We start from the raw sequence: 57,671 nt of genomic DNA on the forward strand, positions 1-57,671 counted from the left end.
GTTTGGTACTTGCCGCGCTCAACAGCCAGATCGCTGGAGGCGGAGATCGCTTCAAAGCTGATGGCTTCCATGGTGCAATCGGCAAAGGCAACCGCTTCGTCACTGGCATAGGCAATCCCGGCTTTGTACAGTGCGTCCTGAAAGCCCATCATTCCCAGTCCAATGGGGCGGTGGCGCACGTTGGACTGGCGCGCGCTTTCAACGGCGTAGTAATTAATATCGATCACATTGTCCAGCATGCGCACTGCGATCTTCACAGTACTTGCCAGCTTGGCGCGGTCGAGTTCACCGTTTTCAGCGATGTGCTGGGCCAGGTTGACCGAGCCCAGGTTACAGACGGCAACCTCGTCCCCGGCTTTGGTGTTGAGGGTAATCTCGGTGCATAGATTGGAGCTGTGCACCACACCGGCGTGCTGCTGTGGGCTGCGCAGGTTACAGCTGTCTTTGAAGGTGATCCAGGGGTGGCCGGTTTCGAATAGCATCCCCAGCATCTTGCGCCACAGGTCCAGCGCACGGATCTTCTTGTACAGTGTGAGAGCGCCTGTTGCGACCATGTTCTCATAGTGTGCGTAGCGCTCTTCAAACGCGCTACCGAACAAGTCGTGCAGGTCCGGGCAGTCCGCCGGGGAGAACAGAGTCCATTCACTGTCTTCGAACACACGCTTCATAAACAGATCGGGCACCCAGTTGGCGGTGTTCATATCGTGGGTGCGGCGGCGGTCGTCACCGGTGTTCTTGCGCAGCTCGAGGAATTCCTCGATATCCAGGTGCCAGGTTTCCAGGTAGGCACACACAGCGCCTTTGCGCTTGCCGCCCTGGTTTACCGCTACTGCGGTGTCGTTGGCCACTTTCAGGAAGGGCACCACACCCTGGGACTTGCCGTTGGTGCCTTTGATATAGGAGCCCAGGGAGCGCACCGGGGTCCAGTCATTGCCGAGACCGCCAGCCCATTTGGACAACATGGCATTATCACGGATAGCGCCGTAAATGCCGTGCAGGTCATCCGGCACTGTCGTCAGGTAGCAGGAAGACAGCTGCGGGCGCAGGGTGCCGGCATTAAACAGGGTTGGGGTTGAGCTCATGTAGTCGAAGGAGCTCAACAGATTGTAGAACTCAACTGCGCGCTCGTCCCGGTTTTCTTCGTGAATGCTCAGGCCCATGGCGACACGCATAAAAAAGATCTGCGGCAGCTCGAAGCGAATATCGTCACTGTGCAAAAAGTAGCGGTCATATAGAGTTTGCAGGCCAAGATAGGTGAACTGGTGATCGCGTTCGCCTTTCAGCGCCTGGCCGAGGGTTTCCAGGTCGAAGGTGGCCAGGGCCGGGTCGAGCAGCTCCAGCTCAATCCCTTTTTGTATGTAGGTGGGCAGTGTGGAAGAGTAAAGCCTTTCCATCTCGTGTTGTGTGGCACGCTCTGCAATGCCCAGAAAGCGCAGGGCTTCGGCACGCAGCTTATCCAGCAGCAGGCTGGCAGTGGCATAGGTGTAGTTGGGCTCCTGCTCAACCAGGGTGCGTGCGGTAATGACCAATGCGGTGTTGATGTCGTTTTCGGAAACACCTTCATACAGGTTTTTCAGGGCTTCACTCAGGATTGTCTCACTATTGACGTGCTTGAGACCCTCACAGGCCTCGCGCACAACTGTGCGCAGGCGCTCCATATCCAGCGGCACCAGGCGGTTATCGCTGAGCTTTACACGAATACTCGGATGGGTGTCGGCTTGCCCCACCTGCTGCCCTGGCTTGTCCCTTTCGGCACGCAGACGGGCGCGTTCCTCACGGTAGAGTACATAGTCCCGTGCAACTTTGTGTTCCCCGGCGCGCATCAGGGCGAGTTCCACCTGGTCCTGGATCTCTTCGATGTGGATGGTTCCACCAGAGGGCATGCGGCGATTGAAGGTGGCGCTGATCTGTTTTACCAGTTCGTCGACCAGTTCGTGGACACGGCTGGAAGCAGCGGCAGTGCCGCCTTCAACAGCCAGAAAGGCCTTGGTGAGTGCGACAGAAATTTTGCCATCGTCATAAGGTACAACGGTGCTGTTGCGCTTGATGACGCGGATCTGGCCCGGTGCGGTGGCAATCAGGGTGGTGCCGCCACTGGTTTGGCCGCTGCTGGTACCCGATTTCTCCCCGGGCACGGTTTGAGGGTGCCCTGTCTCTGTGTGCATGTAAATCTCCGAAAATCTGTACTGTTGCCCGTTCGCCTGTGTGCGGGGCAGCTTGTAAATAGCGGGTTCATTGCTTTACCAGTGAGCCCCTCTCGCTCTGGAACAGGCGATCCAACGTGCCGCTCCCAGCAAGGGTATATTGGCTGGTATCTTTGGCTGAAAATACCTCTGGTTCAAATGCCCGCGATCCCGCTTTGAATCAAAAACCTCTGACGCCCATTGCCAAAAGTTAGGCGGACCGCCGGAATCCGTCCTGCCACTTGGGAGTGCTTCTGAATCATTACCCCAATATATAGGGGGTTATCCTTGATTGGGCTACAAGATAATGCGGTGGGAGCACCAATTCAAGGCGAATAACCTTGTGGTTGTTTGTGGATATATTGTGGGTAGACACAATAAGTCAGTGGTCACTCCTTTGCCAGGCCCCGCCACTATTGAGCTGCAATGAGATTGGAACCTGGGGAAAAAAGCCGGTACAGACCCTTACAATTTTTTTAAATAGACGAGACTGTCTAAATTAACAAAAGCAATAATTATTAGGAAATACTTACCATCTAAGCAATTAATTACTCACTTATTCCAAAGTTTGACGTAAAATTATTCATTATCCTTCGATTTAAGAAATTTTTTACTGCCCCAAAAGTGAATGGATAGCTGTTTTTTGCCCCAGGCCTCTTTCCCTGCCTAAGAAACCTTGCTAAGCGGGAGAGTCGGTAGAAAGAGGGTCACTGAGCATTGGTGCAGGCACTATCGGCAGGTACAGGTGAGGTCTACCGCGTGTGCGCCGGAACCGCCTGTTAAGCACTGTGCTCCTGTAAAAATTCCATCAATGCTTTTTGTGCATGCAGGCGGTTTTCCGCTTCATCCCAGACTACCGAGATGTTTTCGTCTTCCAGGAGGTCGGCACTGACTTCTTCACCGCGGTGGGCGGGTAGACAATGCATAAACAGGGCATTGCTGTTGGCGTGGCGCATCAACTGGTGATCCACCAGGAAGTGTTCAAACGCCCTGGTGCGCACCTGTTGCTCTCTCTCCTGTCCCATGGAGGCCCAGACATCGGTGGCAACCCAGTCGGCGCCGCGCACAGCATCCACGGGGTTGTGCACAACTTTTACCTGCTCCCTCCCTGCCGCGACCAGATTGTCATCCGGCTCGTAACCCTGTGGGCAGGCAATGCGCAGTTCGAAGCCGCACAGACGTGCAGCATTGATATAGGAGTGGCACATATTGTTGCCATCGCCGACCCAAGCTACCACCTTGCCCTCAGGGTTGCCGCGGTACTCCATATAGGTCTGGATATCGGCGAGCAACTGGCAGGGATGGTAGCTGTCGGACAGGGCATTGATCACCGGAACCCGCGAGTAGGTGGCGAAGCGCTCCAGGGTTTGATGGTCGAAGGTGCGGATCATAACCATATCCACCATGCGTGAGATCACCCGTGCGCTGTCCTCAACGGGTTCACCACGCCCCAACTGCGTGTCGCGTGGGGACAGAAAGAGGGCGCTCCCGCCCATTTGTGCCATGCCGGCCTCGAAGGAAACACGGGTACGGGTGGAGGATTTTTCGAAAATCATTCCCAGTACCTTGCCGCGGAAAAGGTCGGTCGCGATGCCCTGGCGGCGCAGATTTTTCAGTTCGATGGCGCGCTCTATGATGTGTTTGAGTTCCTCTGCGGATAAATCCATCAAAGTGAGAAAGTGTCTGATCGCCATGTGTTGCTCTCCTGCATTGGCCTCTTGGGCGATTTACCGTGCAAATTGTTGAATCAGGGTACTGATGGCATCGATCAATTGATGGCACTCGCTATCAGTCAGTGTGAGTGGCGGCAGAAGGCGGAGCACATTGCCGGCAGTGACATTAATCAGCAAACCCTGTGCTCGAGCTTTTTCCACCAGTTCGCCACAGGGACGGTTTATCTCTATGCCAATCATCAGGCCCAGACCACGAATTTCCACAACCACAGGGCATTCCGTGAGCCGCATCCGCAGTGCTTGCAATAAGTGTTCCCCCAGTTTCTCCGCGCGCTCAATCAGCCACTCTCTCTCCAGTGTCTCCAGAACAGCGAGGCCGGCGCGGCAGGCGAGGGGGTTGCCGCCAAAGGTGGAGCCGTGACTACCGGTGGTAAACAGCCGGGCCGCTTTGCCCCGGGCCAGGCAAGCGCCGATGGGGACACCGTTGCCGAGTCCCTTGGCGGTGGTGAGTACGTCCGGCACGATCCCTGTATGCTGGTAAGCAAACATCTTGCCGCTGCGACCATTACCAGTTTGTATTTCATCCAGTATCAGCAGCCAGTTTTGCCGGTTGCAAAGAGTGCGCAGCGTCGGCAGGTAGTCCGCATCGGGTACGCGGATACCACCTTCGCCCTGTACCGGTTCGACAAGTATGGCAACGATGCTGTGGTGCTCTGATGCGAGCTGTTCGATGGCCGCGACATCGTTAAAAGGCACTCGCAGAAAACCTTCGGGCAGGGGGGCAAAGCCCCGCTGCACTTTTTCATTCCCTGTCGCCGTCAGGGTGGCGAGGGTGCGACCGTGGAAGGCACCGTCCATCACCACAATTTGTGGTGTTGCCAGACCCCTTTCACTGCCGAGCTTGCGGGCCAGTTTGATCGCGGCTTCATTGGCCTCGGCCCCGGAGTTGGAAAAGAACACATTGTCCATACCGGACACGAATGCCAGTCGGTCAGCCAGCTGTTGCTGTGCGGGAATGTTGTACAGGTTGGAGACGTGCAGGAGGATGTTGGATTGATCCTGGAGAGCCTCGGTGACCTTGGGATGGCAGTGACCGAGACCGCACACTGCAATGCCGGAAATGGCATCCAGATACCTTCGGCCCTGGTGGTCCCACACATAGTTACCCTCTCCCCGGGTCAGAGTCAGGGTTCTCTCACCATAAGTGTCCATCAGCGTGGGGGTAGCCACAGTGGCGCCTCCTTAACTGGTTGTGGAAAGTATGCTGGGGTTTCCGCAGAAAGTTCGGTCTTAAGCTGGCTATCCCGCGAAATGTTCGGTGCCCGCCATGCTAGCACAAGCTACGTTTCGCGTATGCTCTTCATTGGGCTTTTTATTATTAAGGAGTTCTCTGGCTGGGGCTTGATATGTACAGGGGCAGGTACTTCTTTTAGCCTGCACTGGGGTACAATGCTCAGCCAGTGCGCTATGGCTGGGTGCCGGTGCGGTTAGCACTGAATGATTCTTTTGCTTCCATCACATGAGGTTTTTCATACTTATGGACACATTGGAGAACATCCAACAGCAGATTGCTGACAACGCCATCCTGCTCTACATGAAAGGTAGCCCCAATGCCCCCCAATGCGGTTTTTCCATGCGGGCCTCCCAGGCGATGATGGCCTGCGGCAAGCGCTTTGCCTATGTGGACGTTTTGTCCAATCCGGATATTCGCACTGAATTGCCGAAGTATGCCAACTGGCCAACTTTCCCACAGCTGTGGATAAATGGGGAGTTGATTGGTGGCTGCGATATCATTATGGAAATGTACGAGAATGGCGAACTGAAAAACCTGATTGATAAGGCAGCTGCCGAGGGTGAAGATGATCAGTAAAGTCGCTATTGCTGGAAAGGAATTCGCGGGCAGATACTGACCGGTAAAACGATAAACTCACCGCGGCTTTGGCCGCGGTATTGCTGGTGGCAGGTAGTGCAGTGGCGCTGCAAAGCATCAATCGGATGCTTTTTCCATTTGGGACTGCAGGTAATTCTGGATACCCACCTTGTCAATCAGTTCCAGTTGCGTTTCCAACCAATCCACGTGCTCCTCTTCGGACTCCAGGATTTTTTCCAAAAGCTCGCGACTGACATAGTCCCGTACAGATTCGCAGTAGGCAATGGCTTCGCGCAGATCGGGAATCGCTTTAGATTCTATCTTCAGGTCACATTTGAGCATTTCCTCGGTATTTTCACCAATCAGCAATTTGCCCAGATGCTGTAGATTTGGAATGCCCTCCAGGAAAAGAATCCGCTCGATTAGCCAGTCGGCATGTTTCATTTCATCGATGGATTCGTGGTATTCCTGCTTGCCCAGCGCCTTTAATCCCCAGTTGTCGTACATGCGGGCGTGCAGAAAATACTGGTTGATTGCTACCAGTTCATTGCCCAGTACAGTATTTAAATATTCGATCACTTTGGGATCGCCTTTCATCACTTTTGCTCCTGTGGCCTTGCCAGCCCAATTCGGGTGGCGGTGAATGCCTGATTGACAGCCGCTCTTGAAATGCCGGCATCACTCTATGCGGCTGCCGCTATCCCCAGTATTCGCGCCAGCCAGTGACCGCGATTTCCTGTTCTTGAATAACCCGCCAAGTCAACTGATATTGGGTTAATCATAGCCATTGAGGATTGCTGGTGGTTAAATTTTGTGGCTGACCGATTTTCATAACTTATTGTAGGGCGACAACGGTAATTCGGGCCGAGTGTGCGTTGCGAAATACGGCAAGTCAAGAAAAAGTTATTTGCCGCAGAAAGCATAAAAGGCAGGGGTTTTAACACAAATCCGGCCAAAAACTCCAACGAAAATGATTTCGTTTTCGGCTTACAGAATAGGGATGAAGCAAAGATTGTGCTCGATAATTATCGGATTAAATCGAGAGTATGATTGAGAACGATTTTTATTCTCCAGATGCTGAGAAATGGAAAAACCGTCTCATCTGAAACATGCTGGGAAAATCTCCTTGTAAGGCCATAGCCAGCTTACAGCGCGCGCGCATAAGTGCTTGCAAGAAGATTTGCTTCCCCCCACACAGTAATCTGCAATGGGGATTGCTTGATTGATCAGTAGCTTTTGTGTTTAAAACGTTTAATGGCTATTGGAGCCTGGCGCAAAAACGCCGGGGGAATATGGCAGTGGGCATCATCGGTTACCCGGGGTGGTAGTTCTGTGGATGCTTTTGCAGGGTGCTTGAGGAGGTAAATGATGCTGGCTTGCGGTCCCAGGCTGGAAGAGAGTGTTTGGGAGCTGGTGAGGAAGGGTGCCAATTGCCTGGAAAACCTTGGGCGAAGTGCTTTTTAAGTCAGTCAATTAGTGCTTGGTGTGGCAGTTTTTGCCCAGCGTGTAAAGCTGCGATGGATGGTGATTGAAGAGCAAATGGGGAAAATCGGGATCAACTGGCGGAATAAAACAGGCCTGTGTTGGCAGAGGTGATCATGCCTACGCTCATGGTTTCTTCAATGATTTCCTTGGCCAGCTCCGCACACCGGCCGCACTGTGAGGATACGCCGAGGTGATGCCTCAATGCCTTGACGGAGGTGGAGCCACCATAGACAGCCTCTTTGATTTGGCGGTCGGTTATGCCTTTGCAGATACACACATACATAGCTTCGTTAGCTTCGCTCAATTCCAATTGTGCAAACTGTATTGTAGTTGAGAATGAGTGTCAATAATATTTCGATATAGTCCATAGCTCTCCTTGTTTAAGCTCAGGCTGCCTTTTTCTTCGGCCGAATGGTGACTAATTGCCCATTCTGGGCTCGGATCAGGTGACGCAGTTTTGCTATCAACCTCATTTAAAAAATTTATGGGTTTGGAATCAGAGGGTGTGTATCATAGCCCCCCACTATCACATCTTAATTGATCTATAGCTGTTGCGTATAAATTGAGCATTTCATACATCATCAACAAACCATCATTGGATTGAGGAGGTTATTTATGGCAGTTTTGGTAGGCAAGCCGGCCCCGGACTTCACTGCGGCGGCGGTATTGGGTAATGGCGAGATCGTCGACTCTTTCAACCTAAAAGAATCTATTGAAGGGAAAAAGGCAGTAGTTTTTTTCTATCCATTAGACTTTACCTTTGTATGCCCTTCTGAGCTGATTGCGTTTGACCACCGCTTTGCCGAGTTCGAAAAGCGCGGCGTAGAGGTTATCGGCGTTTCCATCGATTCCCAGTTTTCACACAATACGTGGCGCAACACCCCGGTGAGCGAGGGTGGCATTGGTGCGGTGAGATACACGCTGGTTGCTGATGTGAAGCACGAAATCTGCCAAGCCTACGATGTGGAGGCCGATGCAGGTGTTGCCTTCCGCGGCTCCTTCCTGATAGATGAGGAAGGTGTGGTTCGTCACCAGGTTGTCAATGATCTGCCGCTGGGGCGCAATGTGGACGAAATGCTGCGCATGGTTGATGCCCTTGCATTTCATCAGGAACACGGGGAAGTTTGCCCGGCGGGCTGGCAGGAGGGCGACAAGGGGATGAATGCTTCTCCACAGGGTGTGGCAGCTTACCTGAGTGAGCACGCCGAGGAATTATAAACCCGGCTACCAGCCGGAGGAAAACCTCCAAGTTTAAAAAACCGCCGAAAGGCGGTTTTTTTGTTTTTATATGCGCCAGTAAAGCAGCCTGGAGTTGCGGAACCGGTGATCCTGTGGAAGGTGGCTGTTTGTGACTAGAATCCTACAGTCAGTCTTATGTGGCGCCTAAATAGAGTTTTTAGCCACTGACTGCTAGTCTTATCAGCAAGTATTGGATTGCTTTGGCGGCTCGATTTACGTATGAGACCTGCAATTCTACCAAATATCGTCTACCAACTGCGCATCGGGAAAGCGTGGATCCTTTCACTAATGGTGTTTGTGGGCGCACTTGTGCTGCCTGCGCGTGCAGTTGATATTGATGCCAGGGCCAAGGCATTTGACCGTTACTTTCACCAGTTGATGGTGGGCAAGTCCATCCCCGGTGGCGCCTACGTTATTGTTGATGGTAACCGGGTGGTTGCTATGGGCACCTACGGCGTGCGGACCAGGGGCAAGGCCGGCAAGGTGGACCGGGACACGGTATTTCGCCTGGCTTCAGTATCGAAAACATTCGCCGCAAGCATGGCCACCATGCTGGAGCATGAAAAGCGCTTCAGTTGGAGCGACAAGGTGGTCAACTATATTCCCGACCTGAGTTTCAAAACCCCGGCTTTATCGCGCCAGCTGCAGGTGGAGCACCTGTTGAGCCACTCCTCGGGTCTGACTCCGAATGCCTATGACGACTACCTTGAGAGCAACAAGCCGCTCAGCAAAATACTGCCAAAGTTTGCCAATATCGACCCCCGCTGCACACCCGGAAAATGTTATGGCTATCAGAATGTGTTGTTCAGCCTGATAGAGGATGTTATCTACGAAGCTACGGGAATCTCTTTTGCCAGGCAACTCAAGCAGCGTATTTTTATTCCCCTGAATATGCGAAATGCCTCTGTGGGCTGGGAGAGCTTTATGGCCTCCGGCAACCGCGCCGCACCCCATGTGCAGACCGGCAAGGGCTGGCGACCGGTGAAAGTGGAAAAAGAGTATTATTTTGCTGCCCCTGCCGCCGGTGTCAATGCCAGCATTTCCGATATGGCCCAGTGGTTGAAGGCACAGATGGGTTACTACCCGAAAGTGCTGTCTCCTGAAGTGATTGAAGATATGACTACCGAACGCGTGGCCACTCAGCGCCATATGCGTCACCGTATCTGGCGGGATTACCTGTCCCATGCCGGCTATGGTTTGGGTTGGCGCCTCTACACGATTGGAGATGACCGCATCATCTACCATGGTGGCTGGGTGGCGGGCTTTCGTGCAGCGGTGGCTTACTCCGAGAAGCAGAAGATTGGTATTGCAATTCTAATGAACGCGGAATCCCGCGTGATCTCTGACTTAACCGCAAATTTCGTGATCGACATCACCGGTAAAGGCAGCTTGGCCACTGCCAAGGCTGCTAGAGGCCGGTAATTTACCGAGTATCACTTTGGTTTCCTCCCCTTGAAACCCGCCAGTGGGTCCCAATATCTGTTACCTGTTCTGATAGACGTGACTGGGGAGATCTGATAAATGACCGTTGAGGCCCAAAAAGAGAGCCATGGATTCCAGACGGAAGCCAAGCAACTACTGCACCTGATGATCCACTCGCTGTACTCCAACAAGGAGATTTTCCTGCGCGAGTTGGTTTCCAATGCCTCCGATGCTGCAGACAAGCTGCGCTTTGAGGCGCTGTCCAAGCCCAGGTTGCTAGCTGAAGATACCGACCTGCGTATCCGGGTTGAGTTTGATAAGGAAAAAGGCACCCTGACAATTACCGATAACGGCATTGGTATGAGTCGCGATGAAGTGATTGAAAACCTTGGCACCATCGCTCGATCCGGTACCTCTGCATTCATGCAGCAGCTGACCGGCGATCAAAAAAAGGATGCACACCTGATTGGGCAGTTTGGTGTGGGTTTTTATTCTGCATTTATTGTTGCCGACAAGCTGGATGTCTTTACCCGTCGAGCAGGTCACAGTGCAGATCAGGGAGTGCATTGGGAATGCCATGGCGAGGCGGAATACTCGGTGGAAACTGTCGAGTTGCCCCAGCGGGGTACCCGCGTGGTATTACACTTGAAAGAGGACGCTAAGGAGTTTGCCGACGGTTGGCGCCTGCGCTCTATTATCAAGAAGTACTCCGATCATATTGCGATTCCTGTGGAAATGCTGAAAGAGCAGGCACCGGCGGCAGAAGGTGAAGAGCAGGAAGAGAAAGCCCCTGAGTTTGAAGCGGTCAATGCCGCCCAGGCACTGTGGACCCGTCCCAGGTCCGAATTGAAGTCCGAGGAGTACAAGGAATTCTACAAGCATATCTCCCACGATTTCGACGATCCCATGACCTGGAGTCACAACCGGGTAGAAGGCAAGCTGGATTACACCAGCCTGATGTATATTCCTGCGCGTGCACCCTTTGACCTCTATCAACGCGATGCCGCTCGCGGTCTGAAACTTTACGTTCAGCGCACCTTTATCATGGATGATGCCGAGCAGTTTCTGCCATTGTACCTGCGCTTTGTGAAGGGGGTGCTGGATTCCAATGATCTGCCTCTGAATGTGTCCCGCGAAATTCTGCAGAAGGACCGCAACACCGATGCGATCAAGAGTGCCCTCACCAAGCGCGTCCTGGATATGCTGGACAAGCTGGCGAAAAAGGATGCAGATCAGTACCAGAAATTCTGGGACCTGTTTGGTAATGTGTTGAAAGAAGGCCCGGCCGAGGACTTCTCCAACAAGGAAAAAATTGCCAGGCTGCTGCGTTTCGCCACCACCCATACCGATACAGAGAAGCAGGACCAGTCACTGGAAGCGTACATTGGCCGTATGAGAGAGGGCCAAAAGGCCATTTACTATGTGTGCGCGGATAACTTCGCCACTGCCAAATCCAGTCCCTATCTGGAAGTGTTCCGCAAGAAAGGCATTGAGGTACTGCTGCTCACCGATCAGGTGGATGAGTGGTTTGTGGGTCACATGAATGAGTTCGACGGGAAGCAGTTTCAGGATGTGGCCAAGGGCGCCCTGGATCTGGGGGAAGCTGAAAGCGAGGAGGATAAGGCCGAGCGCGAGAAAGTCGAGCAGGAGTCCGGTGCCCTGGTTGAGCGGGTACAAGCGGTTCTGGATGGCCGCGTTGAGTCTGTGCGCGCCACCACCCGTCTGGTGGATTCCCCGGCGTGCCTGGTGGTTACTGAACAGGATATGGGGCCGCAAATGCGCCGCATTCTGGAGCAGGCCGGACAGGCGCTGCCAGAGACAAAGCCTGTTTTCGAGCTGAACCCATCTCACCCGCTGGTGCAGCGTCTGGACCAGGAGCAGGATGAAGATCGCTTTGCGGATCTCACCAATATACTGATGGATCAGGCCAACCTGGCGGCGGGTAATCAACTGGCAGATCCGGCGGATTATGTGCGGCGCCTGAATACGCTATTGCTGGAAATGCACGGTTAAAGCCATTGCCCGGTATCGACCCAAAGTGTCAGCTGGAGGAGGCGCGCGGCAAACCCCACTGGGGTACTGCCGCGTTTTTTATCCTCCCCAGCCCCCGCTTAACCAGGCAATTTACCCGGTTGTTCCAACCGGGTAGGTTCATGGCTTGTATACCCTGTATTGATACAGGGTTCGCAGTGCAAACCTTTGATCTGCGGTGCTCATAACGCTGGGGATTATCTGTCCGGCTGAAGTGTTCGCACCCCTTTGCCTGTGCGAGAAACCGCTGGCAACAGTGCCAGAAATATTAGAAAAGAAAGTGGTAGAGAAATCCTGCACCAGTGGCCATGCCCAGGATGACTACCAGGAAGGCGGCAATCATCTGATTCCTGAAAATGGATTTCAATAGTATGACTTCGGTCAAACTTGCCCCTGCGCTGCCGATGATTAATGCCATCACTGCACCCAAGCCCATGCCTTTTGCCGTCAGTGCCGCACTCAATGGAATAACGGCCTCTGCCCGGATATAAAGCGGTATTCCGATCATCGCGGCTACCGGAATCGCAAATGGATTCTTTTCACTGGCTACTTGTGCCACGAATTCTGTCGGCATAAAACCGTAGATCAAAGAGCCAACGGCAATACCGCCAAGGAGGAAGGGCAGAACTCTTTTGAAGTCAGACCAGGTGGATAACCATACTTTTTTCCAAATCGCAATCGGTTCGGTTTTTCCCCCACAGCCGGTATTGCACTCGCTGGGACTGGGTGTCTGATAGGATTGCGGTTTAACGTACTTTTCGAATCCCAGTTTTTCAAGGACAATGCCACCACCAACCGACACACTCATGGCAATAACAAAATAAAACAGGGTAACCTGTGGCCCGAAAGTCACTGCAAACAGCCCGATGATAATCGGGTTCAGCAAAGGGCTCGCGAACAAGAAAACCAGCATGGTGCCAAATCCAGCCTTTGCCCTGAGCAAGCCCTTTAAAAAGGGGATGGTTGAACAGGAGCAGAAGGGGGTGATTGCCCCAAGGAAGCCGGCAGCAATATAGCCATGGCCATGCTTGTCGCTCAGTATCCTCTGGATTCTCTCCGGTGGTAACCTGGTTTGCAGGTAGCCCACAGCATAGCTGATCAGCAGAAATAGACCGGTAAGTTCAGCTGCTAAAACCGCAAACAGGCGGGCTGATTCGGTTAATAGTGCAGTGTCGATGGACATTTTCCTTCTCCAAAAACTATATTACCAGAATTATAGAAATAATTTCTTTCCTGTCAAGCTATTTCTGGTAATATGGAAATAGTTGAATTGCGGAGGGCGTCACCGTGGATGTAGAGGTTGCTGCAAAGGCATTGAAAGAGCTGGGGCACCCAACCCGCCTGGCGATTTTTAAACGCCTGGTCAGGTCGGGGCATCGGGGCTTGGCGGTGGGTGCTCTTCAACAAGAATTGGGCATTCCCAACTCAACCCTGTCCCACCACCTTTCAAGCCTTGTTTCAGCAAATTTACTGTCACAAAATCGTGAAGGGCGAACGCTGTATTGCCAGCCTGACTATGGGCACCTTCAGGCAGTTATAGATTTCTTGCAAGATGAGTGCTGTTCGGATCAGCGGTGAAGTTCTATTTTCCAGGGTTGGCACCATATTCGATTACCGATCTGAGGTCATACAGAGTATTTTTCAATAATGCCTCCCGACCATGCGTTATTCACGGCTGTTTAAAATACTATTTCGCGCTATTTGTCCTGCCTGTGATTGAGCCCGGTAAAAAATACCCACAAGCCAGGTCCTGAGAGTCAGAGATATTTTTAAGGCACATCTGTTTCCTGGGTTTGCGTAATGGGCATTCAATATCTGAAGGGGAGTAAAGGCTGTCTTCAAGATATCGTGGTAATTAGAGTGATTTCGATACCAATCGGTACTTGTATCTTTCTCAGTATCCTGAATCACCCTGTATTCAATGTACAAATTGGTTTTTGCCAGGGCTTGGGCAGCGGAATACCTACCGGTGCATTACCTTTGCGTTTGCAGGATGGAATCTGAGGCGGTGTTGGGTACAAGTTGGTAGCTTGAAACTGCCTGTGGGCAGAAAAGGCTCGGTAGTCAAACTATTTGCGGTATTGTTGGATATGTGTGGCGACTTTTCAGGGTCGACAACAAATAAATGCAGGAAAATTTACTGAACGGTAAAGTTGATAAAAGCTGATTTTATCTGCGCGAGAAATGACCTTTGGTGATTGTAACAACTGTCATTAGGATGTTATAACATTCACTCGAATCAAGGGGAAAAGAAAAGGCAGTACATTTGATTCCGTTTGGTTTTTTCAAAAAATATACAGGGATGTCATATGAATGCAATCAACAAACGACTACCTTTGGTAATAAGATACTCAGTGGCAATACTACTGTTTATTTTATTTTCAAACGGCACTCAGGCGCATATCGGCGATTTTAGTTTTGCCACTTTCAATATGCAGGGCGCAAATAGTGATACCGACAGCACCTGGGAGGTGGATGTTAAGGGTATTTTAACCGGTGAGAGAGAATATCTGGGAGCTTCGCGGGATTTGGTGGCGTTGCAAGAGGCCGGGGCAGTGCCGGCCTCAGCCGGTACGCCCCTCAATAGTTGGGAGGACTCCGAAGTGCCCGGAGCGGTAGTCTCAGAGTACAGATGGACCGTAAACCGGCAGACCTACTATATTTATCACCTGCCTGTCTTTGGAGACCATGACACTCCTTCCGATGGCCGGCGTACCAATATTGCCATTGTTTCACGGTACCGTGCCAGCGATGTTTATATTCACGCGGCAACTGAGGGAACGAGTCGCGAAAGTTTTGGAATCACCATCAATTCTGGCGCTCAGGGCAGTACCCCTACCACTGTCTACACTATCCATGCCGGTTCATATGGGCGTACCCGACTGAATAATGCAGATACCATACTGGAGGAGATCGCACAAACCCATGCCGGTGCTTCCTGGTTGGCGTTGGGAGACTTTAACCGGGATCTGGAAAACCATGAATACCCGGATGCTAACGGCAATACACTGCCGGACCTGACGCCGACTTTGCCAAATGGGAGTCATCTCTACAGAAGCTTTCAGCCAACACATATCTTTCCAACCAACGATGAAAGACCCGGGGAGCTTGATTTTGCCGTTTCCAGTGATTTGATCGCGGGTTTTGGGGGCAGGAATCTGCCGGTTTACTCGGATCATTCAGCCGTGGGCTTCCAATTGGGGGGCGCTGCTGGAGAAGGCCATTTGGCGCTCCGTTTAAGAGATAAAAACAAGTGTGTAGAGATTGCTGGCGGGCAGCCAGTCAACGGAGCCAACCTGCAGTTATGGGACTGTGAAACGAGGCCGGGGCAGCGCTGGTCATTTTCTGCAGATGGAACCGTCCGCGCCATGGGAATGTGTATGGGCATTGATGCAAACAATCAATATAACGTGCAATTGCAGGCATGTGTTTCAGGAAGCACAAGCCAGCGGTGGGCTGTGGATCATCAAAATGGTTTTATTGAAAATCCACACAGGGGGCTGTGCCTGGATGTCAATCGGCAGGTCGGTGGTGCCAATGCCAATGGAGAAAATATTGATCTGTTTGACTGCAGCAGGCTGGACTTTAGGGCGGATTACTCCTGGGTAATTCCCGCTAGAGAAGGCAGCTTGGTACCCGTAAAGGACTATAACAAGTGCGTTGAAGTGAGTGGCGCACAGAGCGATAACGGTACCCAGATCATTATTTGGGGATGCATGGATCTACCCACACAGGTACCCGAACAGCGTTGGACCTTTTCAACCGATGGCACTGTCCGTTCACTGGGCAAGTGCCTGGATAATTCCGGCGGAGGTAGTGAAAACGGCAATAGGATTCAGCTCTGGGATTGCAGTGATCATGGCAATAATCGCCACCAGCAGTGGTTGATCGTAAAAAATCAGTTAAGAAATCCTGATACCAACAAGTGTTTCGATCTCAGTCAGGGCAACACATCCAATGGAAATGATGTCTGGCTTTGGGGCTGTAATGCAACAAATCGGAATCAACAATGGCTTTTTCCAGAGGTGCAGGGCCGCTTGATGCTTGCTGACAGCAGTGTTCGTGACTGTCTGGATGATGAGGGTGGCCAGCTGCTTGATGGGGTCTGTAAACCCTACAATGACCAGGAAGCTGGGAACCAGTTCCTGCAGATCAATATTGATGGCACCATCTACAATGACGGTAAATGCCTGGATGTAAACAGTAGCCAGGCCAACCAGGTTGAATGGCGTGTGTGTAACGGTTCGGATTCACAACGGTGGTATCTCGATGACGATCTACGCTTGAACAATTCGGTGTATTGGCCGCTGGTAATCGATACCTACTCTCTCTCAGAGACAGAATTTATTATGTGGTAATTGATAACCCGTAAATCTGGCCTGGCAGTTTTCACTGTAATACAGCGCTCTGTCGGGCCCAGTCGGTATTTTTAACTCCTTTCTGACTTTAAAAGAGACGCTTTTCAGTATCTGTATATTACTCTTTGCCTCTGGAGCGCAGTCGCTCTGCGCCGTTCGCATTCTTAATCGCCACGCCCGTTTATGGTGGTTTGATACCCATCCGGTAGTCACTGTGTAAGGAAAATTAGGTTTGAAACTGTTGATGGGTTGGATGGTGCGTCAGGGTCCAGGATTTGTCGAGGAATGCTTGCAGTGTCTTGTCGCAGGTGAAGATTTGGCCCGGCAGGGGCAACTCTTCCGGCCCGGTGACAAGCGGGAGGCCTGCTATCCGATGGGGTCAGTATAAAAAAATCGTAAGTGCAGCAACGGCTGTGCACGGCGCTGATACTCGGACCTTTCCCCGACTGGCTTTGAGGTGGATTGTCAGAGCGGCTTGGCCCCAGGGGCAGGGGAGGCGTGGCCATGTCCAGCATTTCTGAGCCACTGTATCGGGGTCGGGTTATCGGTCGCTCCCTTCGGTTGATACAATCGCAGCCATTAACAGGGTATTATCCGCCCTTTATTGCCTGAATATAGTATGGAATACGAAGGATTTATGACCAAGCAGCGCGTATTAACCGGTATTACTACCACCGGCACCCCTCATCTGGGTAATTATGTGGGTGCAATCCGACCGGCGATTGCCGCCAGTCAGGATGAGGGGAACCAGTCTTTTTACTTTCTGGCAGATTACCACGCGCTGATCAAGTGCCAGGACCCCGAGCAGGTGCATCAGTCCACCCTGGAAATCGCCGCAACCTGGCTGGCCCTGGGCCTCAATACTGACAATGTGGTTTTCTACCGTCAGTCCGATATCCATGAAATTCCCGAGTTGACCTGGTTGTTGACCTGTATGACCGGCAAGGGATTAATGAATCGCGCGCATGCCTATAAGGCGGCAGTGGATGCCAATCGTGCCGATGGGGAGGATTCTGATTTTGGTATCACCATGGGGCTTTACAGCTACCCGATCCTGATGGCTGCAGATATTCTGATGTTTAATGCCAATATGGTGCCCGTGGGTAGGGACCAGATGCAGCATATCGAAATGGCCCGGGATATTGCCCAGCGATTCAATCATCACTATGGGGAGCACTTCGCTTTGCCGCAGGCGGTAGTGGACGATCATGTGGCGGTGTTACAGGGTCTGGATGGTCGCAAGATGAGCAAGAGTTACGGTAATACCATCCCTTTGTTTCTGGCGGAAAAACAGCTGAAAAAGCATATCAATAAGATCAAAACCAATCTGTTGGAGCCGGGTGAGCCCAAAGACCCGGATACTTCTACGGTCTTCCAGATCTGGCAGGCCTTTGCTACAGAGGTGCAGGCAGCGGAGATGCGCAGGGAGTTTGAGGAGGGTATTGCCTGGGGCGAGGCCAAGCAGCGGCTGTTTGCACTGATTGATGGCCAGATCGGTGAGGCTCGCGAGCGTTACCATGCGCTGCTTGCCAGTCCGGAACTGATTGAGGAGGTGCTGGAGAAAGGCGCAGCCAAGGCGCGGGCCTATTCGGCACCCTTTATGGAAAATTTGCGTCACGCGGTCGGCATCCGCAAGATTTGTTAGCCGGGGTTTAAATGCAGTGGGGGCATGGCTTTGGAGATTTCCCCGTGATTTTACAAAGTCATAAAAAATAACGAAAGTACAGGGCTTTATTATGGAAAACATTCAGGCAAATTCTTCTGCAGGTGCCGATGCCGCCAGCAAGAATGGATGGATCAACCGGGCACTCAACGGTATTGAGGTGGTGGGCAATAAGCTGCCCGATCCGGCGGTGCTCTTTCTGGTTCTGATGGTGGTGGTCTGGGTGCTGTCCTGGGTGTTGTCCGGTGTGCGTTTTGACACACTGCACCCTGCTACCGGTGAGGCCATTCAGGTAACCAACCTGCTTTCCGGTGGTGAGATGGCGCGCTTTCTCTCTGGTATGGTGACGACCTTTACCAGTTTTGCGCCATTGGGTGTCGTCCTCGTGGCCATGCTTGGGGTCGGTGTAGCGGAACAGAGTGGCTTTATCAACGCGGTGTTGAAAAAGCTTCTGGCTGTGACCCCACAGATGTTGCTGACCCCGATGTTGATACTGGTGGCCATTGTCAGTCACACGGCAGTGGACGCCGGTTATGTACTGGTTATTCCTCTCGGCGGAGTGATTTTCTATGCGGCCGGCCGCCATCCCCTGGCGGGTATCGCCGCGGCCTTTGCCGGGGTTTCCGGGGGATTTTCAGCAAACTTTGTCCCCTCTGCCATCGACCCCCTGCTGCAGGGTTTTACCCAAACCGCGGCACAGATTGTCGATCCGGAGATGCAGGTTAACCCGTTGAACAACTGGTTTTTCACTTCGGCGTCCTGTCTGGTAGTAACCTTGCTGGGCTGGTGGCTCACCGATAAAGTCATTGAGCCGCGCTTAAAGGGTGTTGCTATTGACGGTGATGAAGAGGACATGCCGGCAATGCAGTCGCTGGGTGCCCGTGAAAAAAAGGCCATGTATCTGGCGGTAGCGGTGATGGTTGCCGGTGTAGTCGGGCTTGTGGCCTGGATGCTGCCGGAAACATCGGCACTGCGCGATGCCCAGGGGCAGCTGGCCTCCTTCAGTGCCCCGGTGATGCAATCTATCGTGCCGTTGATTTTCCTCCTGTTTATCATCCCCGGTGTTGTATTTGGTTATGTGGCCGGAACCTTTCGCCAGAGCAAGGATGTGATTGATGCAATGTCGAAAACCATGGGCTCCATGGCTTACTATGTGGTAATGGCTTTCTTCTGTGCGCTCTTTATTGCCGAGTTTGCCCGCTCCGGCCTCGGCACCCTGCTGTCGGTGGAGGGTGGCAGCCTGCTTGCTGCCATGAACCTGCCAGGCCCGGTAACGCTGATGGGCATCATTGTGCTGGTGGCGTTTATCAACCTGTTTGTAGGTTCCGCCTCCGCCAAATGGGCACTGCTTTCGCCAATTTTTGTACCCATGTTGATGCAGATTGGTTTCTCTCCAGACCTGACCCAGGCGGCCTATCGGGTGGGCGATTCGTCCACAAATATCATCACACCGCTGATGCCTTACTTTCCCCTGGTGGTTGTCTACTGCCAACGCTACGTAAAGAATACGGGGATTGGTACCCTGGTATCCATTATGCTGCCCTATTCCGTGGTATTCCTGTTGTGCTGGTCCCTGTTTTTGGTGATTTATTGGAATCTGGGCATGCCTCTGGGCCTGCAGGCCAGTTATACCTATCCCTAGTCTCTGTATGCAGAGCTGCCCGCGGCAGTATTTGATCTCTGCAACCAGCAGGCTCTATGGGCACTGTCCCCCGCACCGGTGAAGCTCTTCAGGCACCGGTGGGGGATAAGTCGGCTTGAAGCCCTGGCGGCTCTGGATTTGAAGGGGTGGCACACCGACTGACAGGCTGCACCAACTGGGATCTGTGTATCCCCCCGTTGGACGAATAGGGTTGATTGTGCGGCAACTGGCAGAGAGTTGAGTAAAAGGGCAGCAATGGGCTGTTTGCACAAATAAAAAAGTCCCGCTCTTTCGGGCGGGACTTTTTACAGATGGCGGACCGGACGGGACTCGAACCCGCGACCTCCGGCGTGACAGGCCGGCATTCTAACCAACTGAACTACCGGTCCGCATTTTTCTCTTCCCTATCAAGGCCCTGCTAAGCAGTCGCTGGGGAAGTGGTGGGTGGTACAGGGGTCGAACCTGTGACCTACGGCTTGTAAGGCCGTCGCTCTCCCAACTGAGCTAACCACCCCGTGTCAGGAGCTGCGTATCTTAATGATATTCTTTGCGGCGTCAACGCCTTTTTTATTTTTTGCCGATCAGTGTATCAAGGCTTTTGGGCGGGGGTTTGCGGGCGTGTCCGCGGCTTGGTGACGCTGTTATAATCAACAAATTTCCGGCAGATTGGATGTGAGAGACACTGTGAGACGGGAGTGCTGGCTGGGCCGAACTGTGTTGGCACTGGGTTTGCTGTGCCTTTCTGTGGCAGTGCAGGCGGTGGTGGAGGCTGAAAAACTGTCCTCCCCTGATCTGGAGCTGCGGTATCGGGTGTTGATTGAGGAGATGCGTTGTCCAAAGTGTCAGAATCAGAACCTGGCTGATTCTAATGCACCGATTTCTGTCGATCTGCGCCGGGAGATTCGCCGGCTTCTAGAGGGGGGCTTCTCCGATAGAGAGATTGTTGACTATATGGTGGCGCGCTATGGGGATTTTATTCTCTACCGTCCCCCGGTTCAAGGCAACACCCTGGCGTTGTGGCTGGCCCCTGGCCTATTTGCGCTGATAGGCTTGCTGGCGCTGATCCTGATTGTGGTGCGTTCCCGCAGTGGCACAGGCGCAGACCAGGGTGACGATAGCGGTGAGCTGAGTGACGATGAGCGGCGCCGATTGAACAAGCTGCTGGGTCATGATCCGGGCGATTGGACTGGCAGCGGGAAAAAGAGCAAATGACTGATATCTGGTTTGGGTTGGCCATTCTGCTGCTGTTGCTGGCTCTGGTCTTTTTGCTGCCGGCCATACGCAGCACCCGTACCGGGCGCTCGGATGACAGCAAGCGCACTGCAATGATCGAGCTGTACCGGGCACGCACCAGCGAGCTGCAGGACGCTTTGGACAGGGGCGCGATGGATGCGAAGCAGGTTGCCCAACTGGAAACGGAAATGGCCCGGGAGCTGCTGGCCGTGCGGAGTGGGGCACCAGCCGCTGCGCCCAGCCGGCGCGGCGCCGGCGTATTAATCGGCCTGGCGCTGCTGGTGCCGATAATGGCCGTTGGCATTTATGTCTGGTCCGAACGCCCCGGCGAGGTGGCCTTCTACCGGGAGATTGTGGCCAGCTACCAGGGGCGGGCAGATACGGCTTCAGAGGCGCGCATTACCAGCCAGCTAAAGGCTTGGGTGCAGAAGCATCCGGAGGATTTGCGCAGTCGCTATGTTCTGGCACAGCGGTTGCTGCTTGCCGGGGATATCGCCGGTGCGGTATCGGCTTATCGCTTTGTGGTTGAGCGTGAGCCCCAGGCGGCGTCGGTAAAAGCCGATCTGGCACAGGCGCTGTTCTTTGCCGGAGGCTCCAGGATGAGCAAAGAGATTCGCCTGCTGGTCAAACAGGTTTTGGAAAGCCAGCCTGCCAATGGTACCGCCCTGGGTTTGGCGGGGATAGCCGCTTACGAGGACAGGGATTACCGCCGGGCGCGCGAATACTGGCAGCGTGCATTGCAGCAGCTCGAGCGTGGATCGGCTGCGGCAGAGGCCTTGGCTGCCGGAGTGGCGCGGGCGGAACAGGCCCTTGCCGATAACCCTAAAGCGACGATGGCGCCCGCCAGTTCGCAAGCGCCGGGCGGACCTGCGATTCGTGTACAGGTGAGTTTGAGCGGAGAGATCGCTGCAGACTCCGCTACGCCGGTCTATATTTATGCGCGTAGCGCAGACAGCCCAATGCCCCTGGCGATAGTGCGTCTGAATGCGGGCCAGCTGCCGGTGGAGGTGGTATTGGATGAGTCGCGCGCGATGATGCCGGGGCGCTCCATCGCTACGGTGGATTCCGTGCAACTGGTGGCGCGTCTGGCCCTGAACGGCGATGCGCGCCCCCTGGCTGGCGATTGGCAGGGCACCATTGAGTCTCTCTCCAGGGAAAACTGGGGAAAGACCCAGTCCATCACGATTGATCGGAAACTCTAGGTGGCTGTGATCTGGCGCTTGTTGCGCTTTTGCGAGAAATTCAATGGGGTTGGCTGAAGCCCCCACAGAGTTTCTATATTCGGCCACGACGAGAGCACAAGGTTGCGCTCAACTGGGCGAGGGCGCATAACTATTTCCAAACTGTGCTGTTGCCGGTGGCCATGTGATTTCAGATCTGCCGGAAATGCCATTGATGAGTACCAGTTGCAACAGCTTGACTTGAGCGCTGGCCGGACCGGTCGAAAATCCTTTTGAATAGCCACTGTTAAAAATAGCGCTGAAAGCCCGGACAGCGCCATGTACAATCGGCGGCTTGAGGATTTGGCCGGCAAAGATAAGAGATACCGAGTTAAAGAATACATGCGTCTGAAGTGCATCAAGCTCGCGGGCTTCAAGTCCTTTGTAGACCCCACCACCGTTTTTTTTCCTACAAACCTCAGCTCAGTGGTTGGTCCCAACGGCTGTGGCAAATCCAATGTCATTGATGCGGTGCGCTGGGTGATGGGCGAATCGTCCGCGAAGAACCTGCGCGGTGATTCCATGACCGATGTCATTTTCAATGGCTCCAGCGGGCGTAAGCCTGTTGGCCAGGCCTCAATCGAGCTGGTTTTCGATAATTCCCAGGGCAAACTTCCCGGTGCTTACGCTGCCTTTTCCGAGGTTTCCGTCAAGCGCAAAGTCACTCGCGAAGGGCAGAACAACTATTTCCTCAATGGAGAAAAATGCCGCCGCAGAGACGTGAAGGATTTGTTTCTGGGAACCGGCCTCGGCCCGCGCAGCTACGCCATCATTGAGCAGGGCATGATTTCGAAATTGATTGATGCCAAGCCCGAGGAGTTGAGAGTCTATATCGAAGAGGCTGCCGGTATCTCCAAATACAAGGAGCGCCGTCGCGATACTGAAAACCGCATGCGACGTACCTCCGAAAACCTGGAACGCCTCGCGGATATCCGCGACGAACTGGACCGCCAGCTATCACGCCTTGAGCGCCAGTCCGCCGCAGCGGAGAAGTACAGTCGTTTTAAGGGGGAGGAACGCAGTCACAAGGCAAATTTGCAGGCACTGAAATATCGCGGGTTAAATGAACAGGCCACTGACAAGCAGCAGCAGATTGGCGAGTTGGAACTCGCTGTTGAGGCGCTGGTGACCCGACAGGTTGAATGCGACACAGGTATCGAGCAAAAGCGTGTGGGCTATCATGAACTGTCCGACAGCTTCAATGAGGTTCAGGGGCGCTTCTATGCAGTGGGTGCGGATATTGCACGCCTGGAGCAGACTCTCGACCACGCACGCGAACGCGCTACGCGACTGCAATCTGATCTGGCACAAACCGAGCAGGAATACCTTGAAGCGGAGTCCACTCTGGCGGTGGATCGGGAAAAGGCTGCACAGTTCGAAGAGGAGCTGACGGTTATCGTACCAGACTTGGAGATGGTGCTGGCGGCAGAGGAGGAGTCCGCCGGTGCGCTGCTTGAGATAGAGGAGCGCATGCGCAACTGGCAGAGTGAGTGGGACCAGTTCAACCAGGTCGCTTCGGGCTCGCGCCAGAAAGCGGAAGTGCAACAGTCTCGTATCCAGCACCTGGAAACCTCCGGACAGAGATTGCTGGAGCGAGTGAACAAGCTGGCTGCTGAGCAATCCGGCCTACAGGTTGCCACTGATGAGGGGGAAACCCTGCAGTTGGGTGAGCAGTTGGCCGAGCTGGAAATACAGGTCGAAGAGCGCCGCGAGCAAATGGTGCAATGGCGTGCTTGTCTGCAGGAATTACGTGCTCGCGAGGGCGATCTGGCCACGGAGTTGGACCAGTTGCGGTTGCAATTGCAAACCGGGCGGGGCCGCCAGGCTTCTTTGGAGGCCCTGCAGCAGGCGGCACTCGGGCAGGGGGAAGCGGTGCAGAGTTGGCTCCAGCGGCAGGCCCTGGCTGACAGACCGCGTTTGGCCGAACAAATACAGGCAGACACAGGCTGGGAAACTGCGGTTGAGACGGTGTTGGGAGAACAGCTGCAGGCGGTGTGCGTCGAGCGTTTGGAAAGCCTTACCGAAGGGCTTGCGCAGTTGCAAAACGGCCAGGCGGTATTTATTGATCACAGTGCCCTGGCTGCCCCGGTTCGGGGCCATTTGCCACCCCTGGCGGACGTGGTTCGGGGACCGGCCTCCCTGGCAGGCCTGCTTGCGGGTATCTATACTGCCGACAATTTGACCGAGGCGATGACACTGCGCTCGGGCCTGCAAAATCAGGAGTCCATTGTGACCCGCGATGGGCTCTGGGTGGGACCCAACTGGCTGCGTGTGCGCCGCGCCAGCGATGCTGAGTCCGGTGTGCTGGCGCGCAAGCAGGAACTGGAGGTGTTGGCTCAGGAGCTTGCGCAGTGTGAGGAGCGAATCGGTGCGCTCAGCGGGCATCGCGAGTCCCTGCGTGAGCAGGTCGCCGAACTGGATGGTCAGATCGAGCAGGCGCGCAGCGATTCCGAGCAATTCGGCCGTCTCGAAGCAGAACTGCGCAGCCAACTGTCTGCCCGTCGCGCCCGCGCCGAGCAGGTGAGTGAACGCCACAGCCGCATTGAGCAGGAATTGATTGAGGTGCGTGAGCAGCAGAACCTGGAAGCGGAATCCCTTTCCGAGGCGCGCCTGTTGTTGCAAGAAGCGGTTGAGGCCATGAGTGATGATACAGATCGTCGCGAAAGGTTAATGGAACGTCGTGAAGCATTGCGCGAAGCTTTGGATACTGCACGCCAGCGTGCACGCGAAGGCAAGGACCGCGCCCATGAGTTGGCCATGCGCGAACAGTCCGTTCGTACACAGGTGGTGTCTCTGGAGCGCACCCTGCAGGTCATCAATGAGCAGTTGGCGCGGCTGCGTAGCCGCCGCGCGCAATTGCAGGAACAGATGGCCGAGACGCACGATCCGTCCCGGGACATTCAGGGAGCGCTGGAAGAGAAATTAGGTGCGCGCCTTGCAGCGGAAGCCGAGCTGGCCGAAGCGCGTGGCAAACTCGAGGCGGTGGAGGCCGACTTGCGCGAGCAGGAGCAGGAACGCCACAAAGTGGAGGCGGCCCTGCAGGAGGTACGGGCCCAACTGGAACAAGCGCGCCTCTCTGCCCAGACCCTGGAGGTGCAGCGCAGCGGGCTGGCGGAACAGCTGCGAGAGAACGATCACGATGTGGATCTGCTGATCGCACAAATGCCAGGGGATTTGACCATCGCCCAGGTACAGGAAGATTTGGAACTGGTGGCTGCGCGCATCTCGCGCCTGGGGCCCATTAACCTGGCAGCCATTGATGAATACAAGCAGGAGTCGGAGCGCAAGCACTATCTGGATCGCCAATATGGTGATCTGACAGAAGCGCTGGAGACTTTGGACAATGCAATCAAGAAAATCGACAAAGAGACGAAAACCCGCTTTAAGGAAACCTTTGATCAGGTCAATGCGGGCCTGCAGGAACTTTTCCCCAAGGTGTTTGGCGGCGGCAATGCTTATTTGGAACTGACCGGGGATGATTTGCTGGATACCGGTATTGCGATCATGGCGCGCCCGCCCGGCAAGCGCAACAGTACTATTCACCTCCTTTCCGGTGGGGAAAAGGCACTGACTGCGATCGCAATGGTTTTCTCCATCTTCCGCTTGAATCCCGCACCTTTCTGTATGCTGGATGAGGTGGATGCTCCACTCGATGACGCTAATGTAGGTCGATACGCACGAATGGTTAAAGAAATGTCAGAGCACGTTCAGTTCATCTATATTACCCACAACAAGATCGCCATGGAAATGGCGAATCAGCTGCTGGGTGTGACTATGCACGAACCGGGAGTGTCGCGCCTTGTATCGGTGAATGTGGAAGAAGCAGCCGAGCTGGCTTCCGCATAGGGCGCAGAAATGAGAGGCACTTAAATGAACAACTGGCTGGTTACAATCTTAATCGTCGTGGTGCTTGTGGCAGTACTCGATGGAGTGCGCCGCGCAATTGTGCGGCAGCGTGCTGCAGTGAAGGTTTCCCGGAAGTTATCCAGGGCAATGCAATCTGAGGTAGATGGCGATGCCGATCCGGTGTCCGGAACCCGACTGAGCACGGAGGGCGGTGACGACGTTTCAGCAGGCACCTATGACAAAGTGAAACCGAGACAGGTAACCAGTGAGCTGCCCGGACAGGTCCGCGTGGTCCAGCGCCGGGCACTGGAGGATGCGCTGCATGTAAACCGCCAGGTACAGGAAAGTTTTATCTCCTCGCGCAGGCCCCTGGCAGGCAGTACGCCACCGCGTAATCTGCAGGAACAGGGCATGCTGGATTTTGAGGAGCAGGTACCCACATTGATGGAATCCATAGTGGATGGGCAGCGCTTCGAGCCGGAGTTGAATGAGTTCGAAAGCCTGGAGGTGCTCGGCACTGAATCACATCCGTCGGCCCCGCCAGCGGAGGATAATCCTCGCCAGGAGGTGCTTGACGACCAGTATTCCCAGGCGCTTTCCCGCGACACAGGACAGTCCCAGGAAAAATCTCCGGTGCGCGATGAAGTGCTGGTGATCAATGTTATGGCGCCAGAGGGGGATTGTTTCGAAGGCAATGACCTGCTGCGCGTGATGCTGGCCGCGGGAATGCGCTTCGGGGAAATGAATATATTTCATTACCATGAGGGTGGCGGTGCCGATGGCTCGGTGATTTTCAGCCTCGCCAATATTGTGGTGCCGGGTGTGTTTGATCTCACTCAGATGGAAGAGTTTACCACGCCCGGCGTCAGCCTTTTCCTGGCGTTGCCGGTTGAGGGGGAGGCCATTAAGGCGTTTGATCAGTTGCTGTCCACCGCTTACAAAATTGCCGAGTTGCTCGGTGGTGAACTCAAGGATGAAAACCGCAGTGTTTTTACCGCACAGACTGCCGGACACTATCGCCAGCGTGTGGTGGAATACCAGCGCTGCCGGGCCCTGGCGTTGGCACAAAGCTGATTGTGCAGATGTGGGATTTAGGCCATTTTTGTTAGGCGACAATGGCGCCAAGCCATGGCTCCATCCAATTCTGCCAGGAGTTTGGTCGCGGACCCGAACCGCGGTTACGCGTAGAGTCCAGTTTTCTTAATAATAAACCCGTTTTCACTCGACTGAATTGATGAGTAATCGAACTATTCCCCGCGTTGCGCGCGCCCGGGTTCAGGCACTGCGAGAAATCCTTCAACAGGCCAACTATCAGTACTATGTGCTGGATGATCCGGATCTGCCGGATGTGGAGTATGACCGCCGATTGCGTGAATTGCAGGATATCGAGCGGGAATACCCGGAACTGCAAACCTCCGACTCGCCCACTCAGCGTGTCGGTGCCGAGCCGCTGGCCTCTTTTGCCCAGGTGCACCACGAGGTGCAGATGCTATCGCTGGAGAATGCCTTTAGCGATGAAGAGCTATTGGAGTTCGACCGTCGCGTGAGTGAGCGCCTGAACAGCACAGTGCCAATCGAATATGCCTGCGAACCTAAACTGGATGGCATTGCGATCAGCCTGCTGTATCGCGATGGGGTTCTCAAGCGTGCGGCTACCCGTGGCGATGGCACAACTGGAGAAGATATTACCCAGAATGTACGCACTGTGGGTTCGGTGCCCCTGCGTCTGCGGCAGGATACAGGCATAGCGAAATACCCCCGCGTGCTGGAGGTGCGCGGTGAGATTTATATGCCGAAAGCGGGGTTTGCCGAATTGAACCGCAAGGCCGCAACCACCGGCGAAAAACTGTTCGTCAATCCCCGCAACGCAGCCGCCGGCAGTCTGCGCCAGTTGGACTCCCGTATCACTGCACAGAGACCCCTGGAGCTCTGTGCCTATGGCACCGGCCTTGTGGAAGGCGTATCCCTGCCGGAAGAGCACATGGAAACCCTGCAACTGCTTGGGCAGTGGGGTTTTCGTCTCAACAGGGAAATGCGTGTGGTCACTGGTATCCGCGCCTGTATCGACTATTACAATGCGCTCGGGGAAAAGCGCGATACGCTGCCCTACGATATCGACGGTATTGTTTTTAAAGTCAACAGCATTTCTCTGCAAAAGCGCCTGGGTTTTGTCGCGCGGGCACCGCGCTGGGCCGTGGCCTACAAATTCCCCGCGGAAGAGGAAATGACCGAGCTTTTGGATGTGGAGTTCCAGGTGGGGCGCACCGGCGCAGTAACCCCGGTGGCCAGGCTCAGGCCGGTGTTTGTTGGCGGCGTGACAGTGTCCAATGCAACCTTGCACAACCGTGATGAAATCCAGCGCCTTGGAGTCAGGATCGGTGATACGGTGGTGATTCGGCGCGCCGGCGATGTGATCCCCCAAGTGGTCTCGGTGGTGGAAAGCAAGCGCCCACGCAATGCCCGTCCCATTGTATTTCCGACCCACTGTCCGGTCTGCGGCTCGCCGGTGGAGTCGGCACCAGGAGAGGCGGTGGCCCGTTGCAGTGGCGGTCTGATTTGCAGTGCCCAGCGCAAGCAGGCGATCAAACATTTCGCTTCACGCAAGGCGATGGACATCGACGGTCTGGGAGACAAGCTGGTGGAGCAGTTGGTGGATGAAGGGCTTCTGCACTCGGTTTCCGGCCTTTATCACTTGAATCTAGAGCAGGTGGCAGGGCTTGAGCGCATGGGGCAAAAGTCTGCACAGAACCTGCTCAATGCGCTGGAACACAGTAAAGAGACCTCCCTGGCGAAGTTCCTCTATGCACTCGGCATCCGCGAGGTGGGAGAGGCGACAGCGCGGAACCTGGCCCGGCATTTTGGTGACCTGGAAGTATTGATGCACGCGGACGATGAGGCCTTGCAGGAAGTGGAGGATGTGGGCCCGGTCGTTGCCCACTTCGTTGCAGAATTTTTTCAACAGCCCCACGCTCTGGAGGAAATAGAGGCCTTGCGCCAGGCAGGCGTGCACTGGCGGGTGGAGGAGCGCGGAGGGGAAGAACAGCCTTTATCCGGGCAGACCTGGGTGCTGACCGGCAAGCTGGAAACCCTGTCCCGCAGTGAAGCCAAGGATTATTTGCAACACCTTGGTGCGAAGGTGGCCGGTAGCGTCTCCGCCAAAACCGATACTGTCGTAGCCGGACCGGGTGCAGGGTCGAAACTGAACAGGGCGCGTGAGCTGGATATTCCGGTGATGGATGAAGAGGCGTTGTTGGAAATGCTGCGCCAGCGCGGGTTTGATCTTTAGTGGAATTCCCCTGGCAGGGTGGATCGGGGTTGTGGTGACGTTTTCAGGGTTGCGCAATCGGCTTTGTTTTTCAGCCAATCTCTCTGCAGCCGTGATGTTTGCTGCTGGTGTTATGGCTTTCTGTCCACTGCGCCGTTAAAGTTGGGGCTCTCAACCTATATTGCCCTGGATACCTGATGTCCGGCGGCGCTGCGGTAAGGAATGGAACGAATGTTTCAGGGCGATCAGGAATCCATAGTCTACGGTTGTATCAAGGACAGTAACAGCCTTACCGGCGGCAGTGACCGCCGGCGAGTCAATCGTGAGGCAGTCCTCGCCTTGCCTGGCGCGGATGAATGGCCCTTTCTCTGCCGCGATATGTTTGCCATTCCTACTATTAAAGTGAAACAGTCTCAGTACCAGACCGATGTCATTCACTTTGGCGCTTCTTACCGCGCAGTGGAGTATGAGTGGAACCTGTGGATCCAGAAGTTTGAAGAGCTACTCAATAATATGTATTGGGTATCGGCTACTGTGCATCTGGAAACCGAGCTTTCCGGTGTGCACTCCTTCAGTTGGGAGTCCGCCGACCTCTACCATGTGCCCGGCAGTGGTGATATGCGGGTGCGCTGCGAATGGACCCAGGAGGGGCGGGTGAGTATCTGAGGCGACCGCTGCGCCGGAGTGGTTGAAAAATGAAGGTTCCGCTTCACTGGCGTTGGCTTTTGCGGCAACGACATTCACGGAGAACCTCTTTCAGAGCAGCGTTGATCTGCTAAAGTGCCCATGTCGCCGGATGCCGTTGTACGGCCACCATGGCTTGCCAAGTGGAATTAAAAAATGGCGCCAGCCCGCGCCTGATCAGGAAGGATGGAACATGACCAGAGCCAATTCCCTACTCTTTGCCAGCGCCTTGATGCTGTCTGCATTGTCGTACGCAGAGGAACAGGGCACCAAAAACGATATGGTCAGCAAGGCCCCGGAGGGTGCCAGGCTCTATATCATTTCACCCAAGGATGGTGAAAAAGTTTCCCAGACTTTTACCGTGCGGTTTGGTTTGTCCGGTATGGGTGTGGCACCTGCGGGTGTGAATCTTGAAAACACCGGGCATCACCACTTGCTGATTGATGTGGATACTCTGCCGGATTTGAGCAAACCGCTACCGGCGAGCAAGAATATTATTCACTATGGGGGTGGCCAGACCGAAACCGAAATTACCCTGCCGCCTGGCAAACATACACTGCAACTGGTACTGGGCAACTATCTGCATATTCCCCACCAAAACCCGGTAATGTCCAAGAAGATTACGGTCGAAGTGGAATAGTTTCCCCGGCGCTAATAGCAATCCTTGACCGGTGCGTATGACGCACCCTGTGAGAGGGAAATGGGCGAAAAATTTCGAACCGAAAAAGACAGCCTCGGTGAGGTGCAGGTACCGCGGGAGGCATGGTACGGGGCTCAGACCCAGCGTGCGGTAGAAAATTTTCCCGTCAGTGGCCATCGCCTGCCGGCTGAGTTTATTCACGCTCTGGTGTTGATCAAGAAGTCGGCGGCAGAGGCCAACAGAGACCTGGGCCTGCTGAGCCAGGCCCAGGCAGCGGCCATTATCGGCGCCTGTAACCGCCTCGGAGATCCTGAATATCTCAGTCACTTCCCGGTTGATATTTACCAGACCGGCTCCGGGACCAGCTCGAATATGAATGCCAATGAGGTGATTGCGCACCTGGCTGGAGACGGCAGTGGTCTGTCCATCAGTCCCAATGACCACGTCAATATGAGCCAGAGCAGTAATGACGTCATTCCCACCGCGATTCACGTCTCGTCGCTGCTGGCCGTGCGGGATAAGTTACTGCCCGCTCTGCGGCATTTGCATACCCGTCTGCGCGACAAGGCTGTCGAGGTGCAGAATGTGGTGAAAACCGGTCGCACCCACCTGATGGATGCGGTACCGATGACCATGGCCCAAGAAGTGGATGCCTGGGCGGCGCAGATAGAAGCCTGCCGCGAGCGCATCCGCATCACCATGCCGCGCCTTGCGCAACTGGCCCAGGGGGGCACGGCGATCGGTACCGGGCTCAATGCTCCGCCGGATTTTTCCGAACTGTTCGCGCAAAAACTGAGTGCGCACACCTCCCAGCAGTTCCGCCCGGCGGATAATCTGTTTGCTGCAATCTCGTGCCAGGATACGGCGGTGGAACTGTCTGGACAGCTCAAGGTACTGGCGGTGGCAATAATGAAGATTGCCAACGATTTGCGCTGGATGAACAGTGGCCCATTGGCGGGCATTGCAGAAATTGAGTTGACGGCGTTGCAGCCTGGCAGCAGCATTATGCCGGGCAAGGTGAATCCGGTAGTTGCCGAATCCGCAGCCATGGTGGCGGCACGGGTGATGGGTAATGACACCACCATCACCGTGGCAGGGCAAAGCGGTAACTTCCAATTGAATGTGATGCTGCCGCTAGTGGCCAGTACCCTGTTGGAAAGTATCAACCTCCTGGCCAATGCCACCCTGTTGTTGGCAGATCGCGCCATCGCAAGCTTTACCGTGAACCGGGTGCACATTGAGAACACAGTAGGGCGCAACCCGATTTTGGTAACGGCGCTGAACCCGGTAATCGGTTACCTGAAAGCCGCCGAGATTGCCAAGGTGGCCTACAGCAGCGGCAGGCCGGTATTGGATGTTGCCCTGGAAATGACCACACTGGACCGGGAGACTCTGCAGGATCTGTTGGACCCCAACCATCTGGCCAAAGGCGGACTGGTAGGGCAATAGCCGATCCCGCACACTGGGGTACCCCCTTGCGCTTCAGGCGAAAAAAGCGATTCCCAGCATCAATAGGGAGATAATCACCGTCAGGCACATCATCCATTGGAACAGGCGTTTCAGGGTAACCTGGTCCTCGGGTTCCAGCATTCTTCTGGGCATTCGCTCCTCCTGCGGCGTTGACAGGAACCTGCCAATCCTTCACGATTCGACGCCGCACCGGTACCTAACACCGACAATACAATGGTAGTGCCACAGAAAGTGGTAATCTCTCCTTTTTTCAAAATCACTATATTCAAGTCATCATGGCCAATAAAAGTCGCCGCTCTTTTATCATCAGTGTTCTCGCCTGTGTCGCATTTGTCGCCGCGGCGGTTATTAGTTGGGACTTGCCCGTAAAGCATGTTGTGTACTATCTGGCCTTTATATTGGTAGTCCTGTTTGTCATCATTTTAGTGGCGATGGGCTTCGGGGCCTTGCTCAGTTGGTTGCGCAGGCGAAAGTAGATCGATGGCATCAGCAAAGGAGGAACTCCGCATACCCATTGCTTATTTGGAGCGTTTGCTGGAAGAGGCAACACGCCACGGCTGTGACCGCGGTGAGCTGCTGGCTTCAGTGGATATTGTCGAGTCGGAGTTACAAGGTGTCGCGGCCTTTTCGGCCATCAAATACGGGCGTTTGTACCAGCGTGTCATGTGGCTGGTGCAGAACGAGTGGTTTGGCATGCTCAGTGGGGGGCGGGTGCGCTCAGGTTCTTTTCGCCTGTTGTGCCTGGCCGTGGTGAACTGTGTCACCCTGCGCCAGGCGATTGCGCTCTGTGCCGAATTTATGGAGATCTGCCGTGGCTTTAAGGTGAAACCGGCCTTGGAATCCGGAGATTCCGGGCGCGGGCGTGTTGAGATTCGCGGTATCAGCTCACTGGGAGAGGGTGAGTTCGAGCAGTTACTCGCATCCACCAGCCCCAGCGTGATTCGCACCACCCTGGCTGTTTGGCATCGCTTCTATTGCTGGCTGGCCGGGCGCGAGATACCCCTGGCGCGTTTGTATTTTTCTTTTCCCTGCCCCGAAGAGTTCCGCAGTCTGGCCCAGAGCGAGGCGGAAGAACTGCTTTTCGAGCAGCCGTTTAACGCCCTCGAATACGACGCCCGCTATCTCGAATACCCGGTGGTGCAGAGCCCGCAAACGGTAGAGGATTTTATCCGCACGGCTCCTTATCATCTGGTGATCAGTGACGGCAGTGCCAACAGTATCAAGACCAAGGTAAAGACCATCCTGAACCGGGATGTGAGCGAGTCCATGCCTGCGGCAGAGGCGGTGGCGGAGCGGCTCAATATGTCGGTAACCACCTTGCGCCGTCGCCTGCAACAGGAGGGCACCTCCTACCAGAAGCTGAAAGATGAGTGCCGTATGGAGGCCGCCTTCCACTATCTGAGTTGTCCGGACCTCTCCAATAGCCAGATTGCGGAAATGCTCGGGTTTGACGAGTCCAGCGCCTTCTTCCGTGCTTTTAAAAAGTGGACAGGCATTACACCGGGAGAATATCGCCGGAGTGGCCGCGCCGCTGCCGGTCGGTACATGTGATCCCATTGGCCACACCTTTTCCAATTCCCGCCTCGATTTGTCACCATTTTGGACGGATTTCGCCATAGAGAGCGCTGCCGGCTTACTACTATTATGAACCAATAGCATAATTTAGTCACAAATATGACTGGCCAGTTTTCACTCGGCCCAGAAAATCATTGAATTGAGGGTATCAGGATGACCGATGTCAAAATGCCACTGCGCGATTTGCGTTTTGTGATGCGCGAGATGCTGGGCTCAGATGCGCACTACGCATCGCTTGGATATGGGGAGGTTACTCCTGATGTTGTCGATGCCATCCTGGAGGAGGGGGCAAAGTTCTGCGAAAACGTGCTGGCGCCACTGAACCAGATCGGCGACCAGCAGGGCTGCACCTGGAGTGATGGTGAAGTCACTACCCCCACGGGTTTTAAAGAGGCCTACCAGCAGTTTGTGGAGGCGGGGTGGCCTGCATTGCCGCATAATCCGGAATACGGTGGCCAGGGTCTGCCACCATCACTGGGGACTGTGCTGAGCGAAATGGTGGGTATCGCCAACTGGTCCTGGGGCATGTACCCGGGCCTTTCCCACGGTGCCATGAACACCCTGGAAGCCCATGGTACCACAGAGCAGAAAAGTACCTACCTGACCAAGCTGGTCGAGGGTAGCTGGACCGGCACCATGTGTCTGACCGAACCACACTGTGGTACCGACCTGGGTATTTTGCGTACCAAAGCTGAGCCCGGTCCCGACGGCGCCTACGCAATCACCGGAACCAAGATTTTTATTTCTGCCGGCGAGCACGATATGACCGAAAATATTGTCCATATCGTACTGGCACGTCTGCCGGATGCCCCGGAGGGCACCAAGGGTATTTCACTGTTTATTGTGCCCAAGTTCCTGCCCAATTCAGACGGCTCCGTCGGCGAGCGCAACCGTGTGGTTTGCGGTTCCCTCGAACATAAAATGGGTATTCACGGCAACGCCACTGCAGTGTTGAATTTCGATGGGGCCAAGGGATTTCTGATCGGCGAACCGAACAAAGGTCTGAACTACATGTTCACCTTTATGAACACTGCGCGCCTGGGTACTGCCCTGCAGGGACTGGCACATGCTGAAATCGGTTTTCAGAAATCTCTTGCCTATGCCCGGGAGCGCTTGCAGATGCGCTCCCTTTCCGGCACCAAAAATCCGCAAGGTCCGGCTGACCCAATTATCGTACACCCGGATGTTCGCCGCATGTTACTGACCCAAAAGGCCTTTGCCGAAGGCAGCCGGATGCTGGTCGTTCACTGTGCCCAGTTGGTGGATATCACTTACCGGGGAAGTGAGGAAGCAAAAAAAGAGGCAGAGGATCTGCTGGCCCTGCTGACCCCGATCGCCAAAGCGTTTATTACTGAAGTGGGCTTTGAGTCTGCGAACCTGGGCCTGCAATGCTTCGGTGGTCACGGCTATATTACAGAGTGGGGTATGGAACAAAACGTGCGGGACGCGCGTATCTCTACTATCTACGAAGGGACTACCGGTATCCAGGCACTCGATTTGCTGGGCCGCAAGGTGCTGCTGAGCCAGGGTGAGCTGCTGCGCCGGTTTACCAAGAAAATACACAAGTTCTGCCAGGCGGAAATTGACAACGAAGCCCTTGCGCCTTTTGTCACTCAATTGCAGGCGCTGAACAAGCAGTGGGGCGACCTCACCTTGCAGGTGGGGAGTAAAGCCATGGAAAATGCCGATGAGGTCGGTGCGGCCTCAGTGGATTACCTGATGTTCTCCGGTTACACCGTATTGGCGTACCTGTGGGCGCGCGCCGCCCGAGCGGCCAACCTGAAGCTGGCCGAAGGTGCCGATGAGGCTGATTTCTATCGCGCGAAAGTGGCCACAGCACGTTTCTACTTCGAGCGCATTCTGCCCCGCACAACCAGCCATGCCACCGCCATGCAGAGTGGTGCGGCTTCCCTGATGGAGTTGGACGCAGCACATTTTGCGTTCTAACCCCCTAAACAATAGAAACCGCCGGTGATTCACCGGCGGTTTTCTTAGCAGTGCTGAAATGGCTAATATCAGGGGGATTCCAATGCAACTGCCGGACTCAGTGCAGACGCGTCTGCGACACCTGGCTTGTTTGCACCCACTTGCTCGGGTACAGTTTCGGCTGCCGGATGCCTGTGATTTTTACGTGTATATAGCGGGGACGCCGGACAATTTCGAAGTGGTATCCGAATTTGGACAGGCAGACGCACCGGCACTGGTATTGGAAATGGCAAACCACACGCTGAGCGCCATACTGGACGGCCATTTAAACGCGCGGCATGCCTTTTTGCTGGGAGATGTCCGATACTTCGGGGACCGGGAGTTGGCGGCTGCACTGGCAAGTTTATTTCCCGCACAGAGTGGAGACCTGTCAGGAGAGGCATAGATGCCCCGCTATGCGCTATTTTGCAGGATATGATAAACAATAAATAAATTGTCGCTGGCACCCTGGCTGGTTTCCCCTATAAAGACTGAGGAATTGGGTGGCGACAACAACAATCCGGAATGGGAGAAAAGAGTTGGACATTGATCGCAGCATACTCGATGTATTCAAGGGCGCTTGCGCCAAATATAGTGACCGACCGGCTTTCTCCTGTTTGGGACACACTCTGACAGTGGGTGAAATCGATACCCTGAGCGCCAGATTTGCCTCCTATTTGCAACATCATACCCAGTTGAAGCCCGGTGATCGTATTGCCGTTCAACTGCCCAATGTTCTGCAGTACCCGGTGGTTGTCTTTGGTGCCTTGCGTGCGGGCCTTGTGGTGGTCAACACCAACCCGCTCTATACCCATCGCGAACTGAAACACCAGCTGAACGATTCAGGTGCAAAGGCGTTAATTGTGCTCGCCAATATAGCTGATACCGCCGCTGAGGTCGTTGCGGAAACCAGTGTTGAAACAGTGATTGTCAGTGAAATTGCGGATCTGCACAGCCCATTTATGCGCACCTTGATCAACAGCGTGGCCAAGTACATCAAAAAAATGGTGCCGGAATTTTTCTTTGCCCGGCAGGTGCGTTTTCGTGAAGCCATGGCCCTGGGTGCCAGGAAGCCCCAGCGGGATGTGGAAAGAGCGCCGGAAGATATCGCCGTGTTGCAGTACACCGGCGGGACCACCGGCGTTGCCAAAGGTGCAATGTTGACCAACCGGAACCTGGTTGCGAATATGGAGCAGGTGCGCGAAGCTTTTGGCGATAGTATGAAAGAGGGGGAAGAATACTATATCGCCCCATTGCCGCTCTATCATATTTATGCTTTCACCATCCACTGTATGTGCCTCTTAGCCTCGGGCAACCACTCGCTGTTGATTCCAAATCCACGGGATATTCCGGCTTTTGTGAAAGCCCTGAAAGGCCAGCGCTTTACCGGTTTTGTGGGTTTGAATACCCTGTTCAATGGCCTGATGCGCAACAAGGCGTTTTCTGAGCTGGATTTTAGCAAGCTGCGTACCACGGCTTCCGGCGGTATGGCCCTGACTCGCGATACAGCCAAGCGCTGGGAGGAAATGACGGGCTGTATTGTCATGGAGGGCTACGGTATGACTGAGACTTCCCCGGTTGTCTCCTTCAATCCGATCGGTGGCGTTCAGCTTGGCACCGTGGGTATTCCGGTACCAGGTACTGAAGTCAAGGTTGTTGATGAGGATAACAACGACCTGCCCAACAATTCTCCCGGTGAACTCTGTGTGCGCGGTCCCCAGGTGATGAAAGGATACTGGCAGCGCCCGGAGGCCACCGCCGAAGTGCTCGACAGCGAGGGCTGGTTGAATACCGGGGATATGGCGGTTATTCAGGATGATGGGTATATCAAAATTGTGGACCGCAAAAAGGACATGATTATCGTATCCGGTTTCAATGTTTATCCCAATGAGGTTGAGGATGTGGTCAGTACACATCCCAAAGTGGCCGAAGCTGCGGCCATTGGTATTCCCGACGAGAAGAGCGGCGAGCATGTCAAACTGTTTGTGGTCAAGGCCGGTCAGCCTCTCACCGAGAAAGAGGTTGTGGACTTTTGCCGGGAGAATCTGACCGCTTACAAGGTACCAAAGCAGGTAGAGTTTCGCGATGATTTGCCGAAAACCAATGTCGGCAAGATTCTGCGTCGGGAATTGCGCGAAGAGGAATTAAACAAGCGTGAGACGGTCAGTGCCTGATGGGCTGCCCATTTCAAGTGTATCCAAAATAAAGCAAAAACGTGTAAATGCCCCATAAGCGTTCAACATAAATTTGCTTGCAGGGACGATTTTAACCCCCCCCATGCTTGTTGTACTCAACAGGCGTGGAAATCCGGCGGTATTTGATTGCTTGGTAATTACTCTGGCTGGTGAAATAGCCCGCACCCGATACGAACGAATCCAGCCTTTTGTAACAGCGTACAAATGATAGCTTTCTGTGCGGGCAACCGGTTTGCCCTTTACCCGCATCCCGCTTCTACACACGCTATCAAAGCGTTTCCTAGAGATATGCGTTGACATCCCAGGATTCACGGGCCAGATCCGTGGCAAGGAAAGTTTTCAAAATGGCGGTATGTCCACTGCCTGCGATAGCAATCACCCTGGTGCCCGGTTGAGCTACTGCCTGGATATTGGCGTACATACGGAAATTACGATGCCACCAGCTAGTAGATGCCCCGGCCCCGACAAACTCGCCGCCGGCACCAATGTCATTGACCATAAGGTAGAGGTTCATATTCTCGCGATCCTCTGACGGATCATTGCTCTGTCTCAGCAGGCGTTCCAGAGAAAAAGTTTGGTGGTGATGGGCGGTGAGTTCACTGAACTGCTGAATGTGCTCATCAAATAGTTTTTTCCTATCTGGACTGGATTTTTTCATGTATTCTATCAATTCCCCTCCTTTCCAGTGCACCTTTTGCTCGTCATAGCAAATGACATCCGTCAACCCTGCCTGAGCTGCGATGCGAAAACCCAGTTGCTGGTTTTCGTTAACATCAAGTTTGTGCTCCCCTTTAAGATAGGAATGAAATAGCCGGTTATACTTTTCCTGAAGTGCAGGATCACATTCGAGCATGACATGCGTGGGAGATTGTTTTGCAAGTCTTCCGGTCAACTGCTCAAGGTATTGCTGATTTTTCGGTGTCAATACATCAATTATTTCGCTTTTCACGACATCCCGGCTGGGGTTTGCAAAGTGGAATACCCCGAATAACATGACCTGGGCTGCAGGTGCCTCCTCTACCTCTAGCGCCTGTCCTTCAGCACTCCAGCCGGTAATGCTGGCCGGTAGCATAAGGGCACCAATCAGGATTCTAATAGCGATTTTCATTGTTGGTCTCGTACTTATCATCTGTTGTGAATTATAAGGGCAACTGCCACTGCTGAATAGGACGCACTCCTGAAAGGATTGGATGCAGTGCTTCTGGGAAAATTGTTATGGCAAATGTATGCCCTGTGTCTCGCGCTCAATCGCTGGGTTTTCATATCGGTTTTAGAGGACATGATACTCCGTAGACCCTGTTCAGATCTGAGACAGCCTGCCACTGGCGAGATCCACTTAAGCCTGAGACAGTGGTCCGGGGCTGGGGAGACTTCAACAATCTTCCCGGTGGTATGTTTCACGGCGGATCTGGCATTGGCACAGCGTGCTGAAATGGGTAACCGGCATGCATCGGTATGGCTTGTTAGCACCCTCGATGATTGGTATCAAAACCTCTAGGGTGTTGGCCCATGATGCGTTTTTCCCGCAGCGAAAGCCTGCCCGAACTTTGTGAAATCCTGATTCTGGTTGAGGGCGTTTTAAGAGGATTGAGTGACAAAGAGGAGAAAAATGCTAATTGGAATGCGAGGTGGCTACTGGAGTAACTCCGAAAATCGGTAAGGTTGACAAGGAGAGAACCTACGCTTTTTTGGCATTACCTTCCTCCTTTGGTCTGCCTGAAATTAATGATAGTCAAAAACGTCACAAAGTTTGATCTCTCAATCAATGAAATTCAGTAAGTGTCATCCCGATAAGAGACAAATTTTTCGATTCTGCTTCTACAGGTTTACTGGTTAGCCGCTATTCTCACGAAGGACTCAAACTGGGAGATAACAACATGCGAACTACAATAGTTTCATGGATAGTTGCGTCGGTAATGGTTGGCTTTTCGGGCTTTGCCTCCAGTCATGGTTGGACGGAGTTTCCAAAAGCCAGGCAGATATTCTGTGCCGAAGATGGGGGATATTGGCACCCCTCGGATGGTTCTGCCATCCCTAACTCAGCATGCCGAGCTGCGTTTCTGGAGTCGGGTACTTATCCATTTGTACAGAAAAATGAATTTTCCGCAAATGTTGCCAACTATAATGAGGATTCGGCTGTTCAATCCGTAGTCATTGATGGCTATCTTTGCAGTGCTGGATCGTCAGCCAAAGCGGGAATGGATATTCCTTCGCCAGACTGGCAAAAAACCCTATTGGCTGCAGGGTCGCACAGGCTGAAATTTCGGGCAACAGCAGCGCACAATCCAAGTTATTGGAGAATATACCTTACTAAGCCCGGATTTGATTCGGCCACGCAGCGCTTACAATGGTCTGATCTTGAGATTATTAACAGTTACGGTAACCTGCCTGTGGTAAATGGGTATTACGAAATGGATATAAACATACCGACAGAAAGAAGCGGCACAGGCGTATTGTATGTCAGATGGCAACGAAATGATCCCGCCGGCGAAGGCTTTTATAACTGTTCGGACATTATTTTCGAGTGAAATACTGTCTTTTAAGAAATAACCTTGTTTTTCTTATGCAAAGTGTCCATTGCCAATCCTGATGCTGTATTGCTCTTTTTGAGCAATTGAAACTGATTCCGCTGGTCATTTGTCAGTTTGTCTGTGCACGGACGAGTAGCCTGTTTTGTATCGCAGATTTTTAAGTTATCTATCTGTGATACTGTCATAAAGCAAAGCATTTCAAAGACTTAATGGAAAAATGTGCAACTGAGTCGAGAGAGCGATACAGGCATTTTATTTAGTGAAGTATACCTTATCAATGAATGTAAAGGCTGTGAAAAGGATTGACAGCATACATGCATACTCTATGTAAAGCTGCCGAAATTGTACGCAACGGGCATTTTGATTAACCGGCCAAGTGTCGGTTTTTTTGTGCTTGGCTTTTAGCGTTCATACCTCTGGTATCTGTGATATGTATGTCTAGAGCCTTGATTTCCAGCAAGGAAGACGCATATTGCAATTAAAGATGCTTACTATATTTATCAGTTCTCTATATGATCTGTTTGACCATTTTTTGAACTTTTAATCTAATTCTGGTGCCCGTAAATTTACAGGGTCCGTCGAATAGCGCAACTGGAAGATTATGGCATCAAACTGACAGCTTGATATGACAGTGGTTTATCAGCCTTTTTTAGCAGTACTGTTATCTGAGTTTCCAGGGGATTTAAGCTCTATTTTATCCAGCAGTTTGATCAATAGTTCTTGAGCATTGACAGGGTACGAATCTGCGGTACTGCTTGCATAATCCCTGGGCGCGAATAACCGGTTTGCAATTTCTGATTTAAGCCTGTGTTGCTCTTCTATGGGTAATGAGGCCAAATAAGGTGTGATTGCTTTTAAATCCAATGAGGTTTGTAAGTGTGTATATTGCTGTTGGCGATGCTTTGTAGATTCTCGCGCTAAATAGGCTGCTGGCACAGACAAAAGAACAGTAAATACTAATCTAAAAAGCGAATTCTCCCATTTAAAAGCTTCTGTTGTTGTTTCGTATAAAGAGAATCCTATAATTACAGCAATTATAACCATGCAGGCTAGTGAGCCGATCCGAAGCCAGTCGGCCATTTTCTTTTCGGAAGCAGCACTGGAGTCGTAATCTCCGGCAATCACACTGGCCGAAATCGTTCCTAGAAGATCATCCACGCTCTTTTGTTTGTTATTCAGCTCCTGTTGCGCGCTCGAATATAATGCATCAACGGCCTCCAGTCTTGATTTGATGGCACTTTCAATCGTATCTAGCTGAGATGCAATCTCTTCGAGTCTTTTTGATAAGATTAATTGCTTTTTTTCATGTCGGTCTTCAGAATCCTGAAGCTGGCCTTTTAATGCCTCAATATTTTTGCGCAGAACATCGGTTGATGGTACACCATAGTCCGTAAAAATAGTTGAGGCTTGCTTTCCTGGGTTTTCAGTCTGGGGAAATAGTGTTTCTCTATCCTCAATACTCTCTTTCAGTAAACTGGATAACTTGGTGAGTTTATCAATCCATACGTTGAGGTCTTCATCGTTTTTCGAGGTATTGCTTAAACTGTGTGCTATGGCAGTCAAATACGTACCTATGTGGGAAGCCGATGTTATCATCCGCTCACGATCGGCTCCGGCTTCCAGTGCCATACTGTAATCTTCATAGTACTTATCAAATGTGTTGATATCTTCTTGAATTTTGGCGGTAACTTTCTTCTCCCGTAGAGATAGCTTGAGTTCACTTACGTATCGTTCGGCCTGTGTTGCTAATTGACCTAATTTCTTGAGTGAATCATTCAGCGCTGAACTTTCCATGGATATTCTCTTGATGTTTTAAATGTTTGGTTGGCAAACGTCGCGCAAAATTTTTACAAGCTTCAGTATTTCTGGATTATTTTCACGCTCAACGATTAGAAAATTACTCTAAATCCATCAGGTACGACAATTGAGTACGATCGAACCACCTGGTGTAATGATCCATGCGACCAGTATCCCAAAAATCACCACTGAATTTAACCCTCTGTATTTATGTGCCTACCTTCCCGCCATGACAGCACAGGAAGGTAGGTGTTTGCGGTACGGCCTGGTTTGTACAGATATCCGGGGGCCTTCAGCGCTCAGTCTTTTTAGGAGTTTGCCACTTGAGCGGTATGATAATGGCCGGGGGCTGATCGGTTGGCTCCTCCTCCAGCGCACAGGCTTCGTCCAACCATTGCAGGAAGCATACGGCCCGCGTCACCTGGTTGCCCTCGCCGGGTGCAATATGCAGATCCACCGCGTTCTCTCTGATGGCGACCAGCGTGAAGGTAAAATACCCTCCCAGGTCCACTGGCTGAAATAATCGACAGGGTAATATAGGCATCTTGATTAGGCTCCTTATGTCGCCTGTGGCAGAGGTGCCGGGCAAAAGCCCATAGCGCTGCTTCTCTTGCCGCAGGCGTAATCCTTGTGGGAAAAAAGCAAAGTGCAGTGTGCAGGGTGCGCAACCGGGGCGGTGCGCGGCTGAAGTAAAAAACCACACCAATCATCACGCAACGCCACAGCACACTCCGCCGCCGGGGGCAGGAGTGACCCGGAAAACCTGCCTTCAAAAAGACCTTTATTGAAGACGAACGAGTGTATGGCGTATCATTCAAGACAGCCTCGCTAGATACCTTAGATTATCTATTGGGGTTAGCCTCTCCTCGGTGTGCTCGCACCGGGGGGTGGCGTTTTTCTATCATTTACGCGGTCATGATGCGGTCCTTCTTTGTTTGAGTGTTTTGTTGATTGATTACCCGCGAGCCCTGCGGTTACGGGGCGCTCGCGGGATAAATAATGATCGTTGCGGTATGGTTTCTCTGTTTATTATTCTTAGACTGCGCCGGTGAAGCGGCTGGGTGCTGTGGCAGCAGACCTACGGTATGCGCTTTTCGCAAAGACTGCAATCAAACTGAAGCTTTAGGCGACGCCAAGTTGTGTTTCCCACCGCTGCGTAGCCATTTGTGGTGCATCAGCGCAGCAGCCATCCGCTCCCGGGTATTGCAGGGCCTGTCTTGGCAGGGGCTATCCGGGTGGAAGGCCACCATCCCATCGCGGTGTTTTTATCAACCACCGTCTGTGGCTGCAAAAAACATAACCTGGTACGCATTTTTTGGAAGGGTTTGTCGCCTTTTGGCCCCATGTTGTAGGTCCTGTTAAAGGGGGTTGTTAGTATCTGCGTAAATAACGAAAAAAAGCGTGCGGGATATGAAGAAGCGAAATGGTCTGTTTTGGCTTTCCCTGCAGAATGCACTCTTCTATTGCCTCACGGCCTGCACGGAGTATGAACAGGTACCCAGGGCAGCAGACACCGGCCAATCGCCTTTGGCCGCGCGCATTGGGGGCCAGGAGATCCGCCTTGAGGAGATCGACAACGCCCTGCAACTGGCGTTGTATGATTTGGCAGAGATGCAGTATGGCTTGCGTGTGGGCAAGATTTATGAGTTGGCAGATAAAAAGTACCACAAACAGGCAGTAGAAATTCTCCTGCCGGTCCCGGTCCCCCCCCGGATTGAATTGCCCGGCAACTCCAGCCTGTTGCGCGGTAATCCCAAGGCCCCAATTACCATTTCCGTGTTCTGCTCTTTCCAGTCGCCACACTGTCAATCCCTTCAACCGGTGCTGAGGCGGCTGGCTGAACACTATCCGGGGTGGACAGGGCAGGCGCACTTTGATTTCCCGCTGAAATTCCACAGGGAGGGAATACCGGCCGCTCATGCAGCCCGCTGTGCGGCAGCGCAGGGTGCCTACAGTCATTACCACGACGCTTTATATGAGCAAACCCCCAAGCTTGACGGGAAATTCTATGCAGCCCTGGCACAGCGTTTACAGCTCGATGAGTTCCGCTTCCGGCAGTGTCTGGCAGATGCAGATGTCCGATCAAAAGTGCTGAAAGACCAGGCAATGGCGATAGACCTGGGGTTGAACAATGTTCCGGTGGTATTGATCAACGGTTTGTATCAGAAGGGGCCGCGCACGTTTGAACAGTACGCTTATTGGGTGGAGGGGGAGTTGCGTGCAATGGGGGTTTCTCCGGGTGCGCCGTATGTATGGCGGGATTCCGGTGGGGTCAATGACAGAAACCTGCCTATGACCACACTGCCTCTGGCGCTGGTAGGAGTGAGTGCATCGAGTGTCGAGGAAAACACGAAAGCATTGATCGAGGTGGAACAGGCACGGACACACTATTTTACCCTGGGGGAACAACTGCTGCCCAACGTATCCCTGCTGCGGCTTTATGACAGGTTTGCGGTCATTGACAATCGCGGCAGCCTGGAAAGGCTGCCACTTCGGGGCGAGGCGGGGACCGATATTCCGCTCACCGATTCCCGACCAATAAGCGAGGCAGCCAGACAACGGATTGAGCAGCCTCTGGGACCCGGCACCCGCAGGTTGATCGAACCATCCGGGGTGTTGACCCTGGGGCAGGAATGGCTGCGCAAACAACTGGACCAGCGCGAACTGCTGGAAGCCAAATTCACCCAGGCGGAACTGGCACTGGAGGGGCATCACCTGTTGCGGCTGGAGGGTATTACAGACAGTGAATTCTTTACCGGGCTTGGCCTGCAGGAAAATGATGTGTTACTGCGTGTGAATGACAGCTGGGTGCACAGTGGGCAAAACACTTTGTGGGAAGCGCTTACCAGTGGTCGGATCGTTGATGTTACCTTAATGCGCAAGGGGCTGCCGTACCGCTTACAGTATGTGGTGGAAGAGCTTGGTTACTTTGATGAAGACGCCGCTCGAGGCGAAGATTGATCCGTGTTCAGGCTGGGCCAGCTATTTACCCGGCAATCAGTGACTATGTGGCATTGATGGCGCAAGGTAACTGTCGGATACAATAGCTGGGTCCAGTGTTCACCGGGCAGAGTTAGTGACTATTTATCCGGATTTCCATCCCACATAATATTTGCCAGGATATTCTGCCCCTGGATACTGGGATGGAAACAATCCCCACCATCAATATCATCTTTGCCAAACATGAAGGTGCCGCCATTGACTTCGTCTTCACCGGTATATTCGGCAATAACCTCTACGCCATTTGTGCCGTTATAGCTCGCTGCCTGCTCAGCCAGTATTTCATTGTACCGCCGCTGGGCAGCGCTAATGCCGTTATAGCGGGTGGTAAAATCCTCACCGTTCAAGGTGCCGCCATTGGTGGCAATTCGGCAGATGCCAAAGGTGGACCAGACATTTTCACAGTCTACCCGTGAATCCCCGCTCTGCTTTTCCAGGCCCGCAGCGCGCAGGTCCTGCACACGGGGCACCGAACCCAACACGATTGTGGAGCCATTGGGTAGACCAGCGACCAGTTTATCCAGGCCCGCGCGGATAGCCGAACGCCACTCGCTGTCGGTATACAGCGGATCACTGCAATTGGCCGGATCGATACAGTCCCGGTTACAGATATCGTTACCGCCGAGCACAACCTCCACATGATCCGCGAGTGTACTCTGGGCAAGAATGCGATCCGCCTGTATTGAAAAGTTATCACCGCCACTGCGCATCTCGGCACCGGATTCGGCTGCATTTTTATTCGCCGCCAGGTTGGGCAGGGTCACTTTATATTTGTCGTGCACACTGTCAACCGAACTGTCATCCCCATCAAACCACGAATGCTCGGGCTGATCACCTGCCAGCAGGCAAAGCAAATCCAGGATATTCGTATTGCGAGTACAGTCCGCAGCAAAGGCCATGGTGATACTGTCACCGGCGGCGACAGCTTTGGAGGGGATTGCCACTGAGGGTTCGACCGACAGGATACCGACTACTAACGCTGTTATAACTCCGTATTGTTTCCACATGGTTGTTTCTCCCGCACCGACTTTCGTCGAAGGTTGTTATTGTTGTCATTCTGCTACGGTGAACCCGCTGGATTGTAAGCCAGAGTCCGGTAAGTGGAATTATGAATACTATGGACTAATCGGTCAGATTTGGATAACTTGAAGTGGGTTGGAATTCTGTCGCCTGGTGCTTTCGCAAGAGGGGGCCTTGAAGGCCAGGGGGATTGTCCGGCGGCTTCATACCGCCCCGGGTAGAGGCACCGCACAGACAGACACGCCTTGTTCCCCTCCGGTGGCTTCCACTATACTGCGCAACAACTTGTCGGAGCGCCTGTGGGCTGAGATCGCTGCTGCGAGATCCGTTGAACCTGATCGGGGTAACTTCCGCGTAGGGAACAAGATCCGAAGTCGTCGCTGTTTGCCACGGGGATGACTTTTCTCTTACTTTTTGCCCTGGACGCTGCGCCCTATATTTTTTGCAAGCCACGGGGTCAAGCATGTCCGAACCTACCAAGCAGCCTGGCAAAGCCTCCCGCGCCGCCAGCCGCGATTCCGCAAAGTCTTTCCTGAAAAACCTCTCCGCGCAGTCCTTCCCCAATTCCAGCAAGGTCTACCTGCCGGGTGAGACGGTGGATATCCGGGTGGGCGCCCGCCAAATTGAACTGAGCGACAGTGTTGTGGGCGGGGATGCCAACAATCCGGTACTGGAACCCAATGCGCCGCTGATGGTGTATGACACTTCCGGCCCCTACTCGGACCCCAACATCAAAGTGGATGTGCGCGAGGGTTTGCCCCGCTTCCGCCAGGCCTGGATTGAGGCGCGCGACGATACCGAGCAGCTGGGTTCCCGACAGGCAGCCTACAGCCAAAGGCGCATGGCGGATCGGGGGCTGGATCATATCCGCTTTGAAAAACTGCCGGGCCCGCGCCGTGCCAGGGCCGGCAACAATGTTTCGCAAATGCACTACGCTCGCCGCGGCATCATCACCCCGGAAATGGCCTATATCGCGGTGCGCGAGAACATGGGCCGTGCACAACAGGGGGGTGTGCCAGGGGAGCAGGAATACCAGAAGGCCCGTGAGGGTATTTATATCCCCGAGCAAATCACCCCGGAATTTGTGCGCAGGGAAGTGGCAGAGGGGCGCGCGATCATTCCCGCCAATATCAACCACCCGGAAGTGGAGCCGATGATTATCGGTCGCAACTTCCTGTGCAAGGTGAATGCCAATATTGGCAATTCCGCCATTACCTCCTCTATCGAGGAGGAGGTGGAGAAGCTGGTGTGGTCGACCAGATGGGGTGCGGATACGGTGATGGATCTCTCCACCGGCGCCAATATCCATGAAACCCGCGAGTGGATATTGCGCAACTCCCCGGTGCCGATCGGCACTGTGCCCATCTACCAGGCCCTGGAGAAAGTGGATGGCGTTGCCGAAGCACTGACCTGGGAAATCTTTCGCGACACCCTGATCGAACAGGCGGAGCAGGGGGTGGATTATTTTACCATCCACGCCGGGGTCTTACTGCGCTATGTGCCGCTCACGGCCAACCGCACGACTGGCATCGTATCCCGCGGCGGCTCCATTATGGCCAAGTGGTGCCTGAGTCATCACAAAGAAAATTTCCTCTACACCCACTTTGAGGAAATCTGTGAAATCATGAAGGCCTATGATGTGAGTTTCAGCCTCGGTGACGGCCTGCGCCCGGGGTCTATTGCCGATGCCAATGACGAAGCCCAGTTCGGTGAATTGCGCACCCTGGGTGAATTGACCCAAATCGCCTGGAAGCACGATATACAGACCATGATCGAAGGCCCCGGGCACGTGGCCATCCATAAAATCAAGGAGAATATGGATGAGCAACTGAAGCATTGCCACGGTGCGCCTTTCTATACCCTGGGGCCCTTGACAACCGATATCGCCCCCGGCTATGACCACATTACCTCCGGCATCGGTGCCGCGCTGATCGGCACTTATGGCTGCGCCATGCTGTGCTACGTGACTCCAAAAGAGCATCTGGGCCTACCCAATAAAGAGGATGTCAAAGAGGGGTTGATGGCCTATAAGATTGCCGCGCATGCTGCGGATCTGGCCAAGGGGCACCCCCGCGCTCAGAAACGCGATGACGCCCTTTCCAAAGCCCGTTTTGAATTTCGCTGGGAGGACCAGTTCAACCTGGGTCTCGATCCGCAGCGGGCGCGCTCTTATCACGACGAAACCCTGCCGAAGGAATCCGGCAAGGTCGCGCACTTCTGCTCTATGTGCGGCCCCAAGTTTTGCTCCATGAAAATTAGCCAGGACGTGCGCGATTACGCGGCCAGGCGGGAGGCGGAACAGGGCATGGAAGACATGGCGATCAAGTTCAAGGACATGGGCAGCGAGATCTATCACAAGGGCGGATGATGACCATTGGGCAGGGATTTCAAGACGCTGGTTCCCCGCTGGAAAATAACCGGCACCCGCTGTGCGCAGTCACCAGGGTGGTTGCTGTCGGTCGGTGCCCAAACGAGGTTGGAGTGACAGGTGGTCAATGACTAGTGAAACCAAAGCGAGCATAGCCATTGCCGGTGGCGGCCTGCTGGGCCGTCTGCTGGCTTGGCGGTTATCCCGGCGGGAGCTGGATATTACTCTGTTCGAGGCAGGGGATTTGTCGATGCCGGAAGGGGCCTGCTGGGCCGCGGCGGGCATGATCTCGCCCCTGTCCGAACTGGTTCAGGGGGAAAAAGAGATTTATACCCTGGGGCTTGAGAGCCTGAAACTCTGGATGGACTGGAGCAAGCAGCTGGAAAAGCAGACCGGCCGCGAAGTGGAATTTCGCCAGGCCGGCAGTGTGCTGGTTGCCCACGGCAAAGACAGGAGTGAATTGGCACAGTTTCTGCGGGATCTGCACGGCAAGCTGGGCACGCTGGAAAAAGATCAGGTGCAGTCCCTGGACGCGCGCGGACTGCGTGCGCTGGAACCGGCCCTGGAACGCTTTGATCAGGGGTTGTTCCTGCGCGGTGAAGCGGATATCAACAACCACCGCCTGCTGCCCCTGTTGCTCAGTGCTTTGCGCCAGCAGGGCGTGACACTGCGCGAGCGCACCAAGGTGGGCTGTGAACAAAACCGGGTGTGCTTTACCGAAGGACAGGAGCAGTTCGACTGCGTGATAGACTGTCGCGGCCTCGGTGCCAAAGACGGTATTGAGGGGCTGCGCGGTGTGCGCGGTGAAGTGATGGTGGTGGAATCCCGCGAGGTGGTTTTGCAACGCCCGGTGCGTCTGCTGCACCCCCGCTACAGTCTCTATGCGGTGCCCCGCCGTGACGGTCGTACGGTGATTGGTGCCACTGAAATTGAAAGTGAGGACATGTCTCCGATTTCCGTGCGCTCCAGTATGGAGCTGTCCTCCGCACTCTTTTCCCTCAACCCGGCGTTCGCCGAAGCGCGCATCGTGGAGACGCGGGTCAACTGCCGCCCCGCCACGTTGGACAACAGGCCGCTGATACACAATGCCCGGGGTCAGATACGTGTCAATGGTCTCTATCGCCACGGTTATCTGCTGGCTCCGGCAATGGTGCAGCAGGTGGAAGAGATAGTGACAGAACAGCTTCTACAGGTGGTTTGATGCAGGTTTTTGTGAATGGGGAAGCCCACACGCTGGCGTCTTCAATGGCGCTGGCCACGCTGTTGCAGCAGCTGGGGTATTGCGGGGAGACCTTCGCCGTGGCGGTGAATGGCCGCTTTGTCCCACGCACGGAGTATGCCGCAACTGCGATGCATCAAGATGATCGCCTGGATATTGTGGCACCGGTGGTGGGGGGGTGAGTGTGAGTGATCCGTTAGTCCTTTACGGCCGGGAATTCAACAGCCGCCTGCTGGTGGGGACTGCACTGTACCCATCGCCGGCCATCATGCGGGAGTCGGTGCGCGCCTCTGCATCAGAAATCATCACCTTGTCCCTGCGCCGGCAAAACCCGGCGCAGCAGCGGGACAATGTATTCTGGGATTATGTGCGTGAGTCCGGCTGCCAGTTACTGCCGAATACAGCGGGCTGCAAATCGCCGCGGGAGGCGGTGGAGCTGGCGAAGATGTCGCGGGAGATTTTCCGGACCGAGTGGCTCAAGCTGGAGGTGATCGGCGATGATTACAACCTGCAGCCGGACCCCTTTGGCCTGGTCGAAGCGGCGCGCGAACTGGTCACCCTGGGTTTTAAAGTACTGCCCTATTGCACCGAGGACCTGGTGCTGTGCCGCAGGTTGCTGGATGTCGGCTGCGAAGTGCTGATGCCCTGGGGTGCGCCAATCGGCACCGGGCAGGGGCTTTTGAATAAATACAATCTGCACATGCTGCGCGAGCGCCTGCCCGGAGTGCCATTGATTATCGACGCTGGCATCGGCGCCCCCTCGCAGGCAGCGGAAGCGTTGGAAGCGGGTTTTGATGCGGTGCTGTTAAATACCGCCATTGCCAGGGCGCGGGACCCGGTGGCGATGGCGGGAGCATTCAAACTCGCCATAGAATCGGGGCGCGCGGCGTTCAATGCCGGGCTGATGCTCAAGCGCCAGACCGCCAGCCCGAGTACCCCCACGCTGGATATGCCATTCTGGCAGCAGAGCGAACATCTGCCGCAAGGATAACCTATTGATGCCAGAGGAAGCCTTCACAAACAAACCGATTGTCTGGAGTATTGCCGGCAGCGACTCGGGCGGCGGCGCCGGTATCCAGGCAGACCTGCTGACATTTGCCGATCTGGGCTGTCACGGTTGCACGGCCATCACTGCCAACACCGCACAAAATACCTGTGCCGTGGACTCGATTAACGCCGTGTCGATAGACGTGCTGCAAGCCCAGTTGCAGGCCCTGCAGACGGATTTGTTTCCGGCGGCGATCAAGGTGGGTTTGCTGGCCAACGCCCGGCAGGTATTGGCAGTGGCTGAGTTCTTGCGTGCGCTCAGGCAGGTTAAGCCGGTCCCGGTTATTTACGACCCGGTGGCGGTGGCGAGCAGCGGTGCCGGCCTGACCGAAGAGGGTATCGCGGCACCAGTGCTCGAACAGCTGCTGCCACTGTGCGACCTGGTCACCCCCAACCGGTACGAACTGGAGTGGTTGAGCCAAACCGCCCCTGCCGGTGCTGCAGCGCTCATTGGCGCGGCGCGGCAACTGCAGTCGCGGGGTTGCGGTGCGGTACTGGTCACCGGTGGACACACGCAACTGCGCCCCGGGGAAATTGCCGATTTACTCTGGGACGGTGACAAAGCCGACTGGTTGATTGGCAGGGCAGTACCGGGCAACAACACCCATGGCACTGGCTGTACGCTCTCCTCGGCCATTGCCGCATGCCGAGCGCTGGGCTATCCACTGCGGGACGCCTGCGTGCTGGGAAAAGCCTATGTGCAGCGCGGTCTGCGCCTTGCAAACAGTGATCGAATCGGGGCGGGCGCAGGGCCGGTGGGACACTGCGGCTGGCCACTGGAACTGCGGGATTTTCCCGAGGTACTGCTGCCCGGAGAAGACCGTAGTGCAGCCTACGGCCTGGTTGGCGATGTTTCGACGCAGACCTTTGTGCAGGGTTTTGCCATGCCCGACAGCACCGAACTGGGGCTCTATCCAGTGGTGGATTCTGTGGATTGGTTGCAGCGGCTGGCAGAGCAGGGTGTGCGCACCCTGCAACTGCGTATCAAACATCCCGGCGGCGATCTGCGCGCGCAGGTGGCGCGCGCTGTGGACATTGGCAAACGCCATCAGCTGCGGCTGTTTATCAACGACTACTGGCAGTTGGCGATTGAATGCGGCGCTTATGGGGTTCACCTGGGGCAGGGTGATCTGAAAACAGCCGACCTGGCGGCAATCCAGGCGGCGGGCCTCAGGCTTGGAATCAGCACCCACGGCTTTTACGAACTGTTGCTGGCCTACCGGTACCGCCCGAGCTACCTGGCGCTCGGCGCGGTTTATGCCACCGGCACCAAAGACATGTCCGGACAGTTGCAGGGGCCGCAAAAGCTCGCCCGCATGGTGGCACTTCTGCCGGATTATCCCTTGGTGGCGATTGGCGGGATCAACCTGCAGCGCGTTGCCGAGGTTGCCGCCAGCGGCGTGGGCAGTATTGCCGTAGTCAGTGCCATCACCGGGGCGGAAGATTATGTACAGGCGGTTGCAGATCTGCGCACCGCTCTAGAGGGCGCGGTTCCCGCGGCGTCCGCGACGGGGTTGCCATGTTGAGTGCCAGGGAATTACAGCGTTACAGCCGCCAGATCCTGTTGCCCCAGGTGGGGGAGGAAGGGCAGAAAAAGCTGGCTGCCGCGCGCTTGATGGTGATTGGTCTCGGTGGCCTCGGCAGCCCGGTGGCCCTGTATCTCGCCGCCGCCGGTATTGGCACATTACATCTGGTGGACGGCGACTGTATTGATCTCTCCAACCTCCAGCGGCAGGTGATCTATAAAACCAACCACCTGGGTAAGTCCAAGGCGCAGGTGGCCGCCCAGCAGCTCACTGCCGCCAACCCGGCAATACACATTCACGCCCACAACCGTATGGCCGATGCGCCATGGCTGCGCCGACAGGCAGGTCAGGTGGATCTGGTGCTGGATTGCACCGATAACCTGGAAATCCGCCATGTGATCAACCGCAGTTGCCGGGAAGCCCGACGCCCTGTGGTGATGGCCTCGGTGCAGGGCTTTTCCGGGCAGCTGATCAGCTTTGATTTTTCCAGAAACCGGCATCCCTGCTATGCCTGCCTGTTTCCGCCGCAGGCACGCAGCGCAGCGCAGAACTGCTCCAGTGCCGGTGTGATCGGTCCGGCGCTGGGCATGGTTGGCAGTATGCAGGCGCTGGAGGCGATGAAATGGTTACTGGGGCTGCCCGTGCCCAGCCTGAATCAACTGCACCTGGTGGAAGCTGAAACCCTGGGGCTACAATCCCTGCAGTTACAACGGCAGAGGGATTGCCCCGTGTGTGGCCAGGATTAACCCGGCCTGCGGTTTCGGTATTCCTGTGACAGAAGTTTGGGATTGAGGTATTTCTTGTCCCTGCTGTCATGATATTCTTTCTTGCAGAGGGGTGGCCAATACACCGGCTGATCCCTGCGGTAACCCCCGCCGATTTTTTCTGACGTATTTCATGCCTGTGTCTGGTGCCTGATTCAATGGGCGTGTGATTTTTCAATACACTAGGGGGTTTAGAGACAGGCCAACTTCTACTACACAAGGGGCGTATAGTGATGAAGAAAATCGATATTGGTATCGACGAAAAGGATCGGGAAAAGATTGCTGCTGGTCTCAAGCATCTGCTGGCCGATAGTTACACACTGTATCTTCAGACGCATAATTTCCACTGGAATGTTACAGGGCCTCTGTTTCGTGAGTTACATCTGATGTTTGAGGAGCAGTACACCGAACTGGCTGATGCCGTCGACGATATAGCCGAACGCATTCGCACCCTGGGGGTTGCCGCTCCCGGTACCTACCAGGCTTTTGCCCAGTTGAGTTCCATTGAGGAAGTGGTGGAAATTCCCGCTGCGGAGGATATGGTTAAAATCCTCACCAAAGGCCACGAGCGGGTGATCAAAACCTGTCGTGATGTGCTCAAGTCTGCCCAGAAGGGCGAGGATGAATCCACCATTGCCCTGGTGTCGGACCGCATGCGGGTACATGAGAAAACCGCCTGGATGCTGCGCGCGACCAGCAGCAAGTGATTCCCGGACCCGTAGCGTCCAAGGCGGTGACAATCACGCACTGACCAGCTGCAAGAAGGCTTGTGCCGGTGCCGAGAGGCTGCTGCGGCTCTTGAGGAGGATGCCCACATCCTGGGTGACGACCGGTGCCGACAGGGTGTGGCAATGCAAGCCGTATTCCTGCATCTGGGCCGCACACAGGCGCGGCACGGCACTGACACCCAGCCCCGCGCGGACCAGTTGCCCGATGGTGCTGAGCTGATTGGCCTCGCAAATATAGCGGGCGGCCTGGCCGCAGCGTGCAAAGGCTTCCTCTGTCCAGCGGCGCACGGCCGAGCCCCGGTTCATGGAGATAAACGGGTGCGCGGCCAGGTCGCGCCACTGCAAGGCGCGTTTTCCGGCCAGTGCATGTTGCGCCGGTGTCACGGCGATAAATCGATCGCGCTCGAAAGGAATGAACACCAAACCGCCCAAATCGTCCGGGCGAAAACAGATGCCCAGTTCAGCCCGTCCCTCTTGAACTGACTGCACCACCCGTTCCATCACCACATCCTCCAGCACAATATCGATCCGTGGATGGCCCCGGTGAAACTGCGCCAGTAGTGTTGGCAGGCGGTTCAGGGCAAAAGCCGGAATCACCGCCAGCTGTAGCTGTCCGCGTTCGAGGCGGAACCGCTGCTGTATGGCCTCCAGTGACTGGTCCCAACTGTGCAGCAGCTGCTCGGCACGTGAGAGAAATTCCCGTCCCTCGGGTGTCAGCACCAGCTGGCGGCCATCGCGGCTGAAGAGGGGGCCACCGGCGGTGGCTTCCAGATTGCGAATAGCCACAGACAGGGCGGGCTGGGAGAGATGTAACTGCGCGCTGGCCTCCGCCAGGCTGCGGCTGCGCGCCACGGCTGTAAAGGCGCGCAGCTGCTTGATGGTTGCACTCACGGGGACTCCAGACCGCCCTTGGATAGCTTGCGGGGGACTTTAATATTTTTTAATAAACCTTTATAAGATTAAAATAGTTTAAATCTGCCCGGCAAGGCATGATGGCCTCCTTCGCACCGAGCGAAATCCGTACAACCGCTGAGCATTGTGAATGCATAAGGTCTGCTGAGATGAAGGACACCGCACAACCCCTTTGGCAACCGAGCCCCGAGGCCGTTGCCGCCACCCAGATGGAAGCGTTTCGCCGCTGGGTCAATGAGAGACACCAGTTGGCGCTGAGTGATTACAGTGCTCTCTACCAGTGGTCGGTGGAGGCGCGCGAAACCTTCTGGAGCGACCTGTGGGATTTTACCGGGGTGCTGGCCAGTGCGCGCGGGGATGCGGTGCTCGGGCGCGACGGCATGCCGGGGGCCCAGTGGTTTCCCGGTGCCAGACTCAACTTTGCCGAGAACCTGCTGCGCTTTCGCGATAACAGGCCGGCCCTGGTTGAGCGCCTGGAAAATGGCGGCCGCCGACAGCTCAGCTATGCGGAACTCTACCAGCGGGTGGAGCGCCTCGCCGCCGCCCTGGCTGATCAGGGCGTGGTGCAGGGGGATCGTGTGGCGGGCTTTATGCCCAATGTGATCGATACCGTGGTGGCGATGCTGGCCACCACCAGCCTCGGGGCCATCTGGACTTCCTGCTCCCCGGATTTCGGTATCCAAGGGGTACTCGACCGCTTCGGACAGGCGGAGCCGAAAGTGCTGTTTGCCTGTGAGGGGTATTTCTACAACGGCAAGGTGATTGACTCCCTGCCGCGCTTGCGGGACATTTCGGCCCGTATCAATTCCCTCGAAAAACTGGTGGTGGTGCCCGTTGCCCGCACTGAGGAGCAGACCGCCGGGGTGCTGGCGGCGCAGCCCGTGGAGAAGGCCATTCTGCTGCAGGACTTTGAAACTGCGGCGCCCCCGTCCAAGCTCGCCTTTGTGCAGACCGGGTTCGATCACCCCCTGTACATCATGTACTCCTCCGGTACCACCGGGGTCCCAAAATGTATCGTGCACGGCGCCGGTGGCACCTTGCTGCAGCACCTGAAAGAGCACCGCCTGCACTGTGACCTGCGGCGCGACGACACACTGTTTTACTTTACCACCTGCGGCTGGATGATGTGGAACTGGCTGGTGAGCGGCCTCGCCTCCGGCGCTACCCTGGTGCTGTTTGACGGTTCGCCGTTTTACCCCGGGGCGAAGAGCCTGTGGGATATGGCGGATGAAGAGGGCATCAGCGTATTCGGCACCAGTGCCAAATACATTGCCGCACTGGAGAAGAGTGGCTGTAAACCGCGGCAGAGCCACCGGCTGGAAAAACTTCGCGCATTGCTGTCTACCGGATCCCCCCTGGCCCACGAGGGCTTTCGCTATGTGTATCGGGAGATCAAGGAAGACCTCTGCCTGTCTTCCATTTCTGGTGGCACCGACATCATTTCCTGCTTTGCCCTTGGCAACCCATCCCTGCCGGTCTTTGCGGGCGAGCTGCAGTGTCGCGGTCTGGGCATGGCGGTGGAAGTCTGGAACGACAGCGGCCAGGCGGTGACGGCTGAGAAAGGCGAACTGGTGTGTGCCCGGTCTTTCCCCTGTATGCCGATTGGCTTTTGGAATGATCCCGAAGGGGTAAAATACCGCAGCGCCTACTTTGCGCACTGGCCCGGCGTCTGGGCCCATGGAGACTATGCGGAGATCACAGAACACGGCGGTGTGATTATATACGGGCGCTCCGATGCGGTGCTCAATCCCGGTGGTGTGCGCATTGGTACCGCAGAGATCTACCGCCAGGTGGAAAAAGTGGAGGAGGTGCTCGACAGTATCTGCATAGGCCAGCAGTGGCACGACGATGTGCGCGTGGTTCTGTTTGTGGTGCTGCGCACTGGAGTGCAACTGGATGAGGCGCTGATACAGAAAATCCGCACCACCATTCGCGCCAATACCACGCCCCGCCATGTACCGGCGAAGGTGATTCAGGTGGCGGATATTCCCCGTACCATCAGCGGAAAAATTGTTGAACTGGCAGTACGCAATGTGGTGCACGGCCAGGCGGTGAAGAACAGGGAGGCGCTGGCCAACCCCGAAGCACTGGCGTTATTCGAACAGTTGCCGGCGCTGGCGGAAGACTGAAGCATTGCGGCAGCGGGAACCGTTGTGCGGGCGCTATTTTGTTTGCGCCGGTTCTGCGCTACTCTTGCCCAAGGGCAATACACACTAGTTACGGTAAAAGAACAGCCATGGTTACCTATCTCTACTGGGCGGCGGTTATCGCCCTGGTGATTCTCTCTCTCTATGTGGGCAGCCGTATGGGCAGCTTGAAAATAGGCGCTATCGTGGCCGCGGTGTTCTTTCTGGCTGGATGGCTGGCCTATTATTTCCACTACCAGCAGGTGTTTGTGAAGCGTTTTGGCGGCGTGATGCGAATCTCTGTGCCGGAGGGGTTTCGGCATATTGGGGCTACCTGGAAAGACGACAACCTATGGATCGAAAACTACGATCCCAACACCAATCAATGTATTTTCACTGAGTACTCCAGGGGAAATATTCTTGAGGGGCGGGTAATTATTCAGAACTGCAATCCGATGCTGGGCGCTTCCGGTACTACCCAGCCATAAATCCGTCTGGAAATCCCTATACCCGGCGGATTAATCGCATTTCCTGCCTGTTTACCGCCTGCCGGCAGCGGCATTGGCTCCTATTGCCGGTAAATTACCCTCCCTTCCCCCCTGCCGGAGCGAACCCGAAAGTAGTGGGGCCGGGTGCTCCGTGCAGAGTATTGCGGGATAAATTCAACCTGCAATTAAAACCGCCCATGGGGGTGACAGTGGCCCGGGCGGTGTGGAGTTACCTTGGGAAAGGGGTCAGTAAGTGCGCAGTCCGCTTTGATGGGGGGTAAAGGCGAGGGCATTCCTGCATACCAAGCGGCTAAACAGCGGAAGGTTTTCCGCGCATCAGGGTTGCGGGGTCCAACCGATAAAACTGACTCAGTTCCCCATACAATTGTGGGTGCAGTTGCCGCATCGCCACGGGGATGGTAAAAAAAGTCTCTGTGGCCACAGCGAAGAATTCCGCGGGTGACTGGGCGCCGTAGAGATCGAGCA

The 57,671-nt window shown here is 54.7% G+C and carries 46 protein-coding genes, 2 tRNA genes and 1 riboswitch (2 of these 49 only partly in view); of the genes, 33 read left to right on the plus strand and 15 right to left on the minus strand.

Features of this window, described 5'->3' with window-relative positions:
- The 3 genes from M8T91_RS05985 to M8T91_RS05995 all read right to left on the minus strand — a co-directional run.
- On the minus strand, window positions 1–2,165 hold the 5' portion of the coding sequence (locus M8T91_RS05985; protein WP_301417779.1) for a ribonucleoside-diphosphate reductase subunit alpha. Its footprint begins 769 nt before the window's first position; the window shows 2,165 of its 2,934 coding nt (coding positions 1–2,165); the start codon lies at window positions 2,163–2,165; its stop codon lies beyond the left edge, outside the window.
- A 797-nt stretch (window positions 2,166–2,962) separates the two neighbouring features.
- Window positions 2,963–3,877: an ornithine carbamoyltransferase gene (gene argF, locus M8T91_RS05990; protein ID WP_301417781.1), complete on the minus strand. Its 915-nt coding sequence runs from the start codon at window positions 3,875–3,877 to the stop codon at window positions 2,963–2,965.
- 33 nt (window positions 3,878–3,910) lie between these two features.
- The gene (locus tag M8T91_RS05995) at window positions 3,911–5,086 is read right to left on the minus strand and encodes an aspartate aminotransferase family protein (protein WP_301417783.1); all 1,176 of its coding nucleotides are present in this window, start codon (window positions 5,084–5,086) and stop codon (window positions 3,911–3,913) included.
- 307 nt (window positions 5,087–5,393) lie between these two features.
- On the opposite strand from M8T91_RS05995, the gene grxD reads away from it, so the two are divergent.
- Window positions 5,394–5,726, plus strand: a complete 333-nt coding sequence (gene grxD, locus M8T91_RS06000; protein ID WP_301417785.1) for a Grx4 family monothiol glutaredoxin — start codon at window positions 5,394–5,396, stop codon at window positions 5,724–5,726.
- Window positions 5,727–5,843: 117 nt separating this feature from the next.
- Here grxD and bfr read toward each other — a convergent pair whose 3' ends face one another.
- Both bfr and M8T91_RS06010 read right to left on the minus strand, forming a co-directional pair.
- Window positions 5,844–6,323 carry a bacterioferritin gene (bfr, locus tag M8T91_RS06005; RefSeq protein WP_301417787.1) on the minus strand — a complete coding sequence of 160 codons (480 nt, stop codon included), beginning with the start codon at window positions 6,321–6,323 and terminating at the stop codon, window positions 5,844–5,846.
- A gap of 958 nt (window positions 6,324–7,281) precedes the next feature.
- Window positions 7,282–7,515, minus strand: a complete 234-nt coding sequence (locus M8T91_RS06010) for a bacterioferritin-associated ferredoxin (RefSeq protein ID WP_436970327.1) — start codon at window positions 7,513–7,515, stop codon at window positions 7,282–7,284.
- Window positions 7,516–7,826: 311 nt separating this feature from the next.
- Between M8T91_RS06010 and M8T91_RS06015 the strand changes: the two genes are divergently transcribed.
- From M8T91_RS06015 to htpG, 3 genes are all read left to right on the plus strand, one after another.
- Complete coding sequence (locus tag M8T91_RS06015) at window positions 7,827–8,429, plus strand: peroxiredoxin (protein ID WP_301417789.1); 603 nt, start codon at window positions 7,827–7,829, stop codon at window positions 8,427–8,429.
- Window positions 8,430–8,669: 240 nt separating this feature from the next.
- Window positions 8,670–9,872, plus strand: coding sequence for a serine hydrolase domain-containing protein (locus tag M8T91_RS06020; RefSeq protein ID WP_301417791.1), 1,203 nt, complete (start codon window positions 8,670–8,672; stop codon window positions 9,870–9,872).
- A gap of 99 nt (window positions 9,873–9,971) precedes the next feature.
- Window positions 9,972–11,885: a molecular chaperone HtpG gene (gene htpG / locus M8T91_RS06025; RefSeq protein ID WP_301417793.1), complete on the plus strand. Its 1,914-nt coding sequence runs from the start codon at window positions 9,972–9,974 to the stop codon at window positions 11,883–11,885.
- 286 nt (window positions 11,886–12,171) lie between these two features.
- On the opposite strand, the gene M8T91_RS06030 is transcribed toward htpG, so the two are convergent.
- On the minus strand, window positions 12,172–13,086 hold the full coding sequence (locus M8T91_RS06030) for a permease (protein WP_301417795.1): 915 nt from the start codon (window positions 13,084–13,086) through the stop codon (window positions 12,172–12,174).
- A gap of 104 nt (window positions 13,087–13,190) precedes the next feature.
- On the opposite strand from M8T91_RS06030, the gene M8T91_RS06035 reads away from it, so the two are divergent.
- The 4 genes from M8T91_RS06035 (at window position 13,191) to M8T91_RS06050 (ending at window position 19,566) form a co-directional block, all read left to right on the plus strand.
- Window positions 13,191–13,481, plus strand: coding sequence for an ArsR/SmtB family transcription factor (locus M8T91_RS06035; RefSeq protein WP_301417797.1), 291 nt, complete (start codon window positions 13,191–13,193; stop codon window positions 13,479–13,481).
- 731 nt (window positions 13,482–14,212) lie between these two features.
- Window positions 14,213–16,261 carry a ricin-type beta-trefoil lectin domain protein gene (locus M8T91_RS06040; protein ID WP_301417799.1) on the plus strand — a complete coding sequence of 683 codons (2,049 nt, stop codon included), beginning with the start codon at window positions 14,213–14,215 and terminating at the stop codon, window positions 16,259–16,261.
- Between the two features lie 637 nt (window positions 16,262–16,898).
- The gene (locus M8T91_RS06045) at window positions 16,899–17,906 is read left to right on the plus strand and encodes a tryptophan--tRNA ligase (RefSeq protein ID WP_301417801.1); all 1,008 of its coding nucleotides are present in this window, start codon (window positions 16,899–16,901) and stop codon (window positions 17,904–17,906) included.
- Between the two features lie 91 nt (window positions 17,907–17,997).
- Window positions 17,998–19,566, plus strand: coding sequence for an AbgT family transporter (locus M8T91_RS06050; protein ID WP_301417803.1), 1,569 nt, complete (start codon window positions 17,998–18,000; stop codon window positions 19,564–19,566).
- A 312-nt stretch (window positions 19,567–19,878) separates the two neighbouring features.
- Here M8T91_RS06050 and M8T91_RS06055 read toward each other — a convergent pair.
- Window positions 19,879–19,955: transfer RNA gene (locus M8T91_RS06055), tRNA-Asp, on the minus strand.
- A gap of 49 nt (window positions 19,956–20,004) precedes the next feature.
- Window positions 20,005–20,080: transfer RNA gene (locus tag M8T91_RS06060), tRNA-Val, on the minus strand.
- A gap of 158 nt (window positions 20,081–20,238) precedes the next feature.
- On the opposite strand from M8T91_RS06060, the gene M8T91_RS06065 reads away from it, so the two are divergent.
- The 13 genes from M8T91_RS06065 (at window position 20,239) to M8T91_RS06125 (ending at window position 37,638) form a co-directional block, all read left to right on the plus strand.
- A complete protein-coding gene (locus M8T91_RS06065) occupies window positions 20,239–20,778 on the plus strand; it encodes a cytochrome c-type biogenesis protein (protein WP_301417805.1) in 540 nt (179 codons plus the stop codon).
- Window positions 20,775–22,001: a c-type cytochrome biogenesis protein CcmI gene (gene ccmI / locus M8T91_RS06070; protein ID WP_301417807.1), complete on the plus strand. Its 1,227-nt coding sequence runs from the start codon at window positions 20,775–20,777 to the stop codon at window positions 21,999–22,001. Before M8T91_RS06065 ends, ccmI begins: the two co-directional genes overlap by 4 nt.
- Before the next feature lie 360 nt (window positions 22,002–22,361).
- Complete coding sequence (gene smc / locus M8T91_RS06075) at window positions 22,362–25,865, plus strand: chromosome segregation protein SMC (protein ID WP_301417809.1); 3,504 nt, start codon at window positions 22,362–22,364, stop codon at window positions 25,863–25,865.
- A 24-nt stretch (window positions 25,866–25,889) separates the two neighbouring features.
- The gene (gene zipA, locus M8T91_RS06080; RefSeq protein WP_301417812.1) at window positions 25,890–26,939 is read left to right on the plus strand and encodes a cell division protein ZipA; all 1,050 of its coding nucleotides are present in this window, start codon (window positions 25,890–25,892) and stop codon (window positions 26,937–26,939) included.
- A 160-nt stretch (window positions 26,940–27,099) separates the two neighbouring features.
- Window positions 27,100–29,151 (plus strand): NAD-dependent DNA ligase LigA, encoded by a 2,052-nt coding sequence (ligA, locus tag M8T91_RS06085; protein WP_301417814.1) that lies wholly within the window; start codon window positions 27,100–27,102, stop codon window positions 29,149–29,151.
- A gap of 210 nt (window positions 29,152–29,361) precedes the next feature.
- Window positions 29,362–29,796, plus strand: a complete 435-nt coding sequence (locus M8T91_RS06090; RefSeq protein ID WP_301417816.1) for a hypothetical protein — start codon at window positions 29,362–29,364, stop codon at window positions 29,794–29,796.
- Between the two features lie 211 nt (window positions 29,797–30,007).
- Window positions 30,008–30,454 carry a DUF4399 domain-containing protein gene (locus M8T91_RS06095; protein ID WP_301417818.1) on the plus strand — a complete coding sequence of 149 codons (447 nt, stop codon included), beginning with the start codon at window positions 30,008–30,010 and terminating at the stop codon, window positions 30,452–30,454.
- Window positions 30,455–30,514: 60 nt separating this feature from the next.
- Entirely contained in the window at window positions 30,515–31,903 is a 1,389-nt protein-coding gene (locus M8T91_RS06100) for a class II fumarate hydratase (protein WP_301417820.1), read from the plus strand.
- A gap of 296 nt (window positions 31,904–32,199) precedes the next feature.
- Window positions 32,200–32,400 (plus strand): hypothetical protein, encoded by a 201-nt coding sequence (locus tag M8T91_RS06105; protein WP_301417822.1) that lies wholly within the window; start codon window positions 32,200–32,202, stop codon window positions 32,398–32,400.
- 4 nt (window positions 32,401–32,404) lie between these two features.
- A complete protein-coding gene (locus tag M8T91_RS06110; RefSeq protein WP_301417823.1) occupies window positions 32,405–33,475 on the plus strand; it encodes an AraC family transcriptional regulator in 1,071 nt (356 codons plus the stop codon).
- A 177-nt stretch (window positions 33,476–33,652) separates the two neighbouring features.
- Window positions 33,653–35,446, plus strand: coding sequence for an acyl-CoA dehydrogenase C-terminal domain-containing protein (locus tag M8T91_RS06115; RefSeq protein ID WP_301417825.1), 1,794 nt, complete (start codon window positions 33,653–33,655; stop codon window positions 35,444–35,446).
- A gap of 58 nt (window positions 35,447–35,504) precedes the next feature.
- Window positions 35,505–35,870, plus strand: coding sequence for an SCP2 sterol-binding domain-containing protein (locus M8T91_RS06120; protein WP_301417827.1), 366 nt, complete (start codon window positions 35,505–35,507; stop codon window positions 35,868–35,870).
- A gap of 133 nt (window positions 35,871–36,003) precedes the next feature.
- Complete coding sequence (locus tag M8T91_RS06125; RefSeq protein ID WP_301417829.1) at window positions 36,004–37,638, plus strand: AMP-binding protein; 1,635 nt, start codon at window positions 36,004–36,006, stop codon at window positions 37,636–37,638.
- On the opposite strand, the gene M8T91_RS06130 is transcribed toward M8T91_RS06125, so the two are convergent.
- Together M8T91_RS06130 and M8T91_RS06135 are read right to left on the minus strand one after the other, a co-directional pair.
- Window positions 37,609–37,908, minus strand: a complete 300-nt coding sequence (locus tag M8T91_RS06130) for a hypothetical protein (protein ID WP_301417831.1) — start codon at window positions 37,906–37,908, stop codon at window positions 37,609–37,611. The genes M8T91_RS06125 and M8T91_RS06130 overlap by 30 nt on opposite strands.
- Window positions 37,909–37,939: 31 nt before the next feature.
- A complete protein-coding gene (locus M8T91_RS06135; protein ID WP_301417833.1) occupies window positions 37,940–38,731 on the minus strand; it encodes a DUF5694 domain-containing protein in 792 nt (263 codons plus the stop codon).
- A 437-nt stretch (window positions 38,732–39,168) separates the two neighbouring features.
- Here M8T91_RS06135 and M8T91_RS06140 point away from each other — a divergent pair, with 437 nt between their 5' ends.
- Both M8T91_RS06140 and M8T91_RS06145 read left to right on the plus strand, forming a co-directional pair.
- Window positions 39,169–39,303: a hypothetical protein gene (locus M8T91_RS06140; RefSeq protein ID WP_301417835.1), complete on the plus strand. Its 135-nt coding sequence runs from the start codon at window positions 39,169–39,171 to the stop codon at window positions 39,301–39,303.
- A gap of 233 nt (window positions 39,304–39,536) precedes the next feature.
- Window positions 39,537–40,187, plus strand: coding sequence for a lytic polysaccharide monooxygenase auxiliary activity family 9 protein (locus tag M8T91_RS06145; protein WP_301417837.1), 651 nt, complete (start codon window positions 39,537–39,539; stop codon window positions 40,185–40,187).
- A gap of 642 nt (window positions 40,188–40,829) precedes the next feature.
- Here M8T91_RS06145 and M8T91_RS06150 read toward each other — a convergent pair.
- Entirely contained in the window at window positions 40,830–41,984 is a 1,155-nt protein-coding gene (locus tag M8T91_RS06150; RefSeq protein WP_301417839.1) for a hypothetical protein, read from the minus strand.
- A gap of 295 nt (window positions 41,985–42,279) precedes the next feature.
- The gene (locus M8T91_RS06155) at window positions 42,280–42,531 is read right to left on the minus strand and encodes a hypothetical protein (protein WP_301417841.1); all 252 of its coding nucleotides are present in this window, start codon (window positions 42,529–42,531) and stop codon (window positions 42,280–42,282) included.
- Window positions 42,532–43,397: 866 nt separating this feature from the next.
- On the opposite strand from M8T91_RS06155, the gene M8T91_RS06160 reads away from it, so the two are divergent.
- Complete coding sequence (locus M8T91_RS06160) at window positions 43,398–44,948, plus strand: thioredoxin domain-containing protein (protein ID WP_301417843.1); 1,551 nt, start codon at window positions 43,398–43,400, stop codon at window positions 44,946–44,948.
- Window positions 44,949–45,067: 119 nt separating this feature from the next.
- Here the strand turns inward: M8T91_RS06160 and M8T91_RS06165 are convergent, their stop codons facing one another.
- Complete coding sequence (locus M8T91_RS06165) at window positions 45,068–45,994, minus strand: SGNH/GDSL hydrolase family protein (protein WP_301417845.1); 927 nt, start codon at window positions 45,992–45,994, stop codon at window positions 45,068–45,070.
- Between the two features lie 292 nt (window positions 45,995–46,286).
- Window positions 46,287–46,385: riboswitch (TPP riboswitch) on the plus strand.
- Between the two features lie 85 nt (window positions 46,386–46,470).
- Between M8T91_RS06165 and thiC the strand changes: the two genes are divergently transcribed.
- The 7 genes from thiC to M8T91_RS06200 all read left to right on the plus strand — a co-directional run bounded on the left by thiC (window position 46,471) and on the right by M8T91_RS06200 (window position 53,638).
- Window positions 46,471–48,375, plus strand: coding sequence for a phosphomethylpyrimidine synthase ThiC (gene thiC / locus M8T91_RS06170; protein WP_301417847.1), 1,905 nt, complete (start codon window positions 46,471–46,473; stop codon window positions 48,373–48,375).
- Between the two features lie 127 nt (window positions 48,376–48,502).
- Window positions 48,503–49,576, plus strand: a complete 1,074-nt coding sequence (gene thiO, locus M8T91_RS06175; RefSeq protein WP_301417849.1) for a glycine oxidase ThiO — start codon at window positions 48,503–48,505, stop codon at window positions 49,574–49,576.
- On the plus strand, window positions 49,576–49,776 hold the full coding sequence (thiS, locus tag M8T91_RS06180) for a sulfur carrier protein ThiS (protein ID WP_301417851.1): 201 nt from the start codon (window positions 49,576–49,578) through the stop codon (window positions 49,774–49,776). The genes thiO and thiS overlap by 1 nt, the downstream gene beginning before the upstream one ends.
- Before the next feature lie 2 nt (window positions 49,777–49,778).
- The gene (locus tag M8T91_RS06185) at window positions 49,779–50,585 is read left to right on the plus strand and encodes a thiazole synthase (protein ID WP_301417853.1); all 807 of its coding nucleotides are present in this window, start codon (window positions 49,779–49,781) and stop codon (window positions 50,583–50,585) included.
- Window positions 50,586–50,592: 7 nt separating this feature from the next.
- A complete protein-coding gene (thiE, locus tag M8T91_RS06190; RefSeq protein WP_301417855.1) occupies window positions 50,593–52,167 on the plus strand; it encodes a thiamine phosphate synthase in 1,575 nt (524 codons plus the stop codon).
- Window positions 52,161–52,913 (plus strand): HesA/MoeB/ThiF family protein, encoded by a 753-nt coding sequence (locus M8T91_RS06195; protein WP_301417857.1) that lies wholly within the window; start codon window positions 52,161–52,163, stop codon window positions 52,911–52,913. Before thiE ends, M8T91_RS06195 begins: the two co-directional genes overlap by 7 nt.
- 251 nt (window positions 52,914–53,164) lie before the next feature.
- A complete protein-coding gene (locus M8T91_RS06200; RefSeq protein WP_301417859.1) occupies window positions 53,165–53,638 on the plus strand; it encodes a Dps family protein in 474 nt (157 codons plus the stop codon).
- 33 nt (window positions 53,639–53,671) lie between these two features.
- Here the strand turns inward: M8T91_RS06200 and M8T91_RS06205 are convergent, their stop codons facing one another.
- Window positions 53,672–54,550 carry a LysR family transcriptional regulator gene (locus M8T91_RS06205; RefSeq protein ID WP_301417861.1) on the minus strand — a complete coding sequence of 293 codons (879 nt, stop codon included), beginning with the start codon at window positions 54,548–54,550 and terminating at the stop codon, window positions 53,672–53,674.
- Between the two features lie 170 nt (window positions 54,551–54,720).
- Between M8T91_RS06205 and M8T91_RS06210 the strand changes: the two genes are divergently transcribed.
- Both M8T91_RS06210 and M8T91_RS06215 read left to right on the plus strand, forming a co-directional pair.
- Entirely contained in the window at window positions 54,721–56,700 is a 1,980-nt protein-coding gene (locus M8T91_RS06210) for an acetoacetate--CoA ligase (protein ID WP_301417863.1), read from the plus strand.
- 107 nt (window positions 56,701–56,807) lie between these two features.
- Window positions 56,808–57,185 (plus strand): hypothetical protein, encoded by a 378-nt coding sequence (locus M8T91_RS06215; protein WP_301417865.1) that lies wholly within the window; start codon window positions 56,808–56,810, stop codon window positions 57,183–57,185.
- Between the two features lie 310 nt (window positions 57,186–57,495).
- Here M8T91_RS06215 and M8T91_RS06220 read toward each other — a convergent pair whose 3' ends face one another.
- Window positions 57,496–57,671 carry the 3' end of a M90 family metallopeptidase gene (locus M8T91_RS06220; protein ID WP_301417867.1) on the minus strand. The gene runs 673 nt beyond the window's last position, so only the last 176 of its 849 coding nucleotides appear in the window; its start codon lies off the right edge, out of view; its stop codon occupies window positions 57,496–57,498.

The sequence above is a fragment of the Microbulbifer sp. MI-G genome (genome assembly GCF_030440425.1).
Lineage (GTDB): Bacteria > Pseudomonadota > Gammaproteobacteria > Pseudomonadales > Cellvibrionaceae > Microbulbifer > Microbulbifer spongiae.

What these genes read in the sequence shown, in the direction of transcription:
- argF (WP_301417781.1), bottom strand. Translation starts at nt 3,877, where the DNA reads ATGGCGATCAGACACTTTCTCACTTTGATGGATTTATCCGCAGAGGAA.
- grxD (WP_301417785.1), top strand. Translation starts at nt 5,394, where the DNA reads ATGGACACATTGGAGAACATCCAACAGCAGATTGCTGACAACGCCATC.
- bfr (WP_301417787.1), bottom strand. Translation starts at nt 6,323, where the DNA reads ATGAAAGGCGATCCCAAAGTGATCGAATATTTAAATACTGTACTGGGC.
- M8T91_RS06015 (WP_301417789.1), top strand. Translation starts at nt 7,827, where the DNA reads ATGGCAGTTTTGGTAGGCAAGCCGGCCCCGGACTTCACTGCGGCGGCG.
- M8T91_RS06020 (WP_301417791.1), top strand. Translation starts at nt 8,670, where the DNA reads ATGAGACCTGCAATTCTACCAAATATCGTCTACCAACTGCGCATCGGG.
- htpG (WP_301417793.1), top strand. Translation starts at nt 9,972, where the DNA reads ATGACCGTTGAGGCCCAAAAAGAGAGCCATGGATTCCAGACGGAAGCC.
- M8T91_RS06030 (WP_301417795.1), bottom strand. Translation starts at nt 13,086, where the DNA reads ATGTCCATCGACACTGCACTATTAACCGAATCAGCCCGCCTGTTTGCG.
- M8T91_RS06040 (WP_301417799.1), top strand. Translation starts at nt 14,213, where the DNA reads ATGAATGCAATCAACAAACGACTACCTTTGGTAATAAGATACTCAGTG.
- M8T91_RS06045 (WP_301417801.1), top strand. Translation starts at nt 16,899, where the DNA reads ATGACCAAGCAGCGCGTATTAACCGGTATTACTACCACCGGCACCCCT.
- M8T91_RS06050 (WP_301417803.1), top strand. Translation starts at nt 17,998, where the DNA reads ATGGAAAACATTCAGGCAAATTCTTCTGCAGGTGCCGATGCCGCCAGC.
- ccmI (WP_301417807.1), top strand. Translation starts at nt 20,775, where the DNA reads ATGACTGATATCTGGTTTGGGTTGGCCATTCTGCTGCTGTTGCTGGCT.
- smc (WP_301417809.1), top strand. Translation starts at nt 22,362, where the DNA reads ATGCGTCTGAAGTGCATCAAGCTCGCGGGCTTCAAGTCCTTTGTAGAC.
- zipA (WP_301417812.1), top strand. Translation starts at nt 25,890, where the DNA reads ATGAACAACTGGCTGGTTACAATCTTAATCGTCGTGGTGCTTGTGGCA.
- ligA (WP_301417814.1), top strand. Translation starts at nt 27,100, where the DNA reads ATGAGTAATCGAACTATTCCCCGCGTTGCGCGCGCCCGGGTTCAGGCA.
- M8T91_RS06090 (WP_301417816.1), top strand. Translation starts at nt 29,362, where the DNA reads ATGTTTCAGGGCGATCAGGAATCCATAGTCTACGGTTGTATCAAGGAC.
- M8T91_RS06095 (WP_301417818.1), top strand. Translation starts at nt 30,008, where the DNA reads ATGACCAGAGCCAATTCCCTACTCTTTGCCAGCGCCTTGATGCTGTCT.
- M8T91_RS06100 (WP_301417820.1), top strand. Translation starts at nt 30,515, where the DNA reads ATGGGCGAAAAATTTCGAACCGAAAAAGACAGCCTCGGTGAGGTGCAG.
- M8T91_RS06105 (WP_301417822.1), top strand. Translation starts at nt 32,200, where the DNA reads ATGGCCAATAAAAGTCGCCGCTCTTTTATCATCAGTGTTCTCGCCTGT.
- M8T91_RS06110 (WP_301417823.1), top strand. Translation starts at nt 32,405, where the DNA reads ATGGCATCAGCAAAGGAGGAACTCCGCATACCCATTGCTTATTTGGAG.
- M8T91_RS06115 (WP_301417825.1), top strand. Translation starts at nt 33,653, where the DNA reads ATGACCGATGTCAAAATGCCACTGCGCGATTTGCGTTTTGTGATGCGC.
- M8T91_RS06120 (WP_301417827.1), top strand. Translation starts at nt 35,505, where the DNA reads ATGGCTAATATCAGGGGGATTCCAATGCAACTGCCGGACTCAGTGCAG.
- M8T91_RS06130 (WP_301417831.1), bottom strand. Translation starts at nt 37,908, where the DNA reads ATGCGGGTAAAGGGCAAACCGGTTGCCCGCACAGAAAGCTATCATTTG.
- M8T91_RS06135 (WP_301417833.1), bottom strand. Translation starts at nt 38,731, where the DNA reads ATGCTACCGGCCAGCATTACCGGCTGGAGTGCTGAAGGACAGGCGCTA.
- M8T91_RS06140 (WP_301417835.1), top strand. Translation starts at nt 39,169, where the DNA reads ATGATGCGTTTTTCCCGCAGCGAAAGCCTGCCCGAACTTTGTGAAATC.
- M8T91_RS06145 (WP_301417837.1), top strand. Translation starts at nt 39,537, where the DNA reads ATGCGAACTACAATAGTTTCATGGATAGTTGCGTCGGTAATGGTTGGC.
- M8T91_RS06150 (WP_301417839.1), bottom strand. Translation starts at nt 41,984, where the DNA reads ATGGAAAGTTCAGCGCTGAATGATTCACTCAAGAAATTAGGTCAATTA.
- M8T91_RS06155 (WP_301417841.1), bottom strand. Translation starts at nt 42,531, where the DNA reads ATGCCTATATTACCCTGTCGATTATTTCAGCCAGTGGACCTGGGAGGG.
- M8T91_RS06160 (WP_301417843.1), top strand. Translation starts at nt 43,398, where the DNA reads ATGAAGAAGCGAAATGGTCTGTTTTGGCTTTCCCTGCAGAATGCACTC.
- M8T91_RS06165 (WP_301417845.1), bottom strand. Translation starts at nt 45,994, where the DNA reads ATGTGGAAACAATACGGAGTTATAACAGCGTTAGTAGTCGGTATCCTG.
- thiC (WP_301417847.1), top strand. Translation starts at nt 46,471, where the DNA reads ATGTCCGAACCTACCAAGCAGCCTGGCAAAGCCTCCCGCGCCGCCAGC.
- thiO (WP_301417849.1), top strand. Translation starts at nt 48,503, where the DNA reads ATGACTAGTGAAACCAAAGCGAGCATAGCCATTGCCGGTGGCGGCCTG.
- thiS (WP_301417851.1), top strand. Translation starts at nt 49,576, where the DNA reads ATGCAGGTTTTTGTGAATGGGGAAGCCCACACGCTGGCGTCTTCAATG.
- thiE (WP_301417855.1), top strand. Translation starts at nt 50,593, where the DNA reads ATGCCAGAGGAAGCCTTCACAAACAAACCGATTGTCTGGAGTATTGCC.
- M8T91_RS06195 (WP_301417857.1), top strand. Translation starts at nt 52,161, where the DNA reads ATGTTGAGTGCCAGGGAATTACAGCGTTACAGCCGCCAGATCCTGTTG.
- M8T91_RS06200 (WP_301417859.1), top strand. Translation starts at nt 53,165, where the DNA reads ATGAAGAAAATCGATATTGGTATCGACGAAAAGGATCGGGAAAAGATT.
- M8T91_RS06210 (WP_301417863.1), top strand. Translation starts at nt 54,721, where the DNA reads ATGAAGGACACCGCACAACCCCTTTGGCAACCGAGCCCCGAGGCCGTT.
- M8T91_RS06215 (WP_301417865.1), top strand. Translation starts at nt 56,808, where the DNA reads ATGGTTACCTATCTCTACTGGGCGGCGGTTATCGCCCTGGTGATTCTC.